64 protein-coding genes, 1 tRNA gene and 1 pseudogene (2 of these 66 running past the window's edge) are annotated in these 52862 nt (G+C 61.6%); 33 read left to right on the forward strand and 33 right to left on the reverse strand.

What is annotated here, in order from left to right; all coding sequences use genetic code 11:
* The 3 genes from AC0L3I_RS00295 to xylF form a co-directional block, all read right to left on the reverse strand.
* Positions 1 to 37: the 5' end (the start) of an ATP-binding cassette domain-containing protein gene (locus tag AC0L3I_RS00295; RefSeq protein ID WP_065007457.1), read on the reverse strand. Its footprint begins 758 nt before the window's first position; only the first 37 of its 795 coding nucleotides appear in the window; its start codon is at positions 35 to 37; its stop codon lies beyond the left edge, outside the window.
* Between the two features lie 93 nt (positions 38 to 130).
* Positions 131 to 1462, reverse strand: coding sequence for a sugar ABC transporter permease (locus AC0L3I_RS00300; RefSeq protein WP_473525586.1), 1332 nt, complete (start codon positions 1460 to 1462; stop codon positions 131 to 133).
* Between the two features lie 142 nt (positions 1463 to 1604).
* Positions 1605 to 2645 carry a D-xylose ABC transporter substrate-binding protein gene (xylF, locus tag AC0L3I_RS00305; RefSeq protein WP_473525587.1) on the reverse strand — a complete coding sequence of 347 codons (1041 nt, stop codon included), beginning with the start codon at positions 2643 to 2645 and terminating at the stop codon, positions 1605 to 1607.
* A gap of 267 nt (positions 2646 to 2912) precedes the next feature.
* Between xylF and AC0L3I_RS00310 the strand changes: the two genes are divergently transcribed.
* Positions 2913 to 4160: an ROK family protein gene (locus tag AC0L3I_RS00310; RefSeq protein ID WP_473525588.1), complete on the forward strand. Its 1248-nt coding sequence runs from the start codon at positions 2913 to 2915 to the stop codon at positions 4158 to 4160.
* A 196-nt stretch (positions 4161 to 4356) separates the two neighbouring features.
* Here AC0L3I_RS00310 and phoB read toward each other — a convergent pair whose 3' ends face one another.
* The 6 genes from phoB to AC0L3I_RS00340 all read right to left on the reverse strand — a co-directional run bounded on the left by phoB (position 4357) and on the right by AC0L3I_RS00340 (position 10755).
* Positions 4357 to 5046, reverse strand: coding sequence for a phosphate regulon transcriptional regulator PhoB (phoB, locus tag AC0L3I_RS00315; protein WP_123150227.1), 690 nt, complete (start codon positions 5044 to 5046; stop codon positions 4357 to 4359).
* Between the two features lie 16 nt (positions 5047 to 5062).
* Positions 5063 to 5770, reverse strand: coding sequence for a phosphate signaling complex protein PhoU (gene phoU, locus AC0L3I_RS00320; protein WP_123150226.1), 708 nt, complete (start codon positions 5768 to 5770; stop codon positions 5063 to 5065).
* A gap of 38 nt (positions 5771 to 5808) precedes the next feature.
* Entirely contained in the window at positions 5809 to 6624 is an 816-nt protein-coding gene (gene pstB, locus AC0L3I_RS00325) for a phosphate ABC transporter ATP-binding protein PstB (protein WP_473486931.1), read from the reverse strand.
* A 12-nt stretch (positions 6625 to 6636) separates the two neighbouring features.
* Positions 6637 to 8250, reverse strand: coding sequence for a phosphate ABC transporter permease PstA (gene pstA, locus AC0L3I_RS00330; protein WP_473525589.1), 1614 nt, complete (start codon positions 8248 to 8250; stop codon positions 6637 to 6639).
* Positions 8243 to 9631: a phosphate ABC transporter permease subunit PstC gene (pstC, locus tag AC0L3I_RS00335; protein ID WP_473525590.1), complete on the reverse strand. Its 1389-nt coding sequence runs from the start codon at positions 9629 to 9631 to the stop codon at positions 8243 to 8245. Before pstC ends, pstA begins: the two co-directional genes overlap by 8 nt.
* A 119-nt stretch (positions 9632 to 9750) precedes the next feature.
* The gene (locus AC0L3I_RS00340) at positions 9751 to 10755 is read right to left on the reverse strand and encodes a PstS family phosphate ABC transporter substrate-binding protein (protein ID WP_123150221.1); all 1005 of its coding nucleotides are present in this window, start codon (positions 10753 to 10755) and stop codon (positions 9751 to 9753) included.
* A gap of 777 nt (positions 10756 to 11532) precedes the next feature.
* Between AC0L3I_RS00340 and AC0L3I_RS00345 the strand changes: the two genes are divergently transcribed.
* Together AC0L3I_RS00345 and AC0L3I_RS00350 are read left to right on the forward strand one after the other, a co-directional pair.
* The gene (locus AC0L3I_RS00345) at positions 11533 to 11895 is read left to right on the forward strand and encodes a hypothetical protein (protein WP_473525591.1); all 363 of its coding nucleotides are present in this window, start codon (positions 11533 to 11535) and stop codon (positions 11893 to 11895) included.
* Positions 11896 to 12270: 375 nt separating this feature from the next.
* On the forward strand, positions 12271 to 12507 hold the full coding sequence (locus tag AC0L3I_RS00350; protein WP_473525980.1) for a hypothetical protein: 237 nt from the start codon (positions 12271 to 12273) through the stop codon (positions 12505 to 12507).
* A 112-nt stretch (positions 12508 to 12619) separates the two neighbouring features.
* Here AC0L3I_RS00350 and AC0L3I_RS00355 read toward each other — a convergent pair whose 3' ends face one another.
* Positions 12620 to 12991, reverse strand: a complete 372-nt coding sequence (locus tag AC0L3I_RS00355; RefSeq protein ID WP_473525592.1) for a hypothetical protein — start codon at positions 12989 to 12991, stop codon at positions 12620 to 12622.
* A gap of 469 nt (positions 12992 to 13460) precedes the next feature.
* Between AC0L3I_RS00355 and AC0L3I_RS00360 the strand changes: the two genes are divergently transcribed.
* Positions 13461 to 14345, forward strand: a complete 885-nt coding sequence (locus AC0L3I_RS00360; protein ID WP_473525593.1) for a hypothetical protein — start codon at positions 13461 to 13463, stop codon at positions 14343 to 14345.
* Between the two features lie 465 nt (positions 14346 to 14810).
* Here the strand turns inward: AC0L3I_RS00360 and AC0L3I_RS00365 are convergent, their stop codons facing one another.
* The gene (locus AC0L3I_RS00365) at positions 14811 to 15701 is read right to left on the reverse strand and encodes a glutathione S-transferase family protein (protein ID WP_473525594.1); all 891 of its coding nucleotides are present in this window, start codon (positions 15699 to 15701) and stop codon (positions 14811 to 14813) included.
* 28 nt (positions 15702 to 15729) lie between these two features.
* Positions 15730 to 16311: a VOC family protein gene (locus tag AC0L3I_RS00370; RefSeq protein WP_473525595.1), complete on the reverse strand. Its 582-nt coding sequence runs from the start codon at positions 16309 to 16311 to the stop codon at positions 15730 to 15732.
* Between the two features lie 367 nt (positions 16312 to 16678).
* Between AC0L3I_RS00370 and AC0L3I_RS00375 the strand changes: the two genes are divergently transcribed.
* Together AC0L3I_RS00375 and AC0L3I_RS00380 are read left to right on the forward strand one after the other, a co-directional pair.
* Entirely contained in the window at positions 16679 to 17515 is an 837-nt protein-coding gene (locus AC0L3I_RS00375) for a hypothetical protein (protein WP_473525596.1), read from the forward strand.
* A complete protein-coding gene (locus AC0L3I_RS00380; protein WP_473525597.1) occupies positions 17512 to 17868 on the forward strand; it encodes a hypothetical protein in 357 nt (118 codons plus the stop codon). The genes AC0L3I_RS00375 and AC0L3I_RS00380 overlap by 4 nt, the downstream gene beginning before the upstream one ends.
* A 191-nt stretch (positions 17869 to 18059) precedes the next feature.
* Here AC0L3I_RS00380 and AC0L3I_RS00385 read toward each other — a convergent pair whose 3' ends face one another.
* Positions 18060 to 18254 carry a hypothetical protein gene (locus tag AC0L3I_RS00385; RefSeq protein WP_473525598.1) on the reverse strand — a complete coding sequence of 65 codons (195 nt, stop codon included), beginning with the start codon at positions 18252 to 18254 and terminating at the stop codon, positions 18060 to 18062.
* Between the two features lie 279 nt (positions 18255 to 18533).
* On the opposite strand from AC0L3I_RS00385, the gene AC0L3I_RS00390 reads away from it, so the two are divergent.
* Entirely contained in the window at positions 18534 to 18872 is a 339-nt protein-coding gene (locus AC0L3I_RS00390) for an ATP-dependent DNA ligase (protein ID WP_473525599.1), read from the forward strand.
* 64 nt (positions 18873 to 18936) lie between these two features.
* The gene (locus AC0L3I_RS00395) at positions 18937 to 19407 is read left to right on the forward strand and encodes a cupin domain-containing protein (protein WP_473525600.1); all 471 of its coding nucleotides are present in this window, start codon (positions 18937 to 18939) and stop codon (positions 19405 to 19407) included.
* Positions 19408 to 19498: 91 nt separating this feature from the next.
* Here AC0L3I_RS00395 and AC0L3I_RS00400 read toward each other — a convergent pair whose 3' ends face one another.
* The gene (locus AC0L3I_RS00400; protein ID WP_473525601.1) at positions 19499 to 20002 is read right to left on the reverse strand and encodes a hypothetical protein; all 504 of its coding nucleotides are present in this window, start codon (positions 20000 to 20002) and stop codon (positions 19499 to 19501) included.
* Positions 20003 to 20238: 236 nt separating this feature from the next.
* On the opposite strand from AC0L3I_RS00400, the gene AC0L3I_RS00405 reads away from it, so the two are divergent.
* On the forward strand, positions 20239 to 20445 hold the full coding sequence (locus AC0L3I_RS00405) for a hypothetical protein (RefSeq protein WP_473525602.1): 207 nt from the start codon (positions 20239 to 20241) through the stop codon (positions 20443 to 20445).
* A 78-nt stretch (positions 20446 to 20523) separates the two neighbouring features.
* Here AC0L3I_RS00405 and AC0L3I_RS00410 read toward each other — a convergent pair whose 3' ends face one another.
* Positions 20524 to 21678 carry a sensor histidine kinase gene (locus AC0L3I_RS00410; protein WP_473525603.1) on the reverse strand — a complete coding sequence of 385 codons (1155 nt, stop codon included), beginning with the start codon at positions 21676 to 21678 and terminating at the stop codon, positions 20524 to 20526.
* A gap of 535 nt (positions 21679 to 22213) precedes the next feature.
* On the opposite strand from AC0L3I_RS00410, the gene AC0L3I_RS00415 reads away from it, so the two are divergent.
* The 5 genes from AC0L3I_RS00415 to AC0L3I_RS00435 all read left to right on the forward strand — a co-directional run bounded on the left by AC0L3I_RS00415 (position 22214) and on the right by AC0L3I_RS00435 (position 24597).
* A complete protein-coding gene (locus tag AC0L3I_RS00415; protein WP_473525604.1) occupies positions 22214 to 22618 on the forward strand; it encodes a hypothetical protein in 405 nt (134 codons plus the stop codon).
* 15 nt (positions 22619 to 22633) lie between these two features.
* Entirely contained in the window at positions 22634 to 23026 is a 393-nt protein-coding gene (locus AC0L3I_RS00420; protein WP_473525605.1) for a hypothetical protein, read from the forward strand.
* Positions 23027 to 23051: 25 nt separating this feature from the next.
* Complete coding sequence (locus AC0L3I_RS00425) at positions 23052 to 23432, forward strand: hypothetical protein (RefSeq protein ID WP_473525606.1); 381 nt, start codon at positions 23052 to 23054, stop codon at positions 23430 to 23432.
* A 276-nt stretch (positions 23433 to 23708) separates the two neighbouring features.
* Positions 23709 to 24086 carry a hypothetical protein gene (locus AC0L3I_RS00430; protein WP_473525607.1) on the forward strand — a complete coding sequence of 126 codons (378 nt, stop codon included), beginning with the start codon at positions 23709 to 23711 and terminating at the stop codon, positions 24084 to 24086.
* Between the two features lie 160 nt (positions 24087 to 24246).
* Positions 24247 to 24597, forward strand: a complete 351-nt coding sequence (locus AC0L3I_RS00435) for a hypothetical protein (protein ID WP_473525608.1) — start codon at positions 24247 to 24249, stop codon at positions 24595 to 24597.
* A gap of 97 nt (positions 24598 to 24694) precedes the next feature.
* On the opposite strand, the gene AC0L3I_RS00440 is transcribed toward AC0L3I_RS00435, so the two are convergent.
* The 4 genes from AC0L3I_RS00440 to AC0L3I_RS00455 form a co-directional block, all read right to left on the reverse strand.
* Positions 24695 to 24967 carry a hypothetical protein gene (locus AC0L3I_RS00440; protein ID WP_473525609.1) on the reverse strand — a complete coding sequence of 91 codons (273 nt, stop codon included), beginning with the start codon at positions 24965 to 24967 and terminating at the stop codon, positions 24695 to 24697.
* Between the two features lie 270 nt (positions 24968 to 25237).
* Positions 25238 to 25312, reverse strand: a tRNA-Glu gene (locus tag AC0L3I_RS00445).
* 90 nt (positions 25313 to 25402) lie between these two features.
* Positions 25403 to 25810, reverse strand: coding sequence for a VOC family protein (locus AC0L3I_RS00450; protein ID WP_473525610.1), 408 nt, complete (start codon positions 25808 to 25810; stop codon positions 25403 to 25405).
* A complete protein-coding gene (locus tag AC0L3I_RS00455; RefSeq protein WP_473525611.1) occupies positions 25807 to 26199 on the reverse strand; it encodes a fimbrial protein in 393 nt (130 codons plus the stop codon). The genes AC0L3I_RS00450 and AC0L3I_RS00455 overlap by 4 nt, the downstream gene beginning before the upstream one ends.
* Before the next feature lie 26 nt (positions 26200 to 26225).
* Between AC0L3I_RS00455 and AC0L3I_RS00460 the strand changes: the two genes are divergently transcribed.
* Together AC0L3I_RS00460 and rpoH are read left to right on the forward strand one after the other, a co-directional pair.
* On the forward strand, positions 26226 to 27311 hold the full coding sequence (locus AC0L3I_RS00460; RefSeq protein ID WP_473525612.1) for an RluA family pseudouridine synthase: 1086 nt from the start codon (positions 26226 to 26228) through the stop codon (positions 27309 to 27311).
* 207 nt (positions 27312 to 27518) lie between these two features.
* Positions 27519 to 28430, forward strand: coding sequence for an RNA polymerase sigma factor RpoH (rpoH, locus tag AC0L3I_RS00465; protein WP_029348727.1), 912 nt, complete (start codon positions 27519 to 27521; stop codon positions 28428 to 28430).
* Between the two features lie 104 nt (positions 28431 to 28534).
* On the opposite strand, the pseudogene AC0L3I_RS00470 reads toward rpoH, so the two are convergent.
* Positions 28535 to 28624: pseudogene (locus AC0L3I_RS00470) on the reverse strand (DUF2274 domain-containing protein); the annotation flags it as partial.
* 108 nt (positions 28625 to 28732) lie between these two features.
* On the opposite strand from AC0L3I_RS00470, the gene AC0L3I_RS00475 reads away from it, so the two are divergent.
* Positions 28733 to 29335, forward strand: coding sequence for a hypothetical protein (locus tag AC0L3I_RS00475; RefSeq protein ID WP_473525613.1), 603 nt, complete (start codon positions 28733 to 28735; stop codon positions 29333 to 29335).
* 147 nt (positions 29336 to 29482) lie between these two features.
* Here the strand turns inward: AC0L3I_RS00475 and AC0L3I_RS00480 are convergent, their stop codons facing one another.
* From AC0L3I_RS00480 to AC0L3I_RS00495, 4 genes are all read right to left on the reverse strand, one after another.
* The gene (locus AC0L3I_RS00480; RefSeq protein ID WP_473525614.1) at positions 29483 to 30355 is read right to left on the reverse strand and encodes an MBL fold metallo-hydrolase; all 873 of its coding nucleotides are present in this window, start codon (positions 30353 to 30355) and stop codon (positions 29483 to 29485) included.
* Between the two features lie 150 nt (positions 30356 to 30505).
* Positions 30506 to 31165 carry a peroxiredoxin gene (locus AC0L3I_RS00485; RefSeq protein ID WP_473525615.1) on the reverse strand — a complete coding sequence of 220 codons (660 nt, stop codon included), beginning with the start codon at positions 31163 to 31165 and terminating at the stop codon, positions 30506 to 30508.
* Positions 31166 to 31339: 174 nt separating this feature from the next.
* A complete protein-coding gene (locus AC0L3I_RS00490; RefSeq protein ID WP_123150207.1) occupies positions 31340 to 31705 on the reverse strand; it encodes a cell division protein ZapA in 366 nt (121 codons plus the stop codon).
* Between the two features lie 11 nt (positions 31706 to 31716).
* Positions 31717 to 31989 (reverse strand): DUF4164 domain-containing protein, encoded by a 273-nt coding sequence (locus AC0L3I_RS00495; protein WP_023797069.1) that lies wholly within the window; start codon positions 31987 to 31989, stop codon positions 31717 to 31719.
* Between the two features lie 304 nt (positions 31990 to 32293).
* Here AC0L3I_RS00495 and tkt point away from each other — a divergent pair, with 304 nt between their 5' ends.
* The 7 genes from tkt (at position 32294) to AC0L3I_RS00530 (ending at position 41754) form a co-directional block, all read left to right on the forward strand.
* Positions 32294 to 34285, forward strand: a complete 1992-nt coding sequence (gene tkt, locus AC0L3I_RS00500) for a transketolase (protein WP_473525616.1) — start codon at positions 32294 to 32296, stop codon at positions 34283 to 34285.
* A 154-nt stretch (positions 34286 to 34439) separates the two neighbouring features.
* A complete protein-coding gene (gene gap / locus AC0L3I_RS00505) occupies positions 34440 to 35450 on the forward strand; it encodes a type I glyceraldehyde-3-phosphate dehydrogenase (RefSeq protein ID WP_473525617.1) in 1011 nt (336 codons plus the stop codon).
* Between the two features lie 253 nt (positions 35451 to 35703).
* Positions 35704 to 37593, forward strand: a complete 1890-nt coding sequence (locus AC0L3I_RS00510; RefSeq protein ID WP_473525618.1) for a potassium/proton antiporter — start codon at positions 35704 to 35706, stop codon at positions 37591 to 37593.
* A gap of 109 nt (positions 37594 to 37702) precedes the next feature.
* The gene (locus AC0L3I_RS00515) at positions 37703 to 38899 is read left to right on the forward strand and encodes a phosphoglycerate kinase (protein ID WP_473525619.1); all 1197 of its coding nucleotides are present in this window, start codon (positions 37703 to 37705) and stop codon (positions 38897 to 38899) included.
* 129 nt (positions 38900 to 39028) lie between these two features.
* Entirely contained in the window at positions 39029 to 40054 is a 1026-nt protein-coding gene (locus AC0L3I_RS00520) for a class I fructose-bisphosphate aldolase (RefSeq protein ID WP_095495297.1), read from the forward strand.
* A 128-nt stretch (positions 40055 to 40182) separates the two neighbouring features.
* Entirely contained in the window at positions 40183 to 40923 is a 741-nt protein-coding gene (locus AC0L3I_RS00525; RefSeq protein WP_473525620.1) for a DUF899 domain-containing protein, read from the forward strand.
* A gap of 99 nt (positions 40924 to 41022) precedes the next feature.
* The gene (locus AC0L3I_RS00530) at positions 41023 to 41754 is read left to right on the forward strand and encodes an SGNH/GDSL hydrolase family protein (protein ID WP_123150201.1); all 732 of its coding nucleotides are present in this window, start codon (positions 41023 to 41025) and stop codon (positions 41752 to 41754) included.
* Between the two features lie 116 nt (positions 41755 to 41870).
* On the opposite strand, the gene AC0L3I_RS00535 is transcribed toward AC0L3I_RS00530, so the two are convergent.
* Positions 41871 to 42053 carry a hypothetical protein gene (locus AC0L3I_RS00535; protein WP_165848714.1) on the reverse strand — a complete coding sequence of 61 codons (183 nt, stop codon included), beginning with the start codon at positions 42051 to 42053 and terminating at the stop codon, positions 41871 to 41873.
* Positions 42054 to 42098: 45 nt separating this feature from the next.
* Positions 42099 to 43052: a ring-cleaving dioxygenase gene (locus tag AC0L3I_RS00540; RefSeq protein ID WP_473486949.1), complete on the reverse strand. Its 954-nt coding sequence runs from the start codon at positions 43050 to 43052 to the stop codon at positions 42099 to 42101.
* A 266-nt stretch (positions 43053 to 43318) separates the two neighbouring features.
* Between AC0L3I_RS00540 and AC0L3I_RS00545 the strand changes: the two genes are divergently transcribed.
* The 5 genes from AC0L3I_RS00545 to AC0L3I_RS00565 all read left to right on the forward strand — a co-directional run bounded on the left by AC0L3I_RS00545 (position 43319) and on the right by AC0L3I_RS00565 (position 45758).
* Positions 43319 to 43486: a hypothetical protein gene (locus AC0L3I_RS00545; RefSeq protein ID WP_095495301.1), complete on the forward strand. Its 168-nt coding sequence runs from the start codon at positions 43319 to 43321 to the stop codon at positions 43484 to 43486.
* Positions 43487 to 43570: 84 nt separating this feature from the next.
* Positions 43571 to 44173 carry a DJ-1/PfpI family protein gene (locus AC0L3I_RS00550; protein ID WP_473525621.1) on the forward strand — a complete coding sequence of 201 codons (603 nt, stop codon included), beginning with the start codon at positions 43571 to 43573 and terminating at the stop codon, positions 44171 to 44173.
* 63 nt (positions 44174 to 44236) lie between these two features.
* Entirely contained in the window at positions 44237 to 44602 is a 366-nt protein-coding gene (locus AC0L3I_RS00555; protein ID WP_473486951.1) for a VOC family protein, read from the forward strand.
* A gap of 7 nt (positions 44603 to 44609) precedes the next feature.
* The gene (locus AC0L3I_RS00560) at positions 44610 to 45020 is read left to right on the forward strand and encodes a hypothetical protein (protein ID WP_473525622.1); all 411 of its coding nucleotides are present in this window, start codon (positions 44610 to 44612) and stop codon (positions 45018 to 45020) included.
* A gap of 18 nt (positions 45021 to 45038) precedes the next feature.
* A complete protein-coding gene (locus AC0L3I_RS00565; RefSeq protein ID WP_473525623.1) occupies positions 45039 to 45758 on the forward strand; it encodes a helix-turn-helix transcriptional regulator in 720 nt (239 codons plus the stop codon).
* A 162-nt stretch (positions 45759 to 45920) separates the two neighbouring features.
* On the opposite strand, the gene AC0L3I_RS00570 is transcribed toward AC0L3I_RS00565, so the two are convergent.
* Positions 45921 to 46619 carry a DUF1013 domain-containing protein gene (locus tag AC0L3I_RS00570; RefSeq protein ID WP_473525624.1) on the reverse strand — a complete coding sequence of 233 codons (699 nt, stop codon included), beginning with the start codon at positions 46617 to 46619 and terminating at the stop codon, positions 45921 to 45923.
* 418 nt (positions 46620 to 47037) lie between these two features.
* Here AC0L3I_RS00570 and AC0L3I_RS00575 point away from each other — a divergent pair, with 418 nt between their 5' ends.
* Positions 47038 to 47583 carry a LysE family transporter gene (locus AC0L3I_RS00575; RefSeq protein ID WP_473525981.1) on the forward strand — a complete coding sequence of 182 codons (546 nt, stop codon included), beginning with the start codon at positions 47038 to 47040 and terminating at the stop codon, positions 47581 to 47583.
* A gap of 189 nt (positions 47584 to 47772) precedes the next feature.
* Here AC0L3I_RS00575 and AC0L3I_RS00580 read toward each other — a convergent pair whose 3' ends face one another.
* Both AC0L3I_RS00580 and AC0L3I_RS00585 read right to left on the reverse strand, forming a co-directional pair.
* Positions 47773 to 47913: a DUF1127 domain-containing protein gene (locus AC0L3I_RS00580; protein ID WP_065011316.1), complete on the reverse strand. Its 141-nt coding sequence runs from the start codon at positions 47911 to 47913 to the stop codon at positions 47773 to 47775.
* Between the two features lie 132 nt (positions 47914 to 48045).
* The gene (locus AC0L3I_RS00585; protein WP_473525625.1) at positions 48046 to 49059 is read right to left on the reverse strand and encodes an NAD(P)H-quinone oxidoreductase; all 1014 of its coding nucleotides are present in this window, start codon (positions 49057 to 49059) and stop codon (positions 48046 to 48048) included.
* Positions 49060 to 49246: 187 nt separating this feature from the next.
* On the opposite strand from AC0L3I_RS00585, the gene AC0L3I_RS00590 reads away from it, so the two are divergent.
* The 3 genes from AC0L3I_RS00590 (at position 49247) to AC0L3I_RS00600 (ending at position 51095) form a co-directional block, all read left to right on the forward strand.
* The gene (locus AC0L3I_RS00590; protein WP_202365646.1) at positions 49247 to 49441 is read left to right on the forward strand and encodes a DUF1192 domain-containing protein; all 195 of its coding nucleotides are present in this window, start codon (positions 49247 to 49249) and stop codon (positions 49439 to 49441) included.
* A gap of 87 nt (positions 49442 to 49528) precedes the next feature.
* A complete protein-coding gene (locus tag AC0L3I_RS00595; protein ID WP_473525982.1) occupies positions 49529 to 50776 on the forward strand; it encodes an MFS transporter in 1248 nt (415 codons plus the stop codon).
* A 31-nt stretch (positions 50777 to 50807) separates the two neighbouring features.
* On the forward strand, positions 50808 to 51095 hold the full coding sequence (locus tag AC0L3I_RS00600) for an ArsR/SmtB family transcription factor (protein WP_029348743.1): 288 nt from the start codon (positions 50808 to 50810) through the stop codon (positions 51093 to 51095).
* A 144-nt stretch (positions 51096 to 51239) separates the two neighbouring features.
* Here the strand turns inward: AC0L3I_RS00600 and AC0L3I_RS00605 are convergent, their stop codons facing one another.
* The 4 genes from AC0L3I_RS00605 to AC0L3I_RS00620 all read right to left on the reverse strand — a co-directional run.
* Positions 51240 to 51614 carry a nuclear transport factor 2 family protein gene (locus AC0L3I_RS00605; protein ID WP_473525626.1) on the reverse strand — a complete coding sequence of 125 codons (375 nt, stop codon included), beginning with the start codon at positions 51612 to 51614 and terminating at the stop codon, positions 51240 to 51242.
* A gap of 76 nt (positions 51615 to 51690) precedes the next feature.
* Complete coding sequence (locus tag AC0L3I_RS00610; protein WP_473525627.1) at positions 51691 to 52299, reverse strand: glutathione S-transferase family protein; 609 nt, start codon at positions 52297 to 52299, stop codon at positions 51691 to 51693.
* Between the two features lie 44 nt (positions 52300 to 52343).
* Entirely contained in the window at positions 52344 to 52799 is a 456-nt protein-coding gene (locus AC0L3I_RS00615; protein WP_473525628.1) for an SRPBCC family protein, read from the reverse strand.
* A gap of 10 nt (positions 52800 to 52809) precedes the next feature.
* A protein-coding gene (locus AC0L3I_RS00620; RefSeq protein WP_473525629.1) for an ArsR/SmtB family transcription factor crosses the window boundary here: on the reverse strand, positions 52810 to 52862 show its 3' portion. 292 nt of this gene lie beyond the right edge of the window; only the last 53 of its 345 coding nucleotides appear in the window; its start codon lies beyond the right edge, outside the window — the gene reads right to left on this strand; its stop codon occupies positions 52810 to 52812.

Genomic DNA, 52862 nt, shown 5'->3' on the forward strand with positions numbered 1-52862 from the left:
TATCGATCAGTGGCGTGGGCGCAGTTGTGTCAGCCATGATCGTTCCTCCCTATGGTTTTTGCTTGAGCACGGTCTCGTCGAAACCGGCGTCCAATTTTCGCTGACGCGGCGCTTCGGCTCGGGATCATGCTCAGACCCGCTTGCGGTAGACGGTGTCGAGCCAAACGGCGACGACCAGGACGGCGCCGACGACGACGCTCTGAAGCGGTGAATCGATGCCGAGCAACACCATGCCGGACTGCAGCGACTGCATCAGAAGTGCGCCCAGCATCGCGCCGAGCACCGTGCCGGAGCCGCCGACCAGCGACGTACCGCCAATGACCGCAGCCGCGATGACCAAGAGCTCGTCCAGCGTACCCAGCGCATTGGTCGACGCATTGAGGCGGGCCGACGCAATCGCCGCGCTGATCGCGGCCAGCACGCCCATGATCATGAACACCTTCATGGTCACCCAGCGCGTGTTGATGCCGGCGAGTTCGGCCGCTTCCGGATTGCCGCCAATGGCGAAGACATAGCGGCCGAAACGGGTGCGCCTGGTGATGAAGGTCATGACGATGCCGACTGCGACCGCGATCAGCACCGGTATGGCGATGCCATGGGCGATGAACAGGCCGCCTTCGGGAACGGTGATGCCGGTCCGCTGAGCGTACTGGCGAACGATGCCGATCGGCCAGGGGTAGGAATTGGCGATCCAGACGGCGCCAAGGATGGCGGCGCAGGCGAAAACACCAAGCAAGCTCTCCGCCCAGACCGGGCGCAGCGGGAATTTGAACCGCTTGCGCTGTGACCGGCCGTTGAGCAGCATCAAGGCGACGGCCACACAGGCGAGAATGCCGACGATCCAGCTTGCGGTTGCCCCGATCGAGCCACGCGGCCCGCCACCCATGAGCTGGAATGTGGCGTCGAGCGGCGCGACGGTGCGCCCGCTCGTCATCAGCCACGCCATGCCGCGCCAGATCAGCAGGCCGCCCAGCGTCACGATGAAGGCCGGAACCTCGAGATAGGCGATGATGAAGCCCTGGAGCGCGCCGATCATGAGGCCGAGCGCTACGCCGGCAGCCAGTGCGATGATCCATATCCAGGGATTTCCAAGCTGGAAGCCCATGACCCGGATGAGGAATTCGGCCTGCGCGACGCCCATCACCATGCCGATCACACCTTCGACGGAGCCGACCGAAAGATCGATGTTGCGCATCACGATGACCAGCACCATGCCGGTCGCCATGATCGCGACCGAGGAGGTCTGCACCGACAGGTTCCAGAGATTGCGCGGCGTAAGGAAGAGCCCGCCCGACAGGATGTGGATTCCAACCCAGATGACCAGCAGCGCGCCGACCATGCCGAGCATGCGTATGTCGAGCTCGGTTGCCTTGAGGAAGCGGCCGACGGGGCTGAGCTCGGATTCACGCGCCCGATCGGCAGCTGTATCGGCGGCCGGCGTGTTGGAAGTCGTGTCGGTCATGATGTCCTCCCACCGGGTTGCCGTCTGCCGCGGATGCCGGAAGCAGCTTGGAAGTTAGCCGCGAGAAGCGGAAAAACAATTCTTTCTGAAAAAACGCCGCGGCGTGAAGCCGCGGCGTTTCAGGCTTCTTGCGAAGGCCGGATCAGTTGCAGACCGGGACGGTGCCCGCTGCCACGCCGGCGCAGACCTCTTCCTTCTTGATCCAGCCCGCGTCGATGACGACGTTGAGATTGTCCTTGGTGATGGCAATCGGCGTCAGGAACAGCGACTTGACGACATTGCCGCCCGGCGTGGCGAAGTCCTTGACGCCCGCAATGTCTGTCATCTGCTTGGCGTCGGCCAGCTGCGAGGCGATCTCGGCAGCGTTCTTGCCGAGCTCGCGCGCGTCTTTCCATACTGATACGGTCTGCGTGCCGAGCGCGATACGGTTCAGCGCGGCATGGTCGCCGTCCTGGCCCGACACCGGGACGGATCCGGCCAAGCCTTGCGCCGTCAGCGCCGCGACGACGCCACCAGCGGTGCCGTCATTGGCAGCAACCACGGCATCGACCTTGTTGTCGTTGGCGGTCAGGAACTGTTCCATGTTCTTCTGAGCGTTGGCGGGAAGCCAGCCGTCCGTATAGGCCTCGCCGACATTCTTGATCTTGCCGCTGTCGATCGCGTCCTTGAGCACTTCCATGGAGCCGGCGAACAGAAAATCGGCATTCGGATCGGCGCCCGAGCCCTTGATGAAGACGTAATTGCCTTCCGGCGCCACCTTGAACACTTCGCGGGCCTGCATGCGGCCGACTTCCTGGTTGTCGAAGGTCAGATAGAACACGTCCTTGTTCTCGATCAGCCGGTCATAGCCGACGACCGGAATGCCTTCGTCCAGCGCCTTCTGCACCGCCGGCCCGATGGCCGAGGCATCCTGCGCAAGGATGATCAGCGCGTTGGCGCCCTGCGAGATCAGGCTCTCGACATCGGTCAGCTGCTTGCCGGGATTGGACTGTGCATCGGCGGAAATATACTTGTCGCCGGCGGCCTCGATCGCCGACTTCATGGCGGCTTCGTCGGTCTTCCAACGCTCTTCCTGGAAGTTCGACCACGAAACGCCAATGACCTTGTCCTTGGCCTGTGCGACCGACGCGAGCGTCAGCGACATGGCGACCCCCGCCAGAATGGCGGCTGTGAATCTCTTCATGATTTTCCTCCCTGCGCCGCGTACGGCGCGACCAACTGGCCCGAAGGCCGGCACAAAGGCTCCTATTTTTTCGAGCCTCGAAAAAATACTGGTCCAACGCCGAAGCACTGTCAACACCAATTCTGATGGATTTTGTTGGCCTGCCGGCTTTTTTTCGAGCCTCGGAATAAACAATGACAGGCCCTTCTGCTTCTGCCAGTATTTGTCGGACATTACTGACGGCTTCCGGTTCATGAGCGGCCGCGGCAATAGGGAGGAAGCAAAAAAATGTCGGTTGGAATCCGCCATGACGATTTGCGCCGGCGCAACCGGGCGATGGTGATTTCGGCCGTACGCCGGGCCGGCCAGCCGTCACGGACCGAGATCGCAGCAACCACCGGCCTCAGTCATTCGACCATATCGGCGATTTCTTCCGACCTGATCCAGGAAGGCATCCTGACCGAGAGCAAGGCGAGCGAGACCGTTTCGATGAAACGCGGCCGACCGCAGGTCGGCCTCAGCCTCAAACCGGAAGCCGCTGCGGTATTGGCGGTCGTGTTGTCGCTGAATTTCCTGTCGGTCGCTGTCATCGATTATGCCGGACAGGTGGTCGCCGAGGAACAGCGCCGGCTGGACACGCTGACCATGTCGCGCGACGAGCTGATCGACGAATGTGTCGCCATCGTGCGGCGCCGGATCGAAGACCCCGACCTCGACGTCCAAAGCGTCGCCCGCATCGCGCTGGCGATCCAGGGCATCACCGATTCGCATGCGCGCGCCATGTTGTGGTCGCCGATCACGCCGCAGACGAACATCGCCTTCGCCGACATTCTGGAACGCGAGTTCGGCATCCCGGCCATCATGGAGAACGACTGCAACATGATGGCCGTGGCGCTGCGCTGGCGCGACCCGGATCGCTATCGCGACGATTTCATCGCCATCCTGCTCTCGCACGGCATCGGTATGGGGCTGGTGCTGAAGGGCGAACTGTTCACCGGCACCCATTCCTCGGGCGGCGAATTCGGCCACATGATTCATCGGCCGGGCGGCGCGCTTTGCCGCTGCGGGCGGCGCGGCTGCGTCGAGGCCTATGCCGGCAACTACGCCATCTGGCGCAACGCAAGGCAATTGAGCGAGAACGCAGAGCCGGTCGCCGATGTCAGCGACGCCGAGATGCGGGCACTGGCGGCCCGGGCGCGCCAGACGGACGGACCGGAGCGCGAAGCCTACCGCAAGGCCGGCGAAGCGCTCGGCTTCGGGCTTGGCAGCCTGTTCGCGCTGATCGATCCGGCGCCGGTCGCCATGGTCGGCGCCAGCGCTGCCGCCTTCGACCTGATCGAGCCGGCCCTGCGCGAGGCCATCGCCCAGACCGCCGGCGGCCAGCATTCGGGTTCGATTTCCTTCGACACCGAGACGAACGAGCTGCCGCTGATCCGCGAAGGCTGCGCCTTGCGAGCGCTGAGCTTCGTCGACCAGGAGATTTTCGCGCCGGGCGCGCAAGGGAAGTCCGGCACGATCAGGAAGGACGTGGCGTGAGTCCGAAGGCAAGGAACAAAGGCGGAATGCGACTTGGGGATGTGTTGAGATTCAGGTCAGGCCGCGCCGGGCTCGAAGACGGGCGCGAAGCGACCAGACTGGGCGAGTTCCGAGAACCGGAACGGAGCGTACTTTTGGGTAAGTACCGGAAGCGCAGGAAATCGCCGGTCGCAGGCCGGCATCACCTGAATATCAGCTAGTCTTCCCTGATCGCATAGCCCGCACCGCGGATGGTGCGGATGACATCGGGCATGCGCCCATTGTTGACCGCCTTGCGCAACCGGCCGACATGGACGTCCACCGTGCGCTCGTCGATGTAGATCGTCTCGCCCCAGACATTATCGAGCAACTGGCTGCGCGAGAAGACCCGACCTGGGTGCCGCATCATGAATTCGAGCAGCCGGAATTCGGTCGGCCCGAGCCGGATCTCGCTCTTCTTGCGATAGACCCTGTGCGATTCGCGATCGAGCATGATGTCGCCGACCTTCAGCACGCTGGACAGCACTTCGGGCTTGGCGCGGCGCAGCAGCGCCTTGATCCTGGCCATGAATTCCGGTGTCGAGAACGGCTTGACCAGGTAGTCGTCGGCCCCTGTCGAGAGGCCGCGCACCCGGTCGCTCTCCTCGCCGCGTGCGGTCAGCATGATGATCGGCAGCCGCTCGGTTTCGGGGCGCATCCGAAGGCGTCGGCAAAGCTCGATGCCGGAAACCGCCGGCACCATCCAGTCGAGCACCAGAAGATCGGGCACGTTTTCCTGCAGCCGGATTTCGGCCTCGTCGCCGCGCGTCACCACCTCGACCTGATAGCCTTCGGATTCCAGATTGTAGCGGAGGAGGACGCCCAGCGGCTCTTCGTCCTCCACCACCATGATGCGTGGCGCGATCATCGACCGGTCACCCCCGTCATGTCGCCGGCGCCGACATCGTCGTTTCGTCGAGCTTCGGGCGATCCGCCGGCAATTGCTGCCCGGTCACGACATAGTAGGCGTTTTCGGCGATGTTGGTGACGTGATCGCCGATACGCTCGAGATTCTTGGCGCAGAACAGAAGATGCGTGCAGGCGGTGATGTTGCGCGGATCCTCCATCATGTAGGTCAGGAGTTCGCGAAAAACCGCCGTGTATTTCACGTCGATCTTCTGGTCGTCGGCGCGCAGTTCTTTCAACGCGCCGGCATTGCGCGACACATAGTGCTCGACCACGCCGCGGAGCTGCACAAGAACGAGATCCGCCATCGCGTCGATACCGTGCGAGAGATTACGCGGCGTGGCGCTCTGCCCGACTGCGCTGACCCGCTTGGCTATGTTCTTGGCCAGGTCGCCGATGCGCTCGAGATCGCCGGCCATGCGGATTGCGCCAACCACGGCGCGCAGATCTTGCGCCATCGGCTGCCGCTTGGCGATCAGCGTGATCGCACTATCGTCGAGTTCGCGCTGCCGCGCATCCATGATGGCGTCGTCCGAGACGACGCGCTGCGCCATCGCATTGTCTGATGCAAGCAACGCGCGGATCGAGGCTGCGACCATCGCGGCGGCGAGCTCGTCCATATCGCGGATCAGCCTGTCGATGTGCTCCAGTTCCTCGTCGAAAGATGCGACGGTGTGTTCACCCATGATACTGTCCTCGTGTTCGAAATTCGCCGCCGGACCGCTCAGCCGAACCGGCCGGTGATGTAGTCCTGGGTGCGCTTGTCGTCGGGGTTGGTGAACATCTTGTCGGTCGCGCCCTCCTCGACCAGATAGCCGAGATGGAACATCGCCGTGCGTTGCGACACGCGCGCTGCCTGCTGCATCGAATGGGTGACGATGACGATCGTGTAGTTCTGGCGCAGTTCGTCAATCAGTTCCTCGACGCGGGCGGTGGCGATCGGATCGAGCGCCGAACAGGGCTCGTCCATCAGGATCACTTCCGGCGATACGGCGATGGCGCGCGCGATGCACAGGCGCTGCTGCTGTCCGCCGGAGAGACCGGTACCCGACTCGAGCAGGCGATCCTTGACCTCGTTGAACAGGCCGGCCTTCTTCAGGCTCGATTCAACGATGCCGTCCAACTCGGCCTTGCTCCTGGCCAGGCCGTGAATGCGCGGACCGTAGGCGACGTTTTCATAGATCGACTTCGGAAACGGGTTCGGCTTCTGGAATACCATGCCGACGCGGGCTCGCAGCTCGACGACATCGATCTTCGGGTCGTAGACATCCTCGCCGTCGAGCGTGATCTTGCCGCTCACCCGCGCGATATCGATGGTGTCGTTCATTCGGTTCAGGCACCGCAGGAAGGTCGACTTGCCACAGCCCGATGGGCCGATCAACGCCGTCACCTGGTTCTCGCGGACATCGAGATCCACGTCGAACAGAGCTCGCTTCTCGCCGTAATGAACAGAGACCTTGTCGCCCTTCATCTTGATCGAAGGGGCGATGGTTCCGCTGCTCAGTTTCTGTTCGACGCCGGCTTCCGTCATGATGTTCATATCCTCTACTCCTTACCAGCGCCGCTCGAAGCGCCTGCGCAGTATCACCGCGATGGCATTCATGATGACCAAAAAAAGCAGCAAAATCAAAATCGCCGCCGAAGTCTTCTGCTGGAACCCGGCTTCCGGGAAATCCGCCCACATGAATATCTGCACCGGCAGGATCGTCGCGGGATCGGTGAAGCCGCCGGGAATGTCGACGATGAAGGCGACCATGCCGATCATCAGCAGCGGCGCGGTTTCACCCAGCGCATGCGCCATTCCGAGGATGGTGCCGGTCATGATACCCGGCATCGCCAGCGGCAGGACGTGATGGAATACGGTCTGGACCTTGGACGCTCCGATGCCAAGCGCCGCCTCGCGGATCGACGGCGGCACGGCGCGCAGCGAAGCGCGTGAGGCGATAATGATGATCGGCAGGGTCATCAGCGCCAGCACCATGCCGCCGACCACCGGGGCTGAGCGCGGCATGCCGAAGAAATTCAGGAATACGGCAAGTCCAAGCAGGCCGAAGACGATCGAAGGCACCGCCGCCAGATTGTTGATATTCACTTCGATGATCGTCGTCAGCCGGTTCTTGGGGGCAAATTCCTCAAGATAGATCGCCGCCGAAACGCCGATCGGGAAGGCGATGGCGAGCGTAACGATCATGGTCAGGAACGATCCGACGACCGCGCCCCAGACACCGGCCAGTTCCGGCTCGCGGCTTGCGCCGGTGAAGAAGAAGATCGAGTTGAACCGGCTTTCGATCAGGCCGGCGCTCTTCAGCGTGTCGAGCCAGACGATCATCTTGTCGGAAATCTTTCGCGATGCTTCCGGCGTGTCGATGACGCGCAGGAATGCCTGGCCGCTCGCGGCGGGCGCCGTGCTGTCTAGCGCCTCGATCACCGTGCCCTTTGCGACCGCCGTCCCGTTGGCCCCAGGCGACAGCGCGGTCAGCTTGACCGTACCGCCATTGAACGCGACCAGCAGCGACGACGCGCCGCTCGTCAGCGTGAGCATACCGTTTTCGCCCTCGGTCGCACCATTGCCACGCGCCAGCGTCAGCATGGCGTCGTCGCCGAAGGTCAGATCGATGTCGCCGCTGGTTTCCGAAGGGGTGACGCTTGTCGAAATCGCTTCGTCCGAACCGACGTCGGCAAGCAACCCCTTGAGATAAAGGTCGGCAAAATCGTCAAGTGGAACCGCATAGTCCACCGTTCCTCCGAGCATCCCCGGATCAGCCGCAATATCTTTGCGCAGGAAGACGCCTGTGCCGGTGGAAATCAGTCCGCGCAGCAGGCGCTTGTCCTGACGGCTCGTCACATCAGGAAATTTTGCCGTAAGCGCTTCCTGAGCGATGGCGTCGTAGTTGGCGGCGTCGAGTTTCGCCGGGTCGACCTTGGCCGCCGAAAGATCGATCGGCAGCGTCAGATAGTTCTGCCGCAGCGCCGGGATCGCCTGCGTGACGATCGTCGACAGGAGCAGCACAAGAAATAAGCCGGCCAACGCGACGGCTGCGGCGCCAAGCCATTTGAACCACGTTTCAGTGCGGTAACGACCCTTCAGCCGCGCCTTCGCGGCATCGTCGGTATGAACGCTGACCGGCCGCCGGCCGGCGCCGAATGACGCGATCGCATCAGTCATATTGCTCTCGGTATTTCTGGACGACGCGCAAAGCGACGATGTTGAGGGTAAGCGTGATGCAGAACAGCACCAGGCCGAGTGCGAAGGCTGCAAGCGTCTTGGCGCTGTCGAATTCCTGATCGCCCACAAGCAGCGTCACGATCTGCACCGTCACGGTGGTGACCGCTTCGAGCGGGTTGGCCGTGAGGTTTGCCGCCAGGCCCGCCGCCATAACCACAATCATTGTTTCACCAATTGCGCGGCTGACGGCGAGCAGCATCGCCGAAACGATGCCCGGAAGGGCAGCGGGAAGGACCACCTTGCGGATGGTTTCCGACTTGGTCGCGCCGAGGCCGGCGGAACCGTCTCGCAGGGATTGTGGAACGGCATTGATCACATCATCGGAAAGCGAGGAAACGAAGGGAATGATCATGATACCCATGACCACGCCTGCCGCGAGCGCGGATTCGGACGCGACGCTGAGGCCCAGGCTTTCGCCCATACCGCGGAAGTAGGGCGCAACCGTCAGCGCGGCGAAGAAGCCGTAGACGACGGTCGGAATGCCGGCGAGGATTTCCAGTACCGGCTTTGCCACCGCGCGGACGCTTTTGGAGGCGTAATCCGAAAGGTAGATCGCAGCCATCAGCCCGATAGGTGCGGCCACCAGCATAGCGATGAAGGTGATGAGCAACGTGCCGGCAAAGAGCGGCACCGCGCCAAAAATGTCCTGGTTGACCGCCCCGGCTTCCGTCCCCGCACCAGTGAAGGCGCTCTGCGGCGACCAGTGCGTGCCGAACAGGAACTTATAGAACGGCACCTGTTGGAAGAACCGCAGGGATTCGAAGATAAGCGACAGGACGATACCGATCGTCGTCAGGATTGCGACCACCGAACAGGCGATCAAGAATGCGCGAAGAACGCGCTCGACCACGTGGCGCGCCCGGTAGGCTTGGGCGATGCGCGAATAGGCCCAGTAAAATCCGGACGCGGAAAGCACGAACGCGACGGCCCAGATGATCCAGGTGCTGGTCGTATGGATCGATTTGTAGACGGCCGCGGCTGCCTCTTTCGTCGGATCGGCGAAGCCGACAAGCCCGCCAAAGGCCATCGCGCGAGCGTCGCGGATGAAAGCTTCGACCTGCGGAACGCCCATTCCCGACAACTCGGAGGAGAAGCGGTCGGCAATGATCGACGATTCAATTCCCGGCGTCACCAGCGACCACAACACGATCGCAAGCAGCGCGGGACCGGCAGCAAAAAGCGCCAGAAACATGCCATGTTGGCCAGGCAGCGAATGCAATCGCGCGACGTCGCCGTTGACACTGGCAATTGCGCGTGTCCGGCCGATCCAATAGGCCGCAGCGGCCAGACCTAACAGTAGAATAACGAGATAACCGACCATTCAGGACGTCCCCTCGACCGCCGGTCATTCACCGGCTCAAAGCACGGGACCTTGGTCCCGCGCTTTGGGCTTTTAGAGCATGAGGGGTCAGAGCGGATATGCGCCCTGACCCCGAAACATCAGGAGCCCATGCCTTTCAGGGCCTTGGCGTTTTCGGCCCACTTGGCGCGCTCGGCGTCCGGCAGCGGAATCAGGCCCTTGTCGGCCAGATAACCATCAGGACCCCATGCACCTTCCGAGGTGTACTCGGCGATGAACTCCTGCATGCCGGGGATGACGCCAACATGCTCCTTCTTGGCATAGACATAGAGCGAGCGGGAAACGCCGTAATCGCCGGATGCGATGTTCTCGAAGGTCGGCTCGACGCCGTCGACCTTGTGGCCCTGCAGCTTGTCGGCGTTCTGGTCAAGGAACGAGAAGCCAAAGATGCCGAAGGCATTGGGGTTGGCTTCCAGCTTCTGGACGATCAGATTGTCGTTTTCGCCTGCCTCGACAAAAGCGCCGTCTTCGCGGATCTCGCCGCAGCCCTTTTCATTAGCCGCCTTCACTTCTTCCTGGCAGGCCGCATCCATGACGAGTTCAACGAACGCATCGCGCGTGCCAGACGTGGGCGGGGGGCCAAGCACCTCGATCTTTGTCGCGGGAAGCGACGCGTCGACATCCGACCAGTTCACGTAGGGATTGGCGACGACCTTGCCGTCAACGGCGACGTTCTTGGCGAGCGCCTTGAAAACCTGCTCCTTGGTCAGATCGACGACAGTCCCTGCCTTCGAGTTCGCCAGTACGATGCCGTCGAAGCCGACCTTGATCTCGACCGGCGTCACGCCGTTTGCCTTGCAGGTTTTAAGTTCGCTGTCCTTGATGGCGCGTGAGGCATTGGTGAAGTCGGCGGTATTTTCGCCGACGCCCTGGCAAAACAGCTTCATGCCGCCGCCGGTGCCAGTCGACTCGACGACCGGGGTCTTGATCTTTCCGCTCTGGCCGAGCTTTTCAGCAACAGCCGTCGTGAAGGGGAACACTGTGGACGAACCGACGATTTGAATCTGGTCGCGCGCGGCGGCATAACCAGCCGACGCGGCGAGCGCAAGCGCCGCGGCCGACGCCGTAAGGAGGAATTTCTTCATGTGGCCTGCTCCTGTTCGGAAAATAGTCTCTCGGCGCCATTCCTTCGGCGCCCGCTGAGGCCAATAGCCTCCGATTATTACAGTCACATGACAGTTTGATGTCAGCCCGGTAACGCGGCACTGCCGTGTCGAAAAGGAAGCGCCGCGGGTCTCGCCGGCACAGCCGTGGTTTGCCGCTGGAATCAGCAGCTTGCACGATTTCCGGCCGACATTTGCCCTCGACAGGCGAACAATTGGCGCCGAAAAAGAAAATCCGGGCGGGAGCGCGTTGCATGCGGCCAAGGAGGTCATGGCCGCGCCATCGCCGAAACAGGTCCGTTGGGGTAAATCTGACCCTGCTTCTTGCCGGCGGTCGCTGCTCCCGCCCGTAACCGGAGGGGCGGAACTCGAATGCGCTTATTGTCCCAACCGGACGCACGCTTTGGTATGGTGCGATCGCACCATAGTCTTGCTCGCAACGCGTCGCCGAATCGCGGCTGAACTCTACGGCCTGACGGGGATGCCAATCCCGCGTTGCGCTGGATTTCTCCGTCCGCGCCGAGCCAGCGCTCGACCTTTTCGAGCAAGGCCCTGGGGCTGATGGGCTTGGGCAGGCAATCGTCCATGCCCGCCTCCGGTCGCGCTAGTCTAGGGACATTGCGGCACTTTGATTTTGCGCATGATCCCCAGCGAAATCGATTCCGATTCTCCGGGTCATGCGCTAGCTTTGCCCCGGTGTATTCCGACGGTTGTCGGCAGAACCGAAGCCGCGTTATAAATCCCGCAAGGGTGTTGCCGATGTTGGGACGGATCCTGCCTTTTTTCCTGTGCCCGATGCTGCTGTTGGGGAGCGGCTGCTCGCGCAGCTACGACGGCACCGTCGTCATTCCGAGGCCGCTTGATGTCCGGCGGTTCTGGGACAGGCCGCCGCAGCAGGCGCAGCCCGAACAGCCGCAGTTGCTGCAGACCGATGTCTTTCCTGTGGCGCCCGAAACGCCGAAAAGGGCGACAGCCTCCGGTATCAAGACTCCCGTGGCGCCGAGAAGGCACACCCGGAGGATTTCCAACGATCCGCCGACGCCGTCATCCGAGCCGACAAAACCGCTCACCTGCAGGAACGTCAGCCAACCCGGAAAACGGGTCCGCATGGTCTGCGAATAGCCGGCCGGCATTCAAACGGTGGCAGCCAAATATCCCTCCTCAAACGCTGCTGCGCACCTGACGCAGCGGTTCGGTCAGACGCGCACGCGATCGCCGAAAGCATGAACTGACTGGTGGGTTTCGGGCTGCCAGATCGATCCGGCGCCCCGATCAATCCGGTGTTACCGCCAGCCACGTTGAAACCTTATCCCGCCTTCGACGTTAAACGGCCCAACGGCGCGCGTCCGTATTGCGGCGCCGCGCGTTTCTTTGGACGCAGAAAGGGCCGCTGTGACGTTCGTTTGGCGCATGGTCCTTGCCGAACCGAAGGGCAGCGTAGCGAAGGTTGATCCCGATTTTTGGGTCATGCGCTGGATGGTCAAAAGGAGACCGCATATGTCGATTCACTTCACTGTCTCGGGCCTGACCAGAAATCTGTTTCACTCGCCCAGAAATCTGTTTCACTCGCTGGGACTGGACCATGAGCGCGCGCCGAGACCTCTCAGTCCTGAGCAAAGTCTTTTGCTGGAATGTTATCTGGCCGGCCAGATTCCGGAATCGGCCTGGAGGGACTACGTCTTCGAGACGCCGGAATTGGCACGCCATGTCAATGCGAGACGCGCCCAACACTGACATCTCGTGAACCTAGAACCGGCCCGATCGCTTGAGGTGACGCTGCCTAGCAACGCTTCGCTGAAATTTGCCCGCCCGGAAACGAGCGGGCTTTGCCTGGGATGACGCCCGGTTACTGTTTGGGCGAGCCGAATTGCAGGGTGAAGACGCTGCCTGCAATCCCTTGGGCGAACGCCGGCGAAAAGCTCAGCGGCAAGCAGCGTTCCAGGGCGGCGATCGCTGCATCGACAAAGGATTGCCGTGCCTTCGCGTCGCCGGTCACATTCATGGCAGTCGGCCTGGGCGGGCCGATCAGCGTGCCGTTGCGCTTGAAACTGAAACTCAATGTGACGGTTGAATTCCCGGCATTCGCCGGAGGGGTCCAGCACGCGTGGATCGCAGCCCCGACATCGTCCATGGTGTTCAGCGATGCGGCATTCGATTGACAGCTGGCGCCTGCCAATATCGAGCCGGCAATCACCGACAGTCCTGTCGTGCGTTTCATTGCAAGTCCTCGTCCTCCGCCTCGCCCGCACAGCAATATGGTACGGACAATGGCGGCGAAGACAATATGTTTGCAAAGGCCAGATGTTTTGCAAAGGCCAGATGTTTTGAAGGCTTGATGCTAAACGACAATCGCGAATGTCAGGCCGCAGCTTCCCGGGAAACAATAGCCCTTGAAACGAAACAAAAAGGCCGGCACATGGCCGACCTTTCCTTCCACCTCGACCGCGCCAGTACATCCGTGGTCACGAATTGGAGGTGAATTGCCAAGCAGTAGATAGGGATTTGGTTAACGAATCCTTAGCTGACGGGGAGCTGCTCGTCGACGCGGCATGGCCAATCTGATCTGCGTTTTGGTGATGAGTGCGGAAAGTCGTCTTTAAATGCGGCACAGACTATTAATCGTTGTGCACCAACATGTTGGCGCGCGAGGCATATCTAAGCAACTATCGTATTCCGGAAGTCGATTTATGGCCGTACTCGGCACTCTCCCCCCCGGCGTTCGCTGTCGACCAATTCGCGAAGCCGATTGGGAAGGAGTGATCGACTGCCTGTGCCGGGGCTTTCCGGAGCGTGACCGGAGTTACTGGATACAAGCGCTGACCCGATTGTCGCAGCGGCCTGCTATCGCCGAATGCCAACAATACGGCTTTGCTTTGGAGAAGACTGGTCGGATCGTCGGCGTCGTGCTGACCCTTTATACCCGTTATCGCAGGCAGGTAGGCGACGAAATCCGCTGCAACCTTTCGAGCTGGTCCGTCGATGAAGAATTCCGCCCCTATGCCATCAAGCTGATTACGACGATTCTCAAGCAAAGGGACGTGACCTACACGAACGTTTCGCCGGCGCCTGCTACATTAAAGCACAATTTGGCGCTCGGCTTTCGCCTCTTTTCCAGCGGACAATTTGCCTTCTTGCCGGCTTTTAGTTCGGTGCAGCGGTCATGTCGCGTGCTCAAAGCTCGTCCCGATCTTGCGGAAATGGCGATGCTGTCCGACAGTGAGAGATACATACTCTCGGAACACGCCGCGCTGGGCTGCCTGTCATTGATTTGCATTTGCGACGGAGCGGCGTTTCCCTTCGTATTGATGCCGCGCCGGATATTGCGCGGTCTTATCCCATCCTATCAGATCGTCTATTGCCGCTCTCTCGCAGATTTGAGCCGGTGCGCCCGTGCCATCGGGCGCTTTCTCTGGCGTAGCGGCATCCTGCTTTGCGTCGTCGACGCCAAGGGACCGATTGCGGGCCTGTTCGGGTGGTACCGCCCCAACAGAGGACTGAAGTACTTCAAGGGCCCCAGACCACCCTCGCTAGGAGATCTGACGTTCACCGAGCTCGTGATATTCGGTCCCTGAACGACAAGCGCAGCATCAATCAGGCCGCGACGATTTGCGGCCGCAATGCCGAAAGCGAACCCCCGCCTCCGGCGAGGGTTCCATTTTTTGAACCTACAATCGCTACTGAGCAGGGGCGGTCTGAGCTGGCGGCGGGGTTGCGGGTGCCGGCGTCATCGTGGCGGCTGGAGGTGGCGGCAATTGGCCAGCGGTCGTCGCCTGCGTTCCTCCCGATTGAGTTTGGTCACACGCCGCCAGGGCAGCAAGCGCCAGACCGAACGCGGCGAATAAGGGTAGTTTGCGGGTCATATACAGTCCCTTCCATGGACGCCACCCGCGCAGGCCTGATCATCAGGACCGCTGCCTCCAGGTCAATCGTGGCTTCGTCGTCGACGCTTCAAACATTCTTACGTCCCGTAAAAGGCGGCGGGCCTTCGGCATCGGTTTAGGTCGGCCTGGGCAAGCAAAACCGTTAGAGCGAAAGCCTCACGCCCCGGCCTGCGACTTCACATAGGCGATATAGCCGCGCACGTCGGCGGCCGGCTCGGCGTAGGCCTTGCCGAGCTTCTTCTCGATCGCCGCCATGTAATCTTTTGCCCATTGGGGCAGCGCGTAGTCGATGACGGCCAGGAATTCGAGCGTCGCCGCCAGGCGGATGTCGGCGATCGACGGGTTCTTGCCGCCGATGAACGGCTTGCCGTTCCTGAAGAAGCTGTGAAAGACCTCCAGCGGCTCGGCAATTGCGGCCGCCGCGGCCTTCTGGGCTTCCGACTTCCTGTCGGGGTCGGCGTCGCTGTGACCAACCTCGCCGGCATATTGCGGGAAGTTCAGCGCAGGATAGGTGGCGCGCGCCACATAGGGGTAGAGCGTGCCGATCAGGTAGAACATGGCGCTGTCGATCATTGCCCGCTTGGCCGGCGCCTTGGGATATAATTTCTCCAGCCCATGCTTGTTGGCGAGATACTGCATAATGGCGCAGCTTTCCCACAGGACGCCTCTCGGCAAGCCCTTGTCCTCGATCATCGGGGTGAGATGGGCCGGGTTTCGCGCCATGTATTCAGGCGAGCGCGTGTGGCCCCATACGTCGGTCTCGGAATGATCGAGCCCGGCCGCGCGTGCAAACACCCGAACGCTCATATTGTTGACGCTCGGCTTCAGCATGCTGAGCGTCAGCGCGGGCTTCTTGCCTGATTTCGCCTTGGTCTTCCGCGCGGATTTCGCGGATGCCTTGGCTGCAGGCTTTGCGGCGGCTTTCGCTGCCGGCTCGGCGGAAGCTTTCGACGCCTTGGCTGCAGGCTTTGTCGCGGCCTTGGCAGCTGGTTTCGTAGCGGCCTTGGCGGCCGGCTTCTTCGCACTCTTCGTTGTCGTCTTTGCCATTGTGTCCTCCCTTTTGTTTGGCCTGTCGTCAGTATGGATTTTTCGGCGCCCGGTCCTCCGACAAGGTCGCGCGGGAGCGCTCGACGAGCGCCTGGATCGCGTCGGCAAGATGCACTTCGGCTATTGCGTAGTCGCTGCGCGCGACGCGGATCTTGTGCGCCTGCATCAGCACATCGGCATGGGTGAAGCCCGCCGGCGGCTCGAAACGGTAGGAGGCGAGCTCGATCAGCAGGCCGAGCGGATCCTCGAAATAGATTGAATCCATAAAACCGCGATCCTTGACGCCGCTGTGCTTGATGCCGCGCACGTCGAGCCGGGCGACCGCCTGCAGGAAGGTGACGCGCGACACCGCAAACGCGATATGATGGACGCAGCCCGTATCGGTCGGCGTGCGCCGCTTGACCGGCGTGCGGCTCTCGTCGGTGAAGATGGTGATCAGCCGGCCGTCACCCGGATCGAAATAGAGATGGCTTTCGCTGGCCTTGTCGAGATTGGGCTGCTCGAAGATAAAAGGCATGCCAAGCACGCCTTCCCAGAAATCGATCGAAGTCTGGCGCCCGGCGCCGACCAGCGTGATGTGATGGACACCCTGCGATTGCAATTTCTGCATTTGGCCCTCTCTCCCTACGATCTTCTCGTCCCGGAACGACCATCGATCTATTCGCCGCGCGACGGATTCGTCCCCGGCGGCGTTCTACGCACCGTCCTGGACCCTTGGCCCCCGTAACATGACGCGATGCTAATTCAATTGAGGGCGCCGCGCCAGAAGCGGCGACGCCGGCCGTGACCGAGGGCAATGCTCGTGTAGGCAAATATTTTGAAATCGTTGGTACGCCCAAGGGGAATCGAACCCTGTTCCCGCCGTGAGAGGGCGTCTACGAAAGCCAGTCTCGTCCCTGCAGAAGGGCACGACGGTTCGCACCCAGCTCGGGGCGGTCAATGCCGACCGGATTTTTATATTTACGACCGATGAGCCGGTGATTGGCACTGACGATATTGCTGTAACCTTCGATGCGACGGACCATTCCAGCTTCGTCACGCTGACCGACACGCAGACGCTGATCAACAAGACGCTGACCAGCCCGACGATTAATGGCGGTACGATTGCATCCGCCACGCTGACCCTGAAGCAGGGCACAGCACCGACGCCGACCGCTGAAGGCGATATCCAGTGGGATAGCGACGATAATCGAATAGTGGTTGGCGATGGCGCAGCCCAAGCTGTTTTTGCCAAGGGGCCGGCGACGACCGTTGACAACACTGTCCCGCGCTTTGACGGCACAAAGGGCGCAACCCAGACGTCGGGTGTCACGATCGATGACAGCGACAAGGTAACCGCTTCAGGCGGCTTTTATGTCGGCTCGGCTCGTGTCGGCGGCACTCCTGATGCAGTTATGGAGGATCAGAAGTCGTCCGGGACAGGGGGCGGAACGCCGGTTGCTACGACCTGGACGACGCATGCTCTCAACACCGAAGTTCGCGACCCGTCAGGCCTGGTATCAATCTCCTCCGACCAGATCACTCCGACTGTTGATGGTTGGGTCGAATGGGAGATTAGATCCTATACCATCGGTAGTTTCGGCTCACGCTTGCAAAACATCACCGATGGCACGACCGCCGGGATGGGTATGCTGGGTAACGGAAACAACGGGCCAAGCTCAGGTGCGACATCGACAGGCGGCGCGCCGGTCGTCGCCAGCAAGGCCTTTGCGATCCAGTACTACGCCTCGACCGCCCCCGCGAACGGCCTTGGCCTGGCTCTTTCGCAGGGAACAGAAGTCTACGCCCGGGTGAAATTCTGGAGGACGACATGAAATACGCCCGCATCATTGATGGCGTTGTGGATTCGATTTCGTACGATCTGCCCTATTTCGAAGGCGGCGCGGAGCCGGGATGGACAAAGGTTCCCGACGATGTTTTCGCCGGCTTTTCATTCGATGGTGAGAAGTTCACCGGCCCAGAGCCAACGCCGCCGCCTCGTAAGACAGTTCTGAAATCGCTTGTGCAGGCTCGTATCATCGAAGCTGGCAAGATGGCTTCCGCCTACGCCGCCTTGACGCAAAACCCGGTCTATTTCGCCCGCTGGTTTGCTCCCGATCGACCCGAGGTCTACTGCGACGACCCGGACGCCCATCCTGCTAGTCACGGCTCTTGGCCTCGACCCTGACGCGATTCTCGCGCCTATCGAGGCCAGATAAAGATTTCTAGCGGGTGTGTTTCTCAAGTGGAACATTAGCACATGCTAATGATTGTCTGTGAGCGGCGGGCACGCCCCTCTCGCCTGCTCGCTGCAGATCGGGACCCTAACCCGATCGGGCCCGCGCTCTCCGCCAGAGGCGCGGGCTTTCTCCATAGCCGTTACCGGTTTAGCCTTTCGACGGTCTCAATGATTGCCTTCGCGAGTGCTTCGCCCTCGTGGATAGGCTCGGGACCATAGAGCAGCAAGACAGCTTCTTCGCTCGGCAGCACACCAGCCGGGCAGGTCTGTTCAATAGCCATGCGAACCAGCTTGAGCGCGGCCCAGGCGTCTTGGATCGTCTCTGGCGCTTCCACTGCATTCTCGCTGAGATGGTCGGCCCGACAGCCGCTGCGGAGTAGGCAATCGACCGCCGGGCCTAACCGGCGGGGGTTTGGGCGTGTCCGCCGGCTGGGACGAATAATAAGCCGTTTCATGCATCATTACTAATTTAGTAAAATGGTCACGTTCCGTTCCCCTGGCTGTCAAATCGGATGAGCCTAGAGTCAATTTGGTGCCTAAAAGAGTGAGTGCCGGCGGCCGGCTACAATTTATTCCTCCGATGATGCCGACCCTGGTAGCTAAGCCGCCCCAAGGTGACGGATGGACTCACGAAGTCAAATTCGACGGCTACCGGCTCCCAGATCATCATCGACGCCGGCGGCGCTCGGATTTTCACCCGCCGCGGGCTCGACTGGACCTCCAAATACCGCGACCTAGCTGCGGCGGCGCGAACGCTGGACGTCGAGAATGCCATCATCGACGGCGAAGTCGTCGTCTTGAATGAGGCTGGCCTTTCGGATTTTGCCGCACTGCGCAAGGCAATCACCAGGCGCCAGCACGACCTCTATTTCGTCGCGTTCGATCTGCTGCATCTCAACGGCCACGACTTGCGCGACATGCTTGCCAAGACGTGGCTCGCGGACCTAATCTGAATGTTTGGCGAGCCCACCCCGGCACGCGGCCGGAATGGGTAGCGCGGCTAGACGGGAGGTTACCATGAAAATTGCATCGCTACTTGCAATCGGCTGGATCGTATCCTGCGGAATCGCCTCCTTTGCTTCGGCAGAGGATGCGCACACTGTGATCACTCCCAACGAGGTTAAGTGGGGCCCGGGTCCAAAAACGCTCCCTGCCGGAGCAGAGGCGGCAGTCTTGTTCGGCGATCCGACCAAGGAAGGTCCGTTTGCCCTTCGGCTCAAATTGCCGGCTGGGTATGCGATCGCGCCGCACACGCATCCAGGGCTTGAGGTTGACACAGTAATATCGGGGACCATTAATCTTGGCATGGGCGAGACCGCCGACCGGAGCGCCGCCAAAGCAATTCCTGCGGGCGGCTTCTTCGCTTTGCCGCCCGACACGGCGCATTTTGCTTACTTCGACGAGGAGACGGTGCTCCAACTCACCAATAATGGCCCGTGGAGCATCAAGTACATCAATCCGGCGGACGATCCTCGAAAGACGCAATAGCTACGACGGCTTAAATCGAACCTGCCCCGCCGCGCTCGGCGGCGGGGTGCCATTGCCGAGGGCAGGTTGAAGTGGGTACCCAAAGCGGGACTCAGGCCGTGGGTACCAAGCGTTGGATTTTCACCGCTAGAAAGCCAAAGGCAAAGTGAGACGCCTCTACCTGGATTTTCGCTAGGTCGCTAGCAGCCGCCCGAATTTCATCGGCAGTCACCTCAAAGAATTGGTGTGTTGCATTTTGCCGGTTGAATGAGAGTTTCTGCCAAGCCTTCTTTTCTACGAGGTATGCGCTCCACGGACCGTGAACGACACGATTGCGAAACGTGTTGAGTTCGCGCATCTGCTGGACGAGGCGATCGCGCTCGGCAAAGTCATTCGGTTCGGTGGTGTGTTGGTCGATGATCTGACCATACAGAGTGATTTTGTTATTCAAGTTGTTCGCTTTCCGCAGCTTCGGTTGGTCGGCGCCAAGCGCGGACAGCCAATGATCGATATGGAATTCCAGAAATCCAAACTGCATTATCAAGCGCCCTATCGGCTCGTAAAAATCGCTGTCGTAGCGCTCGATCATCTCCGATACGGATTTTGGACGTTCCATTATCGTGCTCACACTGACGAAAAACGCAACGAGCCGATGAAGCGGATGCTTTAAGAAGGCCGCGCCGTTGCCGCACAAGATAGCGAGAAGGTTGCAAAGAGTCCGGCCGAAAGAAAATGAGGGCCCTGAGCTAATATCAACCCAAAAGCAAAGAGTGGGCGTCCCCTATTGCCGACGCCCTCGCTTTCAGGATTATATTCCTCCCCGTTGCGGCGAGCCCTTCAACGGAGATCGCCATGCCCCAAAAGACCCTCGCCGACACCCTGGCCGCCCGCGAAACCATCTATGTCAATTGCGGGCATCCGATGTGCTGCAAATCGACGAATTGCAAGGCTGCCGGCCGTGTCCGCCGGCAGGTGTTCTTCACATGCATCCCTGACTACGAAGGCCAGCAGCGGGCGCGCAATCGCGATTGGAAGCCAACTTTCGAACGAAGGGGCTGAAGGTGGCCGGCGCCACTGTGGAGCGGTGCCTCATGTTTGCTGCGAGAGCAATGCCCGTTTCCATGCTAGTCCACCATGTCACGCAACGGCTTTTTGCGCTTCGGTGGCCTGTACTTCTCGACTAGCCTGATGTCGAGTCACCAGTGGTCCCAGGTCGATCGTCCACGCCGCCCGTGGCACACGCGAGGTGAACGTCGCCCTGGTCACCGACACGCTGGTGCCCTTGGTGTCGCTGATGACCTCGATCCTGGCCTCCAGCTGCTTGACCAGCGCCTCGACGATGGCTGTCCCCAAGCCCGCGCTCGACGGCTCGCTGGTGAGTTTGCCGGTGCCGTTGTCCGACACTGTCAGCTTCCAGTCGCCGCCGTCGGTTTCGTAAGACACCTGGATCAGCGCCTTGGCCTTCTCCATCGGAAAGGCATATTTGATCGCGTTCAGAACGAGCTCGGTGACGATCAGGCCGAGGCTCACCGCCTTCTGCGAGTCTATCCTGCCGCCATGTGCCGTGACGTTAACCGCGATCGGCTGGTCTTCACCAACCATCGAGACGGCCAGGCTGCTGCACAGCTTCGACAGATAGGACACGACGTCGATCTCTTCGACGCCGGTCGTGGTGTGGAGGTGGCGCTGCACTTCGGCGACCGACAGAACCCGCTGATGGGCATCCTTCAAATGCTGACGAGTTTCCTCTGATGTGACGGAGCGGGCCTTCAACAAAAGGATACTGGCGATGATCTGCAGGCTGTTGGCGACCCGGTGCTCCATTTCGCGCAGCAGCACATCCTTTTGCCGCAGCAGGTCTTCGGTGCGGGCGAGAAGCTCTTCCTTTTCCCTCTCGATGGCACGGCGGGCCGTGATGTCGTTGAAGGCGAGTAGGATGGTCACGGCTGAACTGTGGTCGTAGAGAACCTTTCGGGCGTTGAGCAGCATTGTTCGCGGTCCGATATTCGGGAAATCATGCTCGACCTCAAAACCGTCCATGGCGGTCTTCTCGGGGATGATCGTCTCCAGGAGCAGGCGCAGTGCCGGAATGTCCCACTGGCCGTCGCCGAGCGCATAGAGCAGCGAGCCGCGCGTCTGCTCGGGGTCGACCTTGAAGGTCTGGTAGAAGGAGCGGCTGGCCGCCAGCACGCGAAACTTCTCGTCAAGGACGACGAAGGGCTCGGCGATCGTGTTGACGATGGCCTGCGCCAACGTCTGCACATCTTCGATATTGGCAATGGGATGAAACAAGGCTTGCAGCCGATCCGGGGATTTTGCCCCTCTTGAGGGTCTATACACTGTTGCCGGGCCGATGTCGCGAAATGAATCAGCCGCCAAAGCGGGCGGCGATCGATCAGGCTGGAGGTCCACAAGCTGTCGAGGAACTGAAGCGCTCGCCTTGTGGGAAAGTGGCCGGCGCCACTTGGGGGGCGTTGGGGTAGATTGCCTTGTCGGGCGCCGGCCTAGCGGATTGGGGTCCGCCGCCTTGATACTACCGAGCTTGGGGAGATCCGAGTAATTCCGTGATCGCGGAAGTCATTGTGGAGGAACTCAATCCAAATGGTCGCGTTACGCTACCTAAGGATTTTTTCCGATGGCTGACGATAGGGACAGAACACCCAGCAGGGCCCCTGACGACTCTATCGTTCAGCGCTTGGTTAAAGAGGCGAATATAACCGAAGAGCAGGCTCGCGAGCTTATCGCTCTTCTGGGGCCCGACTGGCCGTCACTTATGCGGGAAGCCCGATTTCTAACTCGAAAACGCTAGTCGCAGTGAGTTACTGCAATGGACCCGTGGCAAATCGATAACGTGTACGTTGAGAGTGCGCGGTTGCAGGCTAAAGCCACGCGGACCTCGATTGCGGGCCTGCGCTCCACCATTGAAGAGAGCCGGCGCATTCTCGCTCGATCCCAAGAACTGTTGCGCCGCATCCATCAACAGGAAAGTTGCGCCATACAGATGCAGGCGACGACAACCTACATCGTTAGCGTATTCGAAACGCCGCATTGGCGCACGGTCTTGACCACCAAGGTCAAGGCCAAGGCAGAAGCCATGGCAAAAGAGATCGGCGACAAGGTGCAGGTCGAGGAAAATCAAGCCGAAGCCGAAGAGGCGTTAGGCGCCGGATATATTTTTCAGCCGACGGAACCTTTGTGCCCGCCCAGTGTTGTGACCATGGTTCCCGCATAGGGACCATAAAGGGCCTTGTCCCCTCTTGGCCCTAGTTTGAGTCCGCTGTCTCCCGGAAGTGTCCAGCTGCGCAACGTTCGCGCTTTTGGAGCCGTCGACAGCGGACCCGACATATCTCCCTCATTTCCGCAGCCTCACGCCGGCGCCGCCGCCATTCTCGGGGATGAACTCGACGCCGGCCGCTTCGAGCGCAGCGCGCATCTTGTCCACGCTGCTGACGCGAGCATCCTGACCAGCTTCAAAGCGATTGACAGTATTCCCTCCAACGCCCGCCGCTTTGGCAAGATCGAGGGTGCTCCAATTGAGGGCTGCACGCCCCATACGGCATTGAACTGGCTTCATATGGTGGTTTTATCACCAAAAGGCATTGACAGCAACTTGGTTATGGCGTTACCGCTAATGGTGTGAATATCACCACTAAGAGGAAATGCACATGCCGAACACACCTGTTCGGGCAGCCGCCGAAGGCATGCCCGCGATCAACCGCCGCCGCCTTCTGCTTGGCCTCGCGGCTACTTCAACCGCCGCTGCCGCTGCGGCGGCCTTGGCTGCCGCTTCAACGATCATCGACGCGACCGCCGCGCCGTCTGTCGCTGACGCGATCCCAGCTACGCGGAAGAAAACCAGTCTCGATGCAATGCTGCTGGATCTGCCGCCGGAAGAGGCTCAGCGGTTGAGGCTAGAAATTTTCGCGATCATCGCCGCAGTCAAAGAGATGTGCGCCCGAGGCGAAGATCGCCAATCGATCAGGAATTTTGTCAGAACCCGGTGTCAGCAAAACGAGATGGACTGGAAGAGGGAACGGGGAATATGAGCACCGCACCGCGCCTTCGCGAATGTCCATTCGACGCCAGCCGCGAGCTCCAGGTCGAGCATTTCGACGGCGACGACTATCACGTCAAGTGCAAGCGCTGCGGCGCACAGGGGCCCGACTGCCGACACATGGGCAGAAGCAGAACGTCTTTGGAATGACCGCGACGGAAGTGACAAGCACTAACCCGCCCCACACCAGCAAGCCCGCTGCCTCACGGTGGCGGGCTTTTCACAACTGACAACTCGAACGGCGCAAATTAGCAATTGCTGATGCTTTATGCTTAGCTGGAAAATCATCGTTCAAAAGAGAGGGGTTGAACAAATGTCTACATCACGTCGGGCATTGCTTTCCTTGCTGAGTGCAACTGTCGTATGCGCCGCCATTATCGGTATCGCGTCTGCGAAAGGCGGTGGTGGCGGCGGCCGCAAGGGCGGGCGTGACGGAGCGATGGACACGGGAACCGGCCTAGTAACCAGCCCGGAGAGCGGAACCAGCCCGGTGCAGGTTAAAACTTTCAAATCCTTCCAAGGCAAGGCATGCAACCGTGACTACAAACTGCTTTGCCCAAACACACCGATCGGCAAATGCGATCTTGTAGGCAAGAGCGGGCAGTTGTCACCCAAGTGCAAGGCCTTCGTAGAGACGCACCGATAAAAATCCCACTGCTGACCGCATTGACCCGCGCCGCCGACACGAACGCTGCTATCGATCTATCTCGCGACGGGTCCGCTGCCTCACGGTCGTGGGCTTTTTTTCGATGAGGAACCTTACGCTGCGGCGGCCGTTGAACCCCCACCCCAAAGGGAGATCACAAATGGCCGACGACTCAAACGAAGCCGCAAAGCCGACGGAGACGCAGCGGGAAGCACAGGAAGCCTTGGAGAAGCAAGTTGCGCAGCTGAAGCGCGAGATCAACAAGATCAATCGAACGCTCGCGGAGCGCGCTGAAGAGGTGGTCGAGGAAGCTACTGGTTGGTATGAGGGCGCTGCTGATAGCGTGTCTCGGACAACGCAAGCACTTCGCAATAGGGCGTCTACTGCTTCCGGTGTCGTTCAAGAAAATCCTGGCACGGTGTCGTCCGCCTTCATGCTGGGCGCGGCTGTAGGCTTGCTGTTGGGCCTTGTTCTTGTGGCCGGCGACCAACGCCGGGACCGCTGGATCTAACATGCCCCCAAATGAGGGCCAGAGCTCGCTGCCTCACGGTTGGCGGGCTTTTCCGGTATTATGGAGCAAACTCACCAAATATGATGATGTTTGCCGCCTATAACGGTGACTTTATTTCGCCGGCGTCTTGGAAAGCGAGGGTGGTTGCTAGGGGGTCTACCGCCATCATTGCGGTCATGATCTCTGCAAAATCCTCGCCATCAATCTGGACCATCCAAAGGTTGCCCCGCTCCGGCGCATCGGTCCTGAAAGTCAGGAAGACAGCGCCGCTTTCCGAGGCGGTGGCGTCAACGACAGTCACCCGAACTGGATAGTGCTTATCTTCGGAAATGGCCGTGTCACGTGCCCTACGATGCGCTCTCAGAGCCATCCTGCCTCCTAGACCTCAAGGCTAACTTGCCGGACGCCGATCACGTCCCATGCACATCATGAAAAACGCGGCGGTGACCGCCCACGTCGGCCCATCATCGCCCTCATGTTGCATTCATGTCGCGTGGGACCTGCCGATAGTCGCAGGAAACGCTTGGAAAGCAACAAGGCGGTTCCGGCTCACGCCGAATCTGTTCACGGAAATTCGCGGGCGTTTATTCGATGCATATTCGACGCATCGCTGGCATTTTTGCTAAGTCCTTGAAATCGTTGGTACGCCCAAGGGGAATCGAACCCCTGTTCCCGCCGTGAGAGGGCGGTGTCCTGACCGCTAGACGATGGGCGCGTTCAAGAACCGGCGATATAGGCTGACGGCTGGGAAAAAGCAACTGGCCTTCGGACAGTCTATGGTGCCGGGAAAACATCAGTCGCAAGCCTATCGTTTTGGCTCGATGAGGTCCCAGAGATTTCCATGGAGATCGGCGAAAACCGCCACAATGCCATAGGCCTCGTGCCGAGGCGCCTCACGGAATTCAACGCCCTTTTGGAGCATTGCCGCGTGGTCGCGGACAAAATCGTCGGTTTCAAGAAACAAAAAGACGCGGCCGCCGGTCTGGTTGCCGACGCTATCCCTTTGCGCATCATCGGCCGCTTCGGCCAGAAGCAGCCGCGCGCCCTGTTCGTTGGCCGGCGCCACCGTGACCCAGCGCTTGCCGCCGCCCAGATCGACGTCCTCGGTGAGCAAAAAGCCCAACCTGTCGACATACCAGGCGATCGCCTCGTCGTAATTGGGAACGACAAGCGCGACCGTGGCGATGCGGCGATTTTCCGCAAAAGCAGTCATTTGTTGCGGATCGAAAAGCGACCGATGATACGGCGCTCGGTGAAGTCGTAGACAAAAATGGCGCGGCTGCCGTCGGCAAGCTCCGCATCGATGGAGACGCGGTTGCCGGAGAGCGACTGGCTGATGACCTTGGCGCCGACCGGCAGCACGATGTCGCCGGTCAGCGGCTCGCCTGATGGCACCTGGATGTCGCCGGCTAGTGATGGATTATTGGGCGGCGAGCTGGCCGGCGGCGTGGTGCGCGTTTTGTAGACAAGGGCAGCGATCACCACCATAAGGGCGAGGAACAGCAGGCCGAGATTGATCGCGACGAAGCGGACGAGCTTCTTGCGCACCTTTTCGACTTCGGGGTCGAGCGGCTTTTCCTCGTCTTCGTCGGCAGCAGCCATGGCAAAACATTCCGGAACGATTTTCGATGAGCGCTCATAACGAAGAGGCCCCCATATTGATAGAGGATGGATTAATGGAGGGCGGATCGCCAGACGGGGAATCGCCAAACAGGGGATCGATCGTGCTGGAAGCCGGTCCCGATGCGGCCGGCCAGCGCCTCGACCAATGGCTGGCTGGCAAGCTCGGTCCGGACATGTCGCGCAGCCGGGTGCAGATGCTGATCAGGCAGGGCGCGGTCAAGGTCGGCGGCCAGCCGGTCAACGAGACGAAGCGCAAGATGGCGGCCGGTGACCGCGTGTCGGTCGACATGCCGCAGCCGGAGCCGGCGGAGCCGCAAGGCGAGAACATCCCGCTCGACGTCCTCTATGAAGACAACGAATTGATCGTCATCAACAAACCGCCGGGGCTGGTCGTCCATCCGGGTGCCGGCAACTGGACCGGCACGCTGGTCAATGCTCTGATCCACCATTGCGGTGACAGTCTTTCCGGCATCGGCGGTGTGCGTCGGCCTGGCATCGTCCACCGCCTGGACAAGGAGACCAGCGGTGTCATGGTCGTCGCCAAGACCGACCGTGCCCACAAATCACTGTCGGAGGCCTTTGCCGACCATGGCCTGACCGGCGATCTCAAACGCGCCTATCTGGCCCTGGTCTGGGGCATCCCGACGAGACCGACAGGCACGGTCGACGAGCCGCTCGGCCGCGCCGCTGACCGCGTGCGCCGCGCCGTGGTGCCGGAGGGCCGCGACGATGCCCGCCATGCCGTCACCCATTTCACCGTGATCGAGCGCTTTGGCGAGCAGCAAATGGAATTTGCCGCGGCGAGCCTGGTCGAATGCCGGCTCGAGACCGGCCGCACCCATCAAATCCGCGTCCACATGGCCCATATCGGCCATCCGGTGGTCGGCGATCCCGATTACGGCCAGGCCTTTCGCACCAAGGCGAACCGGCTGCCCGAGCCGCTGAAAGGTCGGGTGAAGGCATTTCCGCGACAGGCGTTGCATGCCCGCCTGCTTGAATTTCGGCATCCGACTACCCATCTAACGATGAGGTTCGAGGCGCCTGTACCGAGGGATATGGAGGAACTCGTCGACGGCTTTCGCAAACTCTGAACCGCCTTCCATCCATTCAAAACCTGATCGGCAAAAACCTGACCGGCGTTGTTCACTTTGGCGTGACACACTGTTTCGTGTTGAACCAATGCTGTCCTTTCTGGTTTTGTTCCTATATACACCGGTTGTCGCGAACGAGCCTTTGGCGTTCGCGATATATGCCCGCCGAATTTCGGGGGCACCACTCCAAGAGAGAGGGGCGCTATCATGGCCCAATCATTACCCAGTATCGTTTCCGGCGAAGGCGGCCTCAGCCGCTACCTGGAAGAAATCCGTCGCTTTCCGATGCTTCAGCCGCAGGAAGAGTACATGCTCGCCAAGCGTTACGCCGAGCATGAGGACACCACGGCTGCGCACAAGCTCGTCACCAGCCACCTTCGGCTCGTCGCCAAGATCGCCATGGGCTATCGCGGCTACGGCCTGCCGATCGGCGAGGTGATCTCGGAAGGCAATGTCGGCCTGATGCAGGCCGTCAAGAAATTCGAACCGGAGCGCGGCTTCCGGCTCGCCACCTACGCAATGTGGTGGATCAAGGCCTCGATCCAGGAATACATCCTGCGCTCGTGGAGCCTGGTCAAGATGGGCACGACCGCCAACCAGAAGCGCCTGTTCTTCAACCTGCGCAAGGTGAAGGGCAAGATCCAGGCGCTCGACGACGGCGATTTGAAGCCTGACCAGATCACCGAGATCGCCACCCGCCTCAACGTGTCCGAAGCGGAGGTGGTGTCGATGAACCGCCGCCTGTCGGGCGACGCCTCGCTCAACGCACCGATCCGGGCGAGCGAAGGTGAATCAGGTGAATGGCAGGACTGGCTGGTCGACGACCACGAAAGCCAGGAAGAAGCGCTGATCGAGCAGGACGAACTGGAAAACCGGCGCGGTATGCTGTCGGGCGCTCTGGCCGTGCTCAACGAGCGCGAGCGGCGCATCTTCGAGGCGCGCCGCCTGGCCGAGGAGCCGCTGACGCTGGAAGAGCTGTCGGCCGAGTTCGACATCAGCCGCGAGCGCGTGCGCCAGATCGAGGTGCGCGCCTTCGAGAAGGTGCAGGACGCAGTCAAGGCCGCGGCCAAGCGCCAGATGCAGGCCCTGCGCACCATCGAGGCGCAGCCGGCGGCATAAAGCTTCCGACGGCAACAAATAACGGCGGCGTCAGGCAACTGGCGCCGCCTTTTTTATTGGTCCTCGGACTGCCAGAGGAACTGTCGCTTGGTGTCATATTCTAGCTAGGGTTGCCGGTTCCGCCGCACCTTCGCGAACGCCCGATCCGTCGCCATAAACCACTCAATCATCGGTGTGATCAGCCTGGCCGGCTCATAGCGGCATTATAGCAATTTTCCCCAAGCCCTGGAAACCGCAACGCTGCAAATTGTGGCGGCAATGTTCCGGCGCCGACACGGCTTCCGTCGCGAAATTTCACAAAGGTGGCGCTTGCGGCAAGCGGGCGCGACAATGGATCGCCGGGGCTGCGCTGGGCAATTGAGGTCGCCTATTTGGAAACCAAAGGCAGTATGACGATGACGATTTTTCCGTTTCTCACCGCTCTCGGATCCGAAGGTCCCCCAGCCGACCGAGCGAAAGACATGGACCTGTATGGATGGCTAATTGGAAGCTGGGAAATGGACACGGTCCACTACCTCGACGACGGCACAATCCAGAAGTGGAATGGAGAATGCCATTTTGGCTGGGTGCTCGAAGGCCGCGCGATTCAGGACGTCTGGATTAGGCCCAAGCGCCCTGCGCCGTCCACGATGTATGGCACGACTTTGCGCATCTTCGATCCTGGGATCGATGGCTGGCACATCATATGGAACGACCCGCTCAACCGAGATCACTCGCGCCAGATCGGGCGGGCCGAGGGTAAGGACATTGTCCAACTCGGCACTGACTCGCGCGGTCTGAAAACTCGATGGCGTTTCACTGAGATCACTGCCAACAGCTTCCATTGGATCGGCGAGGAAAGATCGTCCGAGAGCGACCCTTGGCAAATCACGTATGAACATTTAGTCCGCCGAACAAAACTCTGAAGCTAGACTAGCTGGCGTCTGCGCTGCCCCTCATCCGGCTGCCGCCACCTTCTCCCCGTATAGTGACCGTATAGTGACGGGGAGAAGAGGCAGATCGCACCGCGCGCTGACTTCCCGGAATGCGTAGTGCCGTCTGCCAACGACTCGTCAAAGGCAATCCAACGGAAACTTCAGATACCGCCGGCCGTTGGATTCCGGTTCCGGCAACCGCCCGCCATTCATGTTGATCTGCAGTGCGTGCAGGATCAGCCTCGGCATCGGCAGCGTCCTGTCGCGCGCCTCGCGCAATGCCACGAAATCGGCCTCTGTCCTGCAGGCGGCAGCATGGGTGTTCTTGGATTTCTGTTCCGCGACCGTGCTCTCCCACAAGGGTTCGCGTCCTCCCGTCTGGTAGTCATGACCGACGAACAGACGTGTCTCGTCCGGCAGCGCGAGGATATCCTGGATCGAGCGCCAGAGTTGCGCGGCACTGCCGCCGGGAAAGTCCGCTCTCGCCGTGCCGCTGTCCGGCATGAACAGCGTATCATGGATGAAAGCGGCGTCGCCGATCACATAGGTGATCGAGGCCAGCGTGTGGCCGGGTGAAAAAAGCACCTTTGCCGGAATGCCGCCGACCGAAAAGGTCTCGCCGGCGGCAAACAGCCTGTTCCACTGGGATCCGTCGGCAGGAAAATCCGGCCAGTTGTAGATCGCCTTCCACAATTTCTGGACGCCGACGACCTTCTCGCCGATCGCGGTGGGCGCTCCTGTCTTCGTGCTGAGATAGTGGGCCGCCGAGAAATGGTCCGCATGCGGGTGCGTGTCGAGGATCCACTCGACCTCCAGCCCGTTTTCCCTGATGAAATCGAGCAGAGCGTCGGCATTTTTCGTCGCCGTGGCGCCGGACTTCTCGTCGAAATCGAGGACCGGATCGATGATTGCGCATCGTCGCGTCTGCGGGTCGGCGACGACATACTGGATGGACCCGCTCGGCTTGTCGTAAAAGCCTGCCACCTGCAGCTTAGCCGATGTTGCGTCCAATCCCGGCTCCCTCAACTCCCACCCGGCAGGAATGGTTTTCCCTGCCGGGGTAAAAGAAGAGCATGGTCATTCGCCAGCGCCACGCCGTCAAGCACTGCATGCTTCGCCGAAGCAAAAAGGTCGAAAATCCTTCCGTGCCGCCCTGGCCGCTCAGGCGGAGGGCTGCTTGGTCTTCCTGAGATACGGCAGGATCGTCTCGTAGGCGCCGAAACGCTTGATCGCGTCCTCATTGGAAACAGCTGCGGTGATGATGACGTCCTCGCCCTGCTTCCAGTTCGCCGGCGTCGCCACCTGGTGCTTGGCGGTCAACTGTATGGAATCGATCGCGCGCAGGATCTCATCGAAGTTGCGGCCGGTGGTCATCGGATAGGTGAGAACCAGCTTGATCTTCTTGTCGGGGCCGATGACGTAGACCGAACGCACCGTGGCATTGTCGGCAGGCGTGCGCCCTTCCGAGGTTTCGCCGGCACCCGCCGGCAGCATTTCGTAAAGCTTGGCGACCTTGAGGTCCTTGTCGCCGATCAGCGGATAGTTCACCGATTGGCCGGTCGCCTTCTTGATATCATCCTGCCATTTGCCATGGCTTTCGACCGGGTCGACGGAAATGCCGATGATCTTGACGTTGCGCTTCTTGAACTCCCCTTCCAGGCCGGCCATCGTGCCGAGTTCGGTCGTGCAGACCGGCGTGAAATTCTTCGGATGGCTGAAAAGCACCGCCCAGCCGTCACCGATCCAGTCGTGGAAGCTGATCGTCCCTTGCGTGGTTTCGGCCGTGAAATCCGGCGCGGTATCGTTGATTCGGATGCTCATGACGTGTCCCTACCCTGTGTGTGCAGATTGCAGCCGGCATTGACCGGCGCTGCTTTTGCCTTTCTACCACTCCGGCGTCATCCTTCAAACGCCTGTTGCGCCGGCATCAAGGCCGGCTGCGAAATATTTTCATTGCTTCTCGGCAAAGGCAGCAGGAATTTCCGCTGCGCTGGCTCAGCCCTTGTTCACCGCCAGCGTCGTCGCCAGGTCTTCCATGCGCTGGGCGAGCGCGCCAAGCGCTTGGGTCAGCACGGTATCATTCTTATCGGCCTTGGTCAGCGCATCGTCACGCGTCTTGCGCAGCGTCAGCACTTCGCTTTCCATGCCCTTGACGCGTTTTTGCAATTCCGAAAGCTCGTCCATGACCATGATGCCGGCCATCACGGTCAGCCGCTGGTCGCCGATCTCGCCGAACGAATCCTTCAGATGCGAGACATAGCGGTCGAAGCGCTCGGCAAGGTCGATCAGATGTTCTTCCTGGCCCTCGTCGCAAGCCATGCGATACTGCTTGCCGTCGATGGAAACCGTGACTTGTGCCATTGGGCCAGCCCCTATCTGTCCAACACGGCGCGGATGGTTTCCATGGCGGTCACCAGCCGACGCGACACTTCCTTGTTGGCGTCTTCCAGCCGTTCGGCGCGCGCTTCGGAATTGTCGAGTTCCTGCGCCAGCCGCGAGCGGTCGGCGTTCATGCGCTGCACCTCCGCCTCGGCTTCCGTATAGTCACGCTCGTGCTCGAGCTTGGCCGCGACGGCATTTTCCAGCCCTTCGATGGCCTTACCCAGCCTGGCGATGACTTCCTTGAGTGTCGTTTCCCCGGTCATGGCTTTCGTCCTGCGCCCTGCCCATCACCGAATCATCCACGTTCAGAACGCGTTATGTCTGAAACATTACCCGCCGTGTGAAGGTGACGTCAACAAAGCTCTCGCGACTGTCCCCTGCTAACGCTAATGTAGAGCCCCCAGGCCCTTCTGGGGCCATCACAAGACCGGCAAAAGCGCCGGTTTATTGACTAACAAGATCGGCAAAAGCGCGCCGGTTTGTTGACTAAAAAGCCGCGCCTGCTATGTGTCGCGCACCCTTTTCCAGGGCTCTCCCAAGGCCCCAAACCCCCACACTGGAGGAAGCATGACCTCGCGTGAACGACATGACCGGATGGCCAATGCGATCCGTTTTCTTTCCATGGACGCCGTCGAGAAGGCCCAGTCCGGCCACCCCGGCCTGCCCATGGGCTGCGCCGACATTGCCACGGTGCTGTTCACGCGGTTCCTGAAATACGATGCGAAGAGCCCGCATTGGCCCGATCGCGACCGTTTCATCCTGTCGGCCGGCCACGGTTCGATGCTGCTTTATTCGCTGCTTTATCTGACCGGCTACGAGGACATCACCCTCGACCAGATCAAGCATTTTCGCCAAGTGGGGTCGAGGACGGCAGGCCATCCCGAATTTGGCCATGCCGCCGGCATCGAGACGACGACCGGCCCGCTCGGCCAGGGCCTCGCCAATTCGGTCGGCTTCGCACTCGGCGAGCGCATCATGAATGCCGCCTTCGGCAATGACCTCGTCGACCACTACACCTATGTGTTGGCCGGCGACGGCTGCCTGATGGAAGGCGTCTCGCAGGAGGCCATCGCACTTGCCGGACATCTCAAGCTGAACAAGCTGATCGTCTTTTGGGACAACAACAACATCTCGATCGACGGCCCGGTGTCGCTGGCCGACAACACCGATCAGGTCGCTCGCTTCCAGGCGTCCGGCTGGAACGCCAGCCACATCGACGGCCAGGATCCGGAAGCAATAGCCTATGCCATCGAGGCGGCCCGCCATTCCGACAAACCGACGATGATCGCCTGCAAGACGACGATCGGCTTCGGCGCCCCGACCAAGGCCGGCACCAACAAGGCACACGGTTCGCCGCTCGGCGCTGAGGAAATCGCCGGCGCGAGAAAATTCTTCGGTTGGGATTATCCGCCTTTCGAGCTTCCTGCCGATATCCTCGATGCCTGGCGCGACGCCGGCAAGACGGGCATCAAAGCACGCACCGACTGGGAAGGCCGCCTTGCCAAGGCCGACGCCCAATTGCGCAGCGAATTCGAGCGTCGCATCAGTGGCACGCTGCCGGCGAATTTCGACGCCGTCATCACTGATTACAAGAAGAAGCTCGCCGCTGACAAACCGAAGGTCGCCACCCGCAAATCGTCGGAAATGGCGCTCGAAATCATCAACGGCGCGGTGCCGGAAACCATCGGCGGCTCAGCCGACCTGACCGGCTCCAACAACACCAAGACCAGCCAGACCAAGAACATCACATCAGACGATTACGGCCAGCGCTACGTTCACTATGGCGTCCGCGAGCACGGCATGGCTGCCGCGCTCAACGGACTGACGCTGCATGGCGGCATCATCGCCTATGGCGGCACCTTCATGTGCTTTTCCGACTACGCCCGTCCGTCGATGCGGCTCGCCTCGCTGATGGGCATCCGCTCGATCTTCGTCATGACCCATGATTCCATCGGTCTCGGCGAAGACGGCCCGACCCATCAGCCGGTCGAGCATCTGGCCGCACTGCGCGCCATTCCGAACCACAATGTCTTCCGCCCTGCCGACGCGGTCGAGACCGCCGAATGCTGGCAACTGGCCATCGAACAGGAAAAGACGCCTTCGACGCTGGCGCTGACCCGGCAGAACCTGCCGGCGGTGCGCAACGACTTCGTTGCGGAAAACCTCAGCCGCCAGGGCGCCTATGAGCTGGCCGCCGCCAGTGGCGATGCGGCGGTGACGATCTTCGCTTCGGGTTCCGAGGTCGAGATTGCGCTGGCGGCGCGCGAGGCATTGGAGAAGCACGGCCATCCGACCCGCGTCGTCTCTGTCCCCTGCTTCGAATTGTTCGACAAGCAGAGCGCCGACTATCGCAACAAGACGATCGGCGACGCGCCGATCAAGATCGCCATCGAAGCCGGCATCCGCCAGGGCTGGGATTATTTCATCGGCACCGACGGCATCTTCATCGGCATGACCGGCTTCGGCGCGTCTGGCACGATCGAACAGCTCTATCCGCATTTCGGCATCACCGCCGAAGCGACGGTGAAGGCGGCGGAAGCCCGCCTGCACGCCGAGTAAAGCCAGACACCCGCGAGACCGCGCATGGCGGTTTTGCGGGCAGCCTCCGTCTGGTGGACTTAAATCCAACCCATCGACGGCTGGATTCTTTGGCAGCCCGCCGTTATGAAGCTGCGGACTTGATCTTCGGCCTCCAACTCCCAGGGAGAGAAAAATGACCGTCAGAGTTGCCATCAACGGATTCGGCCGTATCGGCCGCAACATCCTGCGCGCCATCCACGAATCCGGCCGCAAGGACATCGACGTCGTCGCCGTCAACGACCTCGGCCCGGTCGAGACCAACGCGCATCTGCTGCGCTTCGACAGCGTGCATGGCCGCTTCCCGCATGAAGTGACGGTTGACGGTGACCAGATCACCGTCGGCACCGAAAAATTCAAGGTCACCGCGATCAAGGACCCGACGCAGTTGCCGTGGAAGGAGCTCGGCATCGACATCGCGCTAGAATGCACCGGCATCTTCACCGCCCGCGACAAGGCCGCGGCGCATCTGACCGCCGGCGCCAAGCGCGTCCTCGTCTCGGCGCCTGCGGAGGGCGCGGACCTCACCGTCGTCTATGGCATCAACCATGACAAGCTGACCAAGGACCACATCGTCATCTCGAACGCCTCCTGCACCACCAACTGCCTGGCGCCGCTGGCAGCCGTGCTGCATGAGGCCGTCGGCATCGAGAAGGGCATGATGACGACGATCCACTCCTACACCGGCGATCAGCCGACGCTGGACACCATGCATAAGGATCTCTACCGCGCCCGCGCCGCGGCCCTGTCGCAGATCCCGACCTCGACTGGCGCGGCCAAGGCGATCGGCTTGGTGCTGCCCGACCTCAAGGGCAAGCTCGACGGCATCTCCATCCGCGTACCGACGCCGAACGTCTCGGTCGTCGATTTCAAGTTCATCGCCAAGCGGCCGACGACCGTACAGGAGATCAACGAGGCAGTGATCGCCGCCTCCAACGGCAAGCTGAAGGGCATTCTCGCCGTCACCCGTCATCCGAACGTGTCGATCGACTTCAACCACGATCCGCATTCCTCGATCATGGCGCTCGACCAGACCAAGGTCATGGACGGCAACTTCGTTTCGGTGCTGTCCTGGTACGACAATGAATGGGGTTTTTCCAACCGCATGGCCGACACCGCCGTCGCGTTCGGCAAGACCATCGCCTGATCGCAGAACCATCTTATTGCGACTTGAAACGCCCGGCTCTGTCCGGGCGTTTTTCATGAGAGCGCCCAGCGCCCTTTTGGATGCGCAAACGGCGCTCTGACGGTTTGATTGGCAAGACCGCGCCTTGAGCGCCAAAACACTCAAAAATCAGCGGCATAGGGCAAAAAACCACCCTCCCGCCTTGCACCGGTCATGTCTTCGCCTCACTCTGCCGTAAAGCGAGAGGAACACGAATTCGAGGGGCAATTGGCGGATGGAGCATGCGATCTATCTCGTGACGCTGGTCGGCGCCGCACTGGTCGTTGCCGCCGCGTTTTCGAGCCTGATCGCCTTCCGTTTCGGCGCCCCTCTCTTGCTGCTGTTTCTCTGCATTGGCCTAGCCACGGGAACCGACGGCCTCGGCATCCAGTTCGACAATGCGCGGCTGGCTTATTTTGCCGGCTCGCTGGCCCTGGCGGTCATCCTGTTCGATTCCGGTTTCGGCACGCCGCTCAACGCTTTGCGGCAGGCGGCCGGACCGGCACTGTCGCTGGCGACTATCGGCGTCCTTTTGACCACTGGCCTGTTCGGCGTCGTCGCCCACTATCTGCTCGATCTCAGCTGGCTGGAATCCTTCCTGCTCGGGGCCGCTGTCGCGTCGACCGACGCGGCAGCCGTGTTCTTCCTGTTGCGCGCCGGCGAGATCAATTTGCGCGAACGCACGCGTTCCACGCTCGAGGTGGAATCCGGCACCAATGATCCGATCGCCATCTTCCTGACCATCAGCCTGGTCGAGATCATCGCCGCCAACGCCAATCCCGAGGCCAGGGTGCTGGTTACCGACCTCGTACTCGGCTTCCTTCTCAACATGGGGCTTGGCGCCATTGTCGGCATTTTCGGCGGCCTCGCCATCGTGCGGCTTGTCGACCGGCTCAATCTCGACCACGGGCTGCTGCCGATCTTCGTGCTGACGCTGTCGCTGATGGTGTTCGCCGCTGCCGGCGCCATTGGCGGCTCCGGGTTTCTGGCGGTCTATCTTGCCGGCCTCATTGCCGGCAATTCCGACATCCGCGCCGTCACCATCCTCAAGCGCTTCCAGGACGGCATGTCGTGGCTGGCACAGATCATCATGTTCCTGATCCTCGGCCTGTTCGCGACGCCCTCGCAATTTCCGGCGATCCTGCTGCCGGCGGTGCTGCTGGGCCTGTTCCTGATATTCGTGGCACGGCCGATCGCCGTCTGGCTTTGCCTGATGCCGTTCCGTCTGCCGCGCCCGGAAGTCGCCTTCGTCTCATGGGTGGGCCTGCGTGGCGCCGTGTCGATCCTGCTCGCCATCACGCCGCTGCTTGGCGGCCTTGAGAACGGCCGCCTCATCTTCAACACCGCCTTCATCGTCGTGCTGGTGTCGCTGGTCATCCAGGGATGGACTGTCGGACCGCTGGCGCGCCGCCTCGGCCTGATCGTGCCGGCCCGCCTGGGTCCGTTGGACAAGGTCGAACTCGAATTGCCGGGCTCCGCCCATCACGAACTGCTCGCCTACCGCGTAGCACCTGGCAGCCCGGTGGCGCGCGGTGAGCGCATTCCGCGCTGGGCGCGGCCGTCGCTGGTGCTGCGTGACGGACGCTCGATGCGCTTCCAGGACATGGGCAGGCTCGCCGCCGGCGACCATGTCTACATCTTCGTGCCGGATCGCTATCCAGCCCTGCTCGACAAGCTGTTCGCCAGCCGCGCCGTGGTCGATCCCGAGGATGCGGACTTCTTCGGCGCCTTCGCCGTCGATCCGGCGCGCTCCGCCGCGGAACTGGAAGCCGCTTACGCGCCGGGCCTGACCGAGGAGGAACGCAAGCTGACCGTCGGTGACCTTGTGACGGAGCGGCTCGGCGGCCATGCCGAATATGCCGACCGCGTGCTGATTGGTCCGATCGAGCTGATCGTCCGCGACGTCGACGACAAGGGCAAGATTACTGGTCTCGGTCTTTCCCTCGAGCCGACCGCGCCGGTGGCACGGGTGCCGGTGTTCCTGAGTGCCGGCGAGATCGCCGACCGCATCGTTGCCTTTGTGCGCAATTGGCGCAAGCGGATCAAAAAGCGGAGTGCCGAGGCGCCGGCGGACGCGGAACCGTCTCCAGAGCCAGTGGTGGAAAAAGCAACCGACGGGGGCTGACGGCTTCCGACACAAGCCGTGGTCATATTTTCCGCGTAGCACCATTGCAGGTCTTGCATCGTCGTTGGTGCGGGTTAAGGTCCCGGCGTTTTTTGCGAAAGGGAACAGCATGGCCGGCTTCAAGACACTGCACGACATTGGCAATATCGATGGCAAGCGCGTGCTGGTGCGCGTCGACCTCAACGTTCCTGTCGCCGACGGCAAGGTCACCGACGCCACCCGCATCGAGCGCATCGCGCCGACCATCGCCGAGCTTTCCGGCAAGGGCGCCAAGGTCATCCTGCTTGCCCATTTCGGCCGGCCCAAGGATGGACCGTCGCCCGAATTCTCGCTTGAGCCGATCGCCAAGGCGACCGCGGAGGTGCTCTGCCGCCCTGTCGGCTTCGCGGCCGATTGCATCGGCGACGCAGCGGCGAGCGCCGTCGCCGCCATGAACAACGGCGACGTGCTGCTGCTCGAGAACACCCGCTTCTACAAGGGCGAGGAGAAGAACGACCCGGACTTCACCGAAAAGCTCGCCGCCAATGGCGACATCTTCGTCAACGACGCCTTTTCCGCTGCCCACCGCGCTCATTCGTCGACGGAAGGGCTTGCGCACCTGCTGCCGGCTTTCGCCGGCCGTACCATGCAGGCCGAACTCGACGCCCTGGAAAAGGGCCTCGGCAATCCCGCGCGCCCTGTCGTCGCCATCGTTGGCGGCGCCAAAGTCTCAAGCAAGATCGACCTGCTGATGAATCTGGTGAAGAAGGTCGACGCGCTGGTCATCGGCGGCGGCATGGCCAACACCTTCCTGGCCGCGCGGGGGACCGATGTCGGAAAGTCGCTGTGCGAGCACGACCTCGCCAACACCGCCAAGCAGATCATGATCGAGGCGGCCGAAGCCGGCTGCGCCGTCATCCTGCCGATCGACGGTGTCGTCGCCAGGGAATTCAAGGCGGGCGCCGCCAGCGAAACCGTCGCCATATCAGAGGTGCCGGCCGACGCCATGATCCTCGATGTCGGCGAAAAGACGGTGAAGACCGTTGCCGACTGGATCGACCGCGCTGCGACGCTGGTCTGGAATGGTCCGCTCGGCGCCTTCGAGATCGAGCCGTTCGACCGGGCGACGGTGGCGGCAGCCAAGCACGCCGCGGCCCGCACCAAGGCCGGCAAATTGATCTCGGTCGCCGGCGGCGGCGACACGGTGGCAGCACTCAACCATGCCGGCGTCGCCGACGACTTCACCTACGTCTCGACCGCCGGCGGCGCCTTTCTGGAATGGATGGAGGGCAAGCCGCTGCCCGGTGTCGATGTGCTGAAGCGCTGAGGCGAGAGGCGAACGAGGGCGTTTGCGCGTTTCAATCGATTCGAGTTTTCCACTCGGAATGGTTCGACTTGAACCTGCCTTGCACTAGTGGTCTGCTAGCTTGGAACAACTGTTTCAGGAGGATGCACAATGAGCGAACGTCTCGAGGACATTGCCGCCGCGATGGTGGCCGACGGCAAGGGTCTTTTGGCCGCCGACGAAAGCTCCGGCACCATCAAGAAGCGCTTCGACGTGATCGGCGTCGAATCGACCGCCGACAGCCGCCGCGACTATCGCGAGATGATGTTCCGCGCCAAGGAGGCGATGACCAGATACATTTCCGGCGTCATCCTCTATGACGAGACCATCCGCCAGAAGGCCGCGGACGGCACGCCGCTCGTCGACATCATCAAGGCGACCGGCGCCATCCCAGGCATAAAGGTCGATGCCGGCGCCAAGCCTCTGGCTGGGTACCCCGGCGATACGATCACCGAAGGCCTCGACGGCTTGCGCGAGCGGCTCGCCGACTATTACAAGCTCGGCGCCCGTTTCGCCAAATGGCGTGCGGTGATCGACATCGACGTCGCCAAAGGCGTGCCTTCCGCAACGTCGATCGGCTCGAACGCCCATGCGCTCGCCCGCTATGCGGCGCTTTGCCAGGAGGCCGGCATCGTGCCGATCGTCGAGCCGGAGGTGCTGATGGACGGCGCCCATGACATCGGCACCTGCTACGAGATCAGCAAGGCAACGCTGACAAAACTCTACACCGAGCTCTACGCGGCCCGCGTCGTCCTCGAAGGCACTATCCTGAAGCCGAACATGGTTCTCGCCGGCAAGAAGTCGGGCAAGACCAGCAGCCCCGAGGAAGTCGCCGAAAAGACCATAAAACTGTTCCGCGAAACGGTGCCGGCCGCGATTGGGGGCATCGCCTTTCTCTCCGGCGGGCAATCGGACGAGGAGGCGACCGCCAACCTCAATGCCATCAACGCCATCGGCCCGCATCCATGGAAGCTGACTTTCTCCTACGGCCGAGCCTTGCAGGCGGCGCCACAGAAGGCGTGGAGCGGCAAGGCGGCCAACGTCGCCGCTGCCCAGGCCGCCTTCGCCCACCGCGCCCACATGAACCATCTGGCCGCGCTTGGAAAATGGCAGCCGGAACTGGAACAGGCCGCCTGACCGGATTTTTTCTACGTCAGCCGAACCCGGGCCATCTGCCCGGGTTCCATATGCTCCCAAAAAACGCGACGGCCGTGTCGGCTCGCGTTGAGCCCAAACGTCCTTAGGGCTCAAAGAGGAGCGGGCTGATGCCAAACAACAAGATCGTTTCACGGGAAGACTGGTTCCAGGCACACAAGGCGCATCTGGCGCGCGAGAAGGAATTGACGCGATTTCGCGACCGCATCGCTGCCGAACGGCGGGAATTGCCTTGGTTTAAGATCCGGAAGGACTATGTCTTCGAGACCGAACAAGGGCCGAAGAAACTGGCCGAACTATTCGCCGGCGCAAGCCAGCTGATCGTCTACCACTTCATGTTCGGGCCGGGCGCCGACTACCGTTGCGAAGGGTGTTCCTTCCTCGCCGACCACATCGACGGCGCCAATCAGCACCTCAAGCACCACGATGTGTCGCTGGTCGTGATCTCGCGGGCGCCGTTGGCCGAGTTCCTGCCCTACAAACAGCGCATGGGCTGGAAATTCGACTGGGTGTCGTCCTACGCCTCGGACTTCAACTTCGACATGCAGGTTTCCTTCACCGAAGAGCAGATCGCATCCGGCGACACGATCTACAATTTCGAGCAGCGGGCGCTGAAATCGAAGGACCTTCCCGGCACCAGCGTGTTCTACAGGGATGAGAACGGCGACATCTTCCTGACCTTCATGCCGCGCTCCAGGGGCGGCGATCCGCTGATCGGCGCTTATCACTATCTCGACCTGACGCCGAAGGGCCGCAACGAGACCGGTCCCTATCACAGCCTGATGGACTGGGTGCAGCTGCACGACGAATATGCAGACAGGTCCGAAATGCAGGACGCCTGTTGTCATTGACGACCGGCAGCCGACGCAAGGTCTTTCGCCTTTGGCCCGATATGCGCTAAGTGCTGCTCGCTATGCCCTTAAACGGACTTGCCCCATTAACGGTTTGCGATGCAGCGCTTTCTAGCCCTCCTCACCTGGCTCGCCTTTCCGGTCTATGTCTGGCAGGGGCTCGGCGTGCGCCGCCGCACCACTCGCATGCTGCCGGCGCAAGGTCCGGTCATGCACGAGATATCAGGCCAGGCGCCGGCGGTCTCGCTTCTGATGCTTGGCGATTCTTCCGCCGCTTCGGTCGGCATCGGCAATTCCGAGTACGGGCTGGCCGCGCAACTGGCCGAGCTGATCTCGAAACGCACTGGCCGTGCGGTGCGCTGGCGGGCAGCCGGCTTCAACTCGGCGACCTCAGGCCAGATCCGCGACCATGTGCTGCCCAATCTGTCGGCCGATCCTTGGACGCATATCGTGCTCGCCATCGGCACCAACGACACCAAGAACTTTCACTCGGTGCCACGCTTCAAGAGCGATTTTGGCGGCCTGCTCTACGCGCTGCGCGCCAAATGGCCGGAGGCGCGCGTGGTGTGGTCGCCAGTGCTGGAATTCACCCGGGCACCGGCAATGCCGCCGCTGCTCGGAAAAATCCTGGAGATCCGCGCCGCCGAGATGAACCGGATGGGCGAGCGCCTCTGCCTCGAACGCGGCGCCGTGCCGGCGCCGCGCCTGCCGATCACCGACGCCGAAGCCGGTTTTGCCTCCGACGGATTTCATGCCTCGGAAGCCGGCTACCGAGCCTGGGCGGAACATCTCGTCGACTTGGTGCTGGCCAAGGAACCACGCCTCGCATAGCGGGCCGCCAGCCCTAATGCATGTCGCGCAAAAGTGTGCAGCGGTTTTGCGAAAACGACATGCATAAAACAACAACCTAAAGCGCGTCGCGTGATGTCGGTCGAACGCGACGCACTTTAGGTCCAATGCCCCAGCGCCGCTGTTATCGAAATCGCCGCCATCGCCAATACCGCCAGCTTCCAGAAATCGCTGCGCCGCTTCAGCCCTGGCCAGCCGAGCGGCTTGATCAGCTGGATGACCATCATGGCAATGATAACGAGCGCGAGGAGTTTCGACATGCCGCCTTTGACCAGCATCACGGTCGGCTGTCAAAGCGCTCCTTTCGCTCGCTCACGAAAGCGTTGCTATGCCAGCGGCTTGAGGCCGGCCTCGATCGCAGCCCGGTTCGGTTCGAGGAACGGCGGCAAGGCCAGCCTTTCGCCCAGCGTTTCCAGCGGCTCGTCGGCCGTGAACCCGGGGCCGTCGGTGGCGATTTCGAACAATATGCCGTTTGGCTCGCGGAAATAGAGCGAGCGGAAGTAGTATCGTTCGACCTCGCCGCTCGACGGTAGGCGGAATTCGGCCAGCCGTGCGGTCCATTGATGCAAGGTCTCCTGGTCCGGCGCCCTGAATGCGACGTGGTGGACCGCACCGGCGCCTTGCCGTGCCGGCGCAAAGCCCGGCTGCACCGCGACATGAAGCTCCGCCGCCGGCCCGCCTTCTCCCATTTCGAAGACATGAACCTGACCCTCGCCGTCTGGCGAGGCATGGTCCCGCGCCTTGCGCATGTTCATCACCCTGGTCAGCACCGCTTCAGTGTTGGTGATATCGGGAACGCTGATGACGATAGGCCCGAGCCCGCGTATCTGGTGCTCGACTGGGACCGGGCTTTGAGCCCAGGGATGACTGTCGCCCTTGCCGCCATCGCTGACGAGACGCAGGCGCTGGCCTTCTGGGTCTTCTAAATCCAGCGACGGGTAGCCGCCAACATCGCCGATCTCTCCCGTCGCGACGGTCTCGCCGGCCAGGCGCTCCTTCCACCAGGCAAGGCTTTCCGGGCTGGCGACCCTCAGGCTGGTCCGCACGATGCTGTTGGTGCCGCGCCGTTCGCGTCCGACCGGCCAATCGAAGAAGGTAAGATCGGTGCCAGGCGTCGCCTCGGCGTCGGCATAGAAAAGGTGATAGGCTGACGTGTCGTCCTGATTGACCGTCTTCTTGACTAGCCGCAGCCCCAAAGTGCCAGTGTAGAAACGAAGGTTTCCCGGCGCGTTCGCGGTGATAGCGGTTAGATGGTGGATTCCCGTCAGTTGCAGGCCCATGGTCGTCTCCCTGATCTCTGGAAAATTTTTCTCCTTCAATATCAGAACGCCGTCCCTATCGCAGAAGGATTGCGAATTCCGACAGTCCGTCGCTGCAAGCTGAACGACTTAACCCGCAGAGCGACGAAAAAGCCTGCTTCTCTCGCGCAGGCGGGATCGGAATCGACAAAACCTGGCACGCTCGCCAAAGACCTCTCAGCCTCCTGACAGACTGCTGTCAGGAGGGGTGTGCGATAGTGTCTCCATCGAAAGAGAGGAGACCAGCCATGAACGGTTTTACCATTCTGCGCAGTGTGCAGCACTATGTCGGCAAGATTCGGACGATGCGCAACGAGATCCGCACCCGGCGTTTCATGAATGGGTTGCCGCAGAGCATCCGCAAGGACATCGGTTGGCCGGATAATTACGAAGGCCGCCACGGCCGCGGCAATTGAGGTGCTTTTTTCGCGGCAACGGTTGGATGCCGACGCTACAGCGCCCAGATAATAGGTCCGGCGCGCCGAAAGACGGAGCAGGAAATGTCCGAACAGAAGACCATCGGCGTCTTTTTCATCGATCGCTTCGCCGACTGGGAATACGGCTTGCTGGCGGCTTCGGCGGTCGAGTGGTTCGGTGCACGCGCGGTGTCGCTGACCCCGAACGGCAAGCCGGTGACCTCGGCATGCGGATTTGTGCTGACGCCCGACCGCTCCGCCGAGGTTGATGAAAACACCGATCTCGACGCCGTCGCGGTCATCGGCTCCGATCAGTGGGTCGATGCACCGCCTGATATCTCCGGACTGCTGACGGCAATCGCGGCGCGCCGTGGCGTGGTCGGCGGCATCTGCGCAGGCACGCTGGCACTGGCGCGCGCCGGCCTGTTCGAGAAGGCCAAACACACCAGCAATGGTCGTGACTGGATCAATGAAAAGGAACCGGGTTACCCCGGCGCCCAGAACTATCAGGACGTGCCCTATGCCGTCGCCGACGGTCGCATCGTGTCCGCGCGGGGTTCGGCGCCCGGCACTTTCGCTCTTGCCTATTTGAAGACGCTCTACCCCCAGAGAAGCGGCGACTTGGCGCAGATGCGCGCGCTGTTCGCCAAGGAGTATGCCGAAGGGGAATATGCTGAAGCCTCCTGACAGTATGGTGTCAGGAGCGGCGTGCAATAGTGCGACAGTATCAGACAGTATCAGGAGACAGACATGGCCATCATCCCTGCAAAAGCGTCGGCATGGTTCGAGATTCCCGTCACCGACATGGATCGGGCGCGCGCCTTTTATGGGTCGGTGCTTCAGAACGATCTCATCCTGGAGGAGAGCGGCCCGAACCCGCTGGCCATGTTCGCAGCGCAGGACCGAATGGCATCCGGGCACGTCTACCCCGGAAAACCCGCAGCACCGGGAACCGGCCCGACCATCCATCTGTCGGTTGCCGCACCAATCGAAGACGCCATGGAACGGGTGAGGCAGAACGGCGGTCAGGTCGTCTCGCCGGCGATCTCCATTCCGGCCGGCACATTCGCCTATTGCCTCGACCCCGACGGCAACAGCTTTGGGCTCTTCGTCTAGGTGGCGCATGGTAAAGAGCTGGAGCGACAGGCTGAATACGCCGGGCACCAACGGCATAAAGCCGTCGGCGCGCACTGTTGGCGACGTCGTCGAGGGCCAGCCGATGCTGGTGCCGACGGCACGGCAGGTCGATGATTTCATCCGCTCCATCCCAAAGGGCGTGGACATGGACGTCCGCGCATTGCGCACCGCGCTCGCCACCGAGCACGGTGCCGAAGTGACATGTCCAGTCACTATCGGCTATCATCTGCGCACTGTCGCCGAGGCCGCCAACGAGGATCTGGAGCGCAGCATGACGCTGAGCGAGATCGCGCCGTTCTGGCGGGTGCTGGATGCAAAGACGCCGACAACAGGGAAATTGTCCTTCGGTGCGGCATTCGTCGCCGCGCAGCGCAAGCGCGAAGGGCTGGAATCATAAACACCGAGGGACCATACGATGCGCCGCGCCGACAGGCTCTTCCAGATCGTGCAGCATCTGCGCGGTGGCCGTTTGGTCACCGCCCAGAAGCTGGGCACGTGGCTCGAGGTTTCCGAGCGAACCATCTATCGCGACATCGCCGACCTGCAGTCGACTGGTGTGCCGATCGACGGCGAGGCCGGCGTCGGCTACATGATGAGGGAGGGGTTCGACCTTCCGCCGCTGATGTTCACGCGTGACGAGATCGTGGCGCTGGTCGCCGGCGCCCGCATGGTGCGCGCGTTTGGCGGCGCTGCGATGGCGCGGGCCGCCGACGAGGCGCTGGTCAAGATCGGCGCCGTGCTGCCCGATGCCGAAAAGGACCGCATCGCCCGCACCGAGATCCACACGCCGATGTGGGTGGTGAGCGACGCCGCCCGCGAAGCAATCGACCTGATCGAGCGCGCGGTGGAAAAACGCCAGGTGCTGACCATAGACTACTCCGACGAAGCAGGTCGCAGCACCGCGCGCGACATCAGGCCATTGGGCCTGTGGTTCTGGGGCAAGGTGTGGACGCTGGTCGCCTGGTGCGAGATGCGCGACGATTTTCGCGCTTTCCGCATCGACCGCATCGCTTCAGTGGTGGTCGCCGGCCGCGTCTTCAAGCCGGAGCGCGGCAAGCAGCTCGCCGATTTCTATCGGGCGGTGGAGCGCAGCGAGGACTACGGCATGGCGCCGGACCGGGCCGCGCGAAGCTGACGCTCTTACCTTCTCCCCTTGTTGTGGGAGAAGGTGGATTGGCGCGCAGCGCCAAGACGGTTGAGGGGTGGTAGCTTGAGCGCTGTTGGTGCCAAGCTGGAACACCCCTCATCCGCCCCTTCGGGGCACCTTCTCCCACAACAAGGGGAGAAGACAGGCGCCTCATCTCTCCTCGTCGTCCTTATCCTCGTCCTTCGACTTCAGCGCCGAAAGCTTGGCGAAGACGGCGTTGGCGTCGAGCTCCGCATCCTCGTCCTTTGGCTTCTCCGGCGCCGGCACCAGGCGCTCGGTCAATGCTGCCGGCAGCAGCGTGTCGCCGGCCGGCTGTGCCTGCTCGCGGCCACGCGAGGCGCGGTTGACTTCCATGTCGAGATCGATCTGGGAAGCGAGACCCAGCGTCACCGGATCCATCGGCTGCAGATTGGCCGAGTTCCAGTGCTTTCTGTCGCGGATCTGGTCGATCGTCGACTTGGTCGTGCCGACGAGGCGCGCGATCTGCGCGTCCTTCAACTCGGGATGGTTGCGCACCAGCCAGAGGATGGCGTTGGGCCGGTCCTGGCGCTTCGACAGCGGCGTGTAGCGCGGACCCTTGCGCTTGGATTCCGGCACCCGCACCTTGGGATCGGACAGTTTCAGCCGATGGTTCGGGTCCTTCTCGGCGCGTGCGATCTCGTCGCGGGTCAGCTGGCCGGTCATGATCGGGTCCATGCCCTTGATGCCCTGCGCCGACTCGCCATCGGCGATCGCCTTGACCTCGAGCGGATGCAGCCCGCAGAACTGCGCGATCTGCTCGAAGGACAGCGCGGTGTTGTCGACCAGCCAGACGGCGGTCGCCTTGGGCATCAGCAGCGTATTGGCCATTATGAGATATCCTTCTCGTTCGCCCGCGTTCCCGCGCGGGCGGTGGTTTTAGAGCCACCAAAATGGGAAATTCGCTGCGTATATAACCACTCCGTTGCCGTTTCGCAACGTTTTTGGAAGGTACTCGCGAGATTGGCGGGAGAGATCGAAACGTGCCAAATCAACCCGTTTGGCTTCGGCACCGTGCTTTCGGCGAGCCGCTCAGCGGGCGCGGCCGATAATCCGGCAAAAAGAGGTCCTCATGTCGGCATTTGCCGACTGTTAGAAGGGACATGTTTCATACACATTTCGCCCTCGGTGGCAGCGGCTGCCTTCAGGAGAGCAGGCCGCCGCCGATGTGGGCTGATCGATGTTGGAAACCGGGCACGCTGTCGCGGCGGGGTTGTTTCCGTTCGCCATTTCCTATGCGCTGTTGGCAATGCTGCCGGGCGCCAATTTTGCTGTCGTCGCGCAGACCGGGCTAACCGCTTCGCGTGCCACAGCGCTTTCGGCAGCCGCTGGTATCGCCCTTGGCGCGAGTTCGTTGGCGGCGATCGTCGCGACGGGAGCCGGCGCGCTGCCGGGGGGCATCGCACACCAGATGGCCGCCAGCCTATACGGCGCAGTGCTGGTCTTCATCGGCTGGAATTCGATGCGGCGGGCGCTGTCTATCAAGACCGGCATCAACGAGCCGAAGCCGGTTCCAATCGCTCGATACTTCCGGCTGGGCTTTGTCACGGCAGTGGCAAATCCTGCCACCGCGCTGTTTTTCGCATTCTCCACGCTGAATTTAAATGCTCGTGGGGCAACTCACCTGTCCGCGGTCGCACTGGTGTTTGCTATTGCGATCGCCTGGTTTGGTCTTCTCGGCCTTTCCATTTCCCAACCGGCCACACGACGATTTTACAGTCATTTCCGAAAGCATGCGGACATCGTGCTGGGAGGAGCCCTGGTGGCGCTCGGTTTTGCCGCACTTGGCTATTGAGACACACGCAACCGCCGCTGCTTGACGGACCTCAAAACGACAAAACCCGCCGGACAGGGTCCAGCGGGCTCGGAACCGGCGACGGGAAACCCGTCTGCTGCGGCTCTGGCTTCTAAAGCAGGATCTCGGACCGAAGCACCACTTCGCGAAAAAGCGGCTTGATGCTTTCGGGCGAGATCACGCTCGAGATCAAAGCGCCTTGCGGGCGATCCTCTCGATGTCACCACGGTTGATGCCGAGGTCGTTGAGCTGACGGGCGTTCAGGCGGTTCAGTTCGCGCACGGTTTCATTGTACATGCGCCAATTACGGAAAGCACGGATCGGGTTCATGGTAGTCCTCCATCGTTTCGATGCCGCTCAAATAGGCATCGTTGATGAAAGGTTGAACAGACGCTTTTGCATGGCCGCAATGCGTTTGTTGCATTGCACAATTAAGGTTTTGTTCAGCTTGTTTACCGACCGTCAGCCGACATCGAGCACGATTTTGCCGATATGGTCGCCGTCCTCCATTCGCTCATGCGCCCGCCACGCTTCCTTGAGCGGGAAGATCATGTCCATGACGGGTGCTACCTTGCGGGTGCCAAGCAGCGGCCACACCTGCGCCTCCAGTGCTGCGGCGACTGCCGCCTTGAATTCGACGGTGCGCGGCCGCAGCATCGAGCCGGTGTGGGTGAGCCGCTTGGCCATCATCTTCGAGAAATCGGCGCTTGCCACCGCCCCGCTCTGCGTGGCGATCTGGACGATGCGGCCTTCCACAGCCGCGGCCTCGTAGTTTCGCGCCACATAGTCGCCGCCGACCATGTCGAGGATGACGTTGGCGCCCTTGCCGCCGGTCGCGTCCTTGACCGCCGCGACGAATTCCTCCTCGCGGTAGTTGATCGCCCGGTCGGCGCCAAGCTTCAGGCAGGCGTCGCACTTCTCCTGGCTGCCGGCGGTGGTGATGACATAGGCGCCGAAGGCCGAGGCGAGCTGGATCGCCGTGGTGCCGATCCCGGACGAGCCGCCATGGACGAGCAGCGTCTCGCCGCTCTTCAGGCCGCCGCGCTCGAAGACATTATGCCAGACGGTGAAGTAGTTTTCCGGTACCGCCGCCGCTTCTGTGTGGGTAAAGCCGGCGGGCAGCGGCAGCACGCTGCCGGCATGGACCTTGACGTATTCGGCATAGCCACCGCCGGGCGTCAGCGCGCAGACCCGGTCGCCGACACGCCAGCGCGATATCTCGTCGCCAAGGGCTGCAACTTCGCCGGACGCTTCGAGACCCGGCAGATCCGACGCACCGGGCGGCGGTGGATAGACGCCCTTGCGCTGCTGCACATCCGGCCGGTTGACACCGGCAGCGCGCACCCGGATCAGGATTTCGCCGGGACCGGGCACGGGCACGTCGCGCGTTTCCGGTTTCAGCACTCGCGGTCCGCCGGGTTCCGAGATCGCAATGGCCGTCATCTTCGCCGGAATCTTGTTCTGTCCACTCGCCATGAATTTTCCCGTCTCGCTTCGCCAGTTTCTTGCCAGCTGCCGGTTTTCTTGCCGACTATTTGCATCCATGCCCCTGCCCTATGTATGCTGATTGCCAAATCAGGCAAATGGCCACTGCAGCGTCGGGCGTTCGATTGGACGCGCAATGGTAGCAGTTTAATTTTTTGCGCATGAGCGAGGAGCGACTATGGCGATCTTCGACGACGAACCCAAAAAGAAAGCCCGCCCGCATGAGATCGGGCAGGATCTGTCGCTGCTTTCCGTCGACGAACTGTCCGAGCGGATCGGCATCTTGCGCGACGAGATCGCCCGGCTCGAAGCCGAGCTCAAGACCAAGAGCACCACCAAATCAGCGGCCGAGGCGCTGTTCCGCCGCGAATAGTTTCCAGAGCCGAATCGCCCGCCGCCGAAAAGCTCGAATGCGGCTGTCTTCAGATCCTCTCTAGATTCCAGCCGGATCAGCTAAATGATGTTTGCAAGCTACCGACCGATCCTCTCGCTGCTTCGCGGCACCGCTTTCCTGCTGGCGGCGACCGGGCTGCACGGGCTGCTGTTGCCGCTGCGCGGCCAGTTGGAAGGCTTCTCGACCGCATCGCTCGGCCTGATGGGCACGGCCTGGGCCGGCGGCTTCGTCACCGGCTGCTTTTTTGCGCCGCGCCTCGTGCGTCGCGCCGGTCACGTACGCGCTTTCGGCGCCTTTGCGGCATCGGGAGCCATCGTCGCGCTGCTCACCGGCCTGATCATCGACGAATATGTCTGGATCCTGCTGCGCGCCTTCACCGGCTTCACCATGGCCGGCGCCTTCATGGTCATCGAAAGCTGGCTGAACGAGAAGTCCACCAACGAGAACCGCGGCACCGTCTTCGGCCTTTACATGATGGTCACCTATGCCTCGATCATGGGCGGCCAGATGATCGTTGCCGGCGGCGACGTGCAGTCGGCCTCGCTGTTCATGATCACCGGTATCCTGTTCTGCCTGTCGCTCATTCCGACCGCAGTGTCGACAGCTTCGCACCCCAAGCCGCTGCAGGACGTCTCGCTCGACGTCAAGGGGCTCTATGTCAATTCGCCGGTGTCGGCGATCGCCTGCGTTCTGATCGGCATCGCTAACGGCGCCTGGGGCACGCTTGGTGCCGTCTATGGCGCCCGTATCGGCATTTCCACGGCCGAGATCGCGCTGATGATGAGCCTGGTGGTCGTCGCCGGCGCCGCCATGCAACTTCCGGCCGGACGTCTCTCCGACAAGACCGACCGCCGCTTTGTGCTGGCGGGCCTGGCCTTTGGCGCGGCGCTGTTCGCCGTCGCGGTCTTCCTGTTCGAGCCGCGCTCCGGCGTCTTCGTCATCATCTGCACCGCCGCCTACGGCGCTTTTGCCTATACGCTGTATTCGATCGCCGTTGCCCATGCCAACGACCACGCCCGGGCGGAGGATTTCGTCAAGGTGTCGGGCGGCCTGCTGCTGCTCTATGGTTTCGGCACGATGGTCGGGCCGCTGCTGGCCGCCGGCCTGATGGGCTGGATGCGGCCGGAAGGCCTGTTCCTTGCGACGGCCTTCGCGCATCTTTGCCTGGCGGGCTATACGCTGCTGCGCATCAGCCGGCGCGCGCCGGTGCCGATCGAAGACCGCGACGCCTTCAAGACGCAACCGGCCGAGCGCTCGATCACGCCGGAAGCATTGCGGCTCGATCCGCGCAGAAAGCCTGAAACCAACGGTTGAGATTTAGAAAACTTTGCCCCACAAATAAGGCATGATGTTTTCTGACGCCTTCATGGCGATTGCCGATCCCAACCGGCGCCATCTTTTGGAAGAGCTCCGGCGCGGCCCGAAGACCGTCAACGAACTGGCCGCCGGGTTGCCAGTCTCGCGCCCGGCTGTTTCGCAGCATCTAAAGGTGCTGCTCGATGCCGGACTGGTCAACGCCAAGCCGGAAGGGACAAGGCGCGTCTATACGGTCAGCAATGCCGGCTTCCTGAAGCTCAACATCTGGCTCGACCAGTTCTGGGATGCAGAGCAGCTTGGCTCGCCCGGAAACTGAGATGCGCCGTCGCGTCTTTGCCAGTAGCGCACCAGGCGCGTCGAGCAGCTCGCCCGGGCCATGCTTTGCTTGCGGGTGCCGAGATCATCGTGGCTGTCGAGAAAGGCACACTGCTCCGTCATACCTCCTCGGCAGGCCGATGAGCTAGGTCAATGGTTGTTGCGGGACGAAAACGCCGTCCTTGTAAGTAGCGCCGAAATAGACCTCGGCGCTGTGCAGCCTACCGTCCTGGAACGAATGCAATTCGGTGTTGCGGAAGACCTTGCCGTCGAGCGTTTCGCAGCGATAGAGAACGAAAGCACCGTTGCCGTCCTCGCAAATCCTCTCGACGGCGATCGACTTGAACAGCGTGCTGTTCGGCCAGCAGCGCGCGAAGTAGGTCGCGCGGTCGATGGCGTCGTCGTAGGGGCTGGTGAAGGTGAAATCGTCTGTCAGCACCGCCTTGATGACGCTGCGGTCGTTGGCTTGGTAGGCGGCGAAGTAACTGCGGATCAGATCCGATCTGCTTTTGACAGGCATGGCGAAAGCTCCTTAGGATTCAGGTGCTTGGCGTTGAGCCACATATCGTCCCATTGAAACAGTGTCGGGCATCGGCCTAAGCGTTCCAGCTTGGACGTTTCTGAACACGGTCGAGCCAATGATGGACATTGACGAGCGAGTCCGGGATGTCGGCTCCGAAGAAGGCGCCAAGCCACGCTGCGACGGCGGCGGTGATGTCGGCGACGGAGTACTGGTCGCCGGCGATGAACCGGCGGCCATCGGCGATCTCGCGGTCAAGCCACGCCCACTTTGCCGGAACGGCTTCGCGCTGCGCTTCGGCGAAAGCCGGGAACTGCACGAGCCGCTCCGCAAACATGGGATCGGAATGCTGGGCAATGCTGCCAATCGTTCCGAAGATCTCGATCTCGGCGCGGCGGTTCCACATCTCGACCTTGCCTTGGCTGACCGCGTCTGAGCCGAACAGTGCCGGCGTTGGATGAAGCGCCTCCAGATAGCGGCAGATGGCGATGCTTTCGGTGATCACCGTCCCGTCATCGAGCACGAGCACGGGAATCTGGCCTAGTGAGTTGAGCTCAAGGAATTGCGGCGCCTTGTGCTCGCCTTTTGTCAGGTCGACTTCAACCCGCGGAACGTCGATGCCTTTCTCAGCCATGAAGATGCGAACGCGGTAGGAATTCGGGCCAATGCCGCAGTAGAGTTTCATACTGTCCTCCCGATTCTGCTGGTCTTTGGCTCAGGCTGCGGCGCTCACGCGCATTCCACCCGCAGGTTGTCGAGCATCTGGCTCCAGCCAGCCTGATGGTTTTCGGGCTGATCATGGCCGTCAAGAAAGGCGCCTTGCTCGGTCATCACCAGCCGGCAGCCTGTGCCTTCTGGACTGAATTCAACCGTCAGCAGGCCGACAAACAATCGCTGGCCGCTGCTGGTCATGCCACCAGCCGAGACGATACGCTGGTCGCGCACGATGTCGAGGTAGCGCGTCTCGTGCACATAACTCTCGCCACCCTTGGGTCCGAAACGGCTGAGCGCAATGCCGCCCACCTGGAACTCGAAGCAGTCAATGCTGCTTTCCCACCCCTCGCCGGGCGAGCCCCAGCGCTGCAATGCGGCGGGATCGGACCAGGCGGCGAACACCCGCGCCGGCGAAGCGTCGTAGCTGCGTTCGAGCACTATGGTCGAATGGACGACGGAGCGTTCGCTCATGTTGGCCTCCTCAGTTTCCTTCAGTTTCGTCCTTGGTTTCCGCGAGAAAGGCGCCGAGTCGGT

The organism is Mesorhizobium sp. WSM4840 (genome assembly GCF_055811755.1).

Excerpts from the sequence above, each read along its gene's own strand:
- AC0L3I_RS00300 (WP_473525586.1), bottom strand. The coding sequence starts at position 1,462 with ATGACCGACACGACTTCCAACACGCCGGCCGCCGATACAGCTGCCGAT.
- xylF (WP_473525587.1), bottom strand. The coding sequence starts at position 2,645 with ATGAAGAGATTCACAGCCGCCATTCTGGCGGGGGTCGCCATGTCGCTG.
- AC0L3I_RS00310 (WP_473525588.1), top strand. The coding sequence starts at position 2,913 with ATGTCGGTTGGAATCCGCCATGACGATTTGCGCCGGCGCAACCGGGCG.
- phoB (WP_123150227.1), bottom strand. The coding sequence starts at position 5,046 with ATGATCGCGCCACGCATCATGGTGGTGGAGGACGAAGAGCCGCTGGGC.
- phoU (WP_123150226.1), bottom strand. The coding sequence starts at position 5,770 with ATGGGTGAACACACCGTCGCATCTTTCGACGAGGAACTGGAGCACATC.
- pstB (WP_473486931.1), bottom strand. The coding sequence starts at position 6,624 with ATGAACATCATGACGGAAGCCGGCGTCGAACAGAAACTGAGCAGCGGA.
- pstA (WP_473525589.1), bottom strand. The coding sequence starts at position 8,250 with ATGACTGATGCGATCGCGTCATTCGGCGCCGGCCGGCGGCCGGTCAGC.
- pstC (WP_473525590.1), bottom strand. The coding sequence starts at position 9,631 with ATGGTCGGTTATCTCGTTATTCTACTGTTAGGTCTGGCCGCTGCGGCC.
- AC0L3I_RS00340 (WP_123150221.1), bottom strand. The coding sequence starts at position 10,755 with ATGAAGAAATTCCTCCTTACGGCGTCGGCCGCGGCGCTTGCGCTCGCC.
- AC0L3I_RS00345 (WP_473525591.1), top strand. The coding sequence starts at position 11,533 with ATGTTGGGACGGATCCTGCCTTTTTTCCTGTGCCCGATGCTGCTGTTG.
- AC0L3I_RS00350 (WP_473525980.1), top strand. The coding sequence starts at position 12,271 with ATGTCGATTCACTTCACTGTCTCGGGCCTGACCAGAAATCTGTTTCAC.
- AC0L3I_RS00355 (WP_473525592.1), bottom strand. The coding sequence starts at position 12,991 with ATGAAACGCACGACAGGACTGTCGGTGATTGCCGGCTCGATATTGGCA.
- AC0L3I_RS00360 (WP_473525593.1), top strand. The coding sequence starts at position 13,461 with ATGGCCGTACTCGGCACTCTCCCCCCCGGCGTTCGCTGTCGACCAATT.
- AC0L3I_RS00365 (WP_473525594.1), bottom strand. The coding sequence starts at position 15,701 with ATGGCAAAGACGACAACGAAGAGTGCGAAGAAGCCGGCCGCCAAGGCC.
- AC0L3I_RS00370 (WP_473525595.1), bottom strand. The coding sequence starts at position 16,311 with ATGCAGAAATTGCAATCGCAGGGTGTCCATCACATCACGCTGGTCGGC.
- AC0L3I_RS00380 (WP_473525597.1), top strand. The coding sequence starts at position 17,512 with ATGAAATACGCCCGCATCATTGATGGCGTTGTGGATTCGATTTCGTAC.
- AC0L3I_RS00395 (WP_473525600.1), top strand. The coding sequence starts at position 18,937 with ATGAAAATTGCATCGCTACTTGCAATCGGCTGGATCGTATCCTGCGGA.
- AC0L3I_RS00400 (WP_473525601.1), bottom strand. The coding sequence starts at position 20,002 with ATGGAACGTCCAAAATCCGTATCGGAGATGATCGAGCGCTACGACAGC.
- AC0L3I_RS00405 (WP_473525602.1), top strand. The coding sequence starts at position 20,239 with ATGCCCCAAAAGACCCTCGCCGACACCCTGGCCGCCCGCGAAACCATC.
- AC0L3I_RS00415 (WP_473525604.1), top strand. The coding sequence starts at position 22,214 with ATGGACCCGTGGCAAATCGATAACGTGTACGTTGAGAGTGCGCGGTTG.
- AC0L3I_RS00425 (WP_473525606.1), top strand. The coding sequence starts at position 23,052 with ATGCCGAACACACCTGTTCGGGCAGCCGCCGAAGGCATGCCCGCGATC.
- AC0L3I_RS00430 (WP_473525607.1), top strand. The coding sequence starts at position 23,709 with ATGCTTAGCTGGAAAATCATCGTTCAAAAGAGAGGGGTTGAACAAATG.
- AC0L3I_RS00435 (WP_473525608.1), top strand. The coding sequence starts at position 24,247 with ATGGCCGACGACTCAAACGAAGCCGCAAAGCCGACGGAGACGCAGCGG.
- AC0L3I_RS00440 (WP_473525609.1), bottom strand. The coding sequence starts at position 24,967 with ATGGCTCTGAGAGCGCATCGTAGGGCACGTGACACGGCCATTTCCGAA.
- AC0L3I_RS00450 (WP_473525610.1), bottom strand. The coding sequence starts at position 25,810 with ATGACTGCTTTTGCGGAAAATCGCCGCATCGCCACGGTCGCGCTTGTC.
- AC0L3I_RS00455 (WP_473525611.1), bottom strand. The coding sequence starts at position 26,199 with ATGGCTGCTGCCGACGAAGACGAGGAAAAGCCGCTCGACCCCGAAGTC.
- AC0L3I_RS00460 (WP_473525612.1), top strand. The coding sequence starts at position 26,226 with ATGAGCGCTCATAACGAAGAGGCCCCCATATTGATAGAGGATGGATTA.
- rpoH (WP_029348727.1), top strand. The coding sequence starts at position 27,519 with ATGGCCCAATCATTACCCAGTATCGTTTCCGGCGAAGGCGGCCTCAGC.
- AC0L3I_RS00485 (WP_473525615.1), bottom strand. The coding sequence starts at position 31,165 with ATGAGCATCCGAATCAACGATACCGCGCCGGATTTCACGGCCGAAACC.
- AC0L3I_RS00490 (WP_123150207.1), bottom strand. The coding sequence starts at position 31,705 with ATGGCACAAGTCACGGTTTCCATCGACGGCAAGCAGTATCGCATGGCT.
- AC0L3I_RS00495 (WP_023797069.1), bottom strand. The coding sequence starts at position 31,989 with ATGACCGGGGAAACGACACTCAAGGAAGTCATCGCCAGGCTGGGTAAG.
- tkt (WP_473525616.1), top strand. The coding sequence starts at position 32,294 with ATGACCTCGCGTGAACGACATGACCGGATGGCCAATGCGATCCGTTTT.
- gap (WP_473525617.1), top strand. The coding sequence starts at position 34,440 with ATGACCGTCAGAGTTGCCATCAACGGATTCGGCCGTATCGGCCGCAAC.
- AC0L3I_RS00510 (WP_473525618.1), top strand. The coding sequence starts at position 35,704 with ATGGAGCATGCGATCTATCTCGTGACGCTGGTCGGCGCCGCACTGGTC.
- AC0L3I_RS00515 (WP_473525619.1), top strand. The coding sequence starts at position 37,703 with ATGGCCGGCTTCAAGACACTGCACGACATTGGCAATATCGATGGCAAG.
- AC0L3I_RS00520 (WP_095495297.1), top strand. The coding sequence starts at position 39,029 with ATGAGCGAACGTCTCGAGGACATTGCCGCCGCGATGGTGGCCGACGGC.
- AC0L3I_RS00525 (WP_473525620.1), top strand. The coding sequence starts at position 40,183 with ATGCCAAACAACAAGATCGTTTCACGGGAAGACTGGTTCCAGGCACAC.
- AC0L3I_RS00530 (WP_123150201.1), top strand. The coding sequence starts at position 41,023 with ATGCAGCGCTTTCTAGCCCTCCTCACCTGGCTCGCCTTTCCGGTCTAT.
- AC0L3I_RS00540 (WP_473486949.1), bottom strand. The coding sequence starts at position 43,052 with ATGGGCCTGCAACTGACGGGAATCCACCATCTAACCGCTATCACCGCG.
- AC0L3I_RS00545 (WP_095495301.1), top strand. The coding sequence starts at position 43,319 with ATGAACGGTTTTACCATTCTGCGCAGTGTGCAGCACTATGTCGGCAAG.
- AC0L3I_RS00550 (WP_473525621.1), top strand. The coding sequence starts at position 43,571 with ATGTCCGAACAGAAGACCATCGGCGTCTTTTTCATCGATCGCTTCGCC.
- AC0L3I_RS00555 (WP_473486951.1), top strand. The coding sequence starts at position 44,237 with ATGGCCATCATCCCTGCAAAAGCGTCGGCATGGTTCGAGATTCCCGTC.
- AC0L3I_RS00560 (WP_473525622.1), top strand. The coding sequence starts at position 44,610 with ATGGTAAAGAGCTGGAGCGACAGGCTGAATACGCCGGGCACCAACGGC.
- AC0L3I_RS00565 (WP_473525623.1), top strand. The coding sequence starts at position 45,039 with ATGCGCCGCGCCGACAGGCTCTTCCAGATCGTGCAGCATCTGCGCGGT.
- AC0L3I_RS00570 (WP_473525624.1), bottom strand. The coding sequence starts at position 46,619 with ATGGCCAATACGCTGCTGATGCCCAAGGCGACCGCCGTCTGGCTGGTC.
- AC0L3I_RS00575 (WP_473525981.1), top strand. The coding sequence starts at position 47,038 with ATGCTGCCGGGCGCCAATTTTGCTGTCGTCGCGCAGACCGGGCTAACC.
- AC0L3I_RS00580 (WP_065011316.1), bottom strand. The coding sequence starts at position 47,913 with ATGAACCCGATCCGTGCTTTCCGTAATTGGCGCATGTACAATGAAACC.
- AC0L3I_RS00585 (WP_473525625.1), bottom strand. The coding sequence starts at position 49,059 with ATGGCGAGTGGACAGAACAAGATTCCGGCGAAGATGACGGCCATTGCG.
- AC0L3I_RS00590 (WP_202365646.1), top strand. The coding sequence starts at position 49,247 with ATGGCGATCTTCGACGACGAACCCAAAAAGAAAGCCCGCCCGCATGAG.
- AC0L3I_RS00595 (WP_473525982.1), top strand. The coding sequence starts at position 49,529 with ATGTTTGCAAGCTACCGACCGATCCTCTCGCTGCTTCGCGGCACCGCT.
- AC0L3I_RS00600 (WP_029348743.1), top strand. The coding sequence starts at position 50,808 with ATGATGTTTTCTGACGCCTTCATGGCGATTGCCGATCCCAACCGGCGC.
- AC0L3I_RS00605 (WP_473525626.1), bottom strand. The coding sequence starts at position 51,614 with ATGCCTGTCAAAAGCAGATCGGATCTGATCCGCAGTTACTTCGCCGCC.
- AC0L3I_RS00610 (WP_473525627.1), bottom strand. The coding sequence starts at position 52,299 with ATGAAACTCTACTGCGGCATTGGCCCGAATTCCTACCGCGTTCGCATC.
- AC0L3I_RS00615 (WP_473525628.1), bottom strand. The coding sequence starts at position 52,799 with ATGAGCGAACGCTCCGTCGTCCATTCGACCATAGTGCTCGAACGCAGC.